General features: G+C 53.6%; 46 protein-coding genes (2 of these 46 running past the window's edge). 29 read left to right on the top strand and 17 right to left on the bottom strand.

What is annotated here, in order from left to right:
* Positions 1-555 carry the 5' end (the start) of a PepSY domain-containing protein gene (locus ACQ66Q_RS16735; protein WP_430457840.1) on the bottom strand. Its footprint begins 915 nt before the window's first position, so the window shows 555 of its 1,470 coding nt (coding positions 1-555); the start codon lies at positions 553-555; its stop codon lies off the left edge, out of view.
* A 171-nt stretch (positions 556-726) separates the two neighbouring features.
* Between ACQ66Q_RS16735 and ACQ66Q_RS16730 the strand changes: the two genes are divergently transcribed.
* Entirely contained in the window at positions 727-1,137 is a 411-nt protein-coding gene (locus ACQ66Q_RS16730; protein WP_430457839.1) for a GNAT family N-acetyltransferase, read from the top strand.
* Positions 1,138-2,344: 1,207 nt separating this feature from the next.
* Here the strand turns inward: ACQ66Q_RS16730 and ACQ66Q_RS16725 are convergent.
* Positions 2,345-2,905, bottom strand: a complete 561-nt coding sequence (locus ACQ66Q_RS16725; RefSeq protein WP_430457838.1) for a peptidylprolyl isomerase — start codon at positions 2,903-2,905, stop codon at positions 2,345-2,347.
* 17 nt (positions 2,906-2,922) lie between these two features.
* Complete coding sequence (locus ACQ66Q_RS16720; protein ID WP_430457837.1) at positions 2,923-4,410, bottom strand: FG-GAP repeat domain-containing protein; 1,488 nt, start codon at positions 4,408-4,410, stop codon at positions 2,923-2,925.
* A 203-nt stretch (positions 4,411-4,613) separates the two neighbouring features.
* Between ACQ66Q_RS16720 and ylqF the strand changes: the two genes are divergently transcribed.
* The 3 genes from ylqF to ACQ66Q_RS16705 all read left to right on the top strand — a co-directional run bounded on the left by ylqF (position 4,614) and on the right by ACQ66Q_RS16705 (position 8,104).
* Positions 4,614-5,549 (top strand): ribosome biogenesis GTPase YlqF, encoded by a 936-nt coding sequence (gene ylqF, locus ACQ66Q_RS16715; RefSeq protein WP_430457836.1) that lies wholly within the window; start codon positions 4,614-4,616, stop codon positions 5,547-5,549.
* 83 nt (positions 5,550-5,632) lie between these two features.
* Positions 5,633-7,312 (top strand): amidohydrolase, encoded by a 1,680-nt coding sequence (locus ACQ66Q_RS16710; RefSeq protein ID WP_430457835.1) that lies wholly within the window; start codon positions 5,633-5,635, stop codon positions 7,310-7,312.
* A gap of 42 nt (positions 7,313-7,354) precedes the next feature.
* Positions 7,355-8,104, top strand: coding sequence for a TrmH family RNA methyltransferase (locus ACQ66Q_RS16705; RefSeq protein WP_430457834.1), 750 nt, complete (start codon positions 7,355-7,357; stop codon positions 8,102-8,104).
* Positions 8,105-8,188: 84 nt separating this feature from the next.
* Here the strand turns inward: ACQ66Q_RS16705 and ACQ66Q_RS16700 are convergent, their stop codons facing one another.
* The 3 genes from ACQ66Q_RS16700 to ACQ66Q_RS16690 all read right to left on the bottom strand — a co-directional run bounded on the left by ACQ66Q_RS16700 (position 8,189) and on the right by ACQ66Q_RS16690 (position 20,679).
* On the bottom strand, positions 8,189-12,070 hold the full coding sequence (locus tag ACQ66Q_RS16700; protein WP_430457833.1) for a S8 family serine peptidase: 3,882 nt from the start codon (positions 12,068-12,070) through the stop codon (positions 8,189-8,191).
* 255 nt (positions 12,071-12,325) lie between these two features.
* Positions 12,326-16,375 carry a S8 family serine peptidase gene (locus ACQ66Q_RS16695; RefSeq protein WP_430457832.1) on the bottom strand — a complete coding sequence of 1,350 codons (4,050 nt, stop codon included), beginning with the start codon at positions 16,373-16,375 and terminating at the stop codon, positions 12,326-12,328.
* Between the two features lie 65 nt (positions 16,376-16,440).
* Positions 16,441-20,679, bottom strand: coding sequence for a S8 family serine peptidase (locus tag ACQ66Q_RS16690; RefSeq protein WP_430457831.1), 4,239 nt, complete (start codon positions 20,677-20,679; stop codon positions 16,441-16,443).
* 262 nt (positions 20,680-20,941) lie between these two features.
* Here ACQ66Q_RS16690 and cysM point away from each other — a divergent pair, with 262 nt between their 5' ends.
* Together cysM and ACQ66Q_RS16680 are read left to right on the top strand one after the other, a co-directional pair.
* Positions 20,942-21,850 carry a cysteine synthase CysM gene (cysM, locus tag ACQ66Q_RS16685; protein ID WP_430457830.1) on the top strand — a complete coding sequence of 303 codons (909 nt, stop codon included), beginning with the start codon at positions 20,942-20,944 and terminating at the stop codon, positions 21,848-21,850.
* Positions 21,851-21,858: 8 nt separating this feature from the next.
* Positions 21,859-22,749 carry a DMT family transporter gene (locus tag ACQ66Q_RS16680; RefSeq protein WP_430457829.1) on the top strand — a complete coding sequence of 297 codons (891 nt, stop codon included), beginning with the start codon at positions 21,859-21,861 and terminating at the stop codon, positions 22,747-22,749.
* Positions 22,750-22,815: 66 nt separating this feature from the next.
* Here ACQ66Q_RS16680 and ACQ66Q_RS16675 read toward each other — a convergent pair whose 3' ends face one another.
* Together ACQ66Q_RS16675 and ACQ66Q_RS16670 are read right to left on the bottom strand one after the other, a co-directional pair.
* On the bottom strand, positions 22,816-24,051 hold the full coding sequence (locus ACQ66Q_RS16675; RefSeq protein WP_430457828.1) for a hydrolase: 1,236 nt from the start codon (positions 24,049-24,051) through the stop codon (positions 22,816-22,818).
* Positions 24,052-24,245: 194 nt separating this feature from the next.
* Positions 24,246-26,243, bottom strand: a complete 1,998-nt coding sequence (locus ACQ66Q_RS16670) for a PhoX family protein (protein WP_430457827.1) — start codon at positions 26,241-26,243, stop codon at positions 24,246-24,248.
* Positions 26,244-26,490: 247 nt separating this feature from the next.
* Between ACQ66Q_RS16670 and ACQ66Q_RS16665 the strand changes: the two genes are divergently transcribed.
* Complete coding sequence (locus tag ACQ66Q_RS16665; protein WP_430457826.1) at positions 26,491-26,949, top strand: GNAT family N-acetyltransferase; 459 nt, start codon at positions 26,491-26,493, stop codon at positions 26,947-26,949.
* Positions 26,950-26,994: 45 nt separating this feature from the next.
* On the opposite strand, the gene ACQ66Q_RS16660 is transcribed toward ACQ66Q_RS16665, so the two are convergent.
* Both ACQ66Q_RS16660 and ACQ66Q_RS16655 read right to left on the bottom strand, forming a co-directional pair.
* The gene (locus tag ACQ66Q_RS16660; RefSeq protein ID WP_430457825.1) at positions 26,995-27,690 is read right to left on the bottom strand and encodes a 2OG-Fe(II) oxygenase; all 696 of its coding nucleotides are present in this window, start codon (positions 27,688-27,690) and stop codon (positions 26,995-26,997) included.
* 155 nt (positions 27,691-27,845) lie between these two features.
* Positions 27,846-28,913 (bottom strand): alkene reductase, encoded by a 1,068-nt coding sequence (locus ACQ66Q_RS16655; protein ID WP_430457824.1) that lies wholly within the window; start codon positions 28,911-28,913, stop codon positions 27,846-27,848.
* A 233-nt stretch (positions 28,914-29,146) separates the two neighbouring features.
* On the opposite strand from ACQ66Q_RS16655, the gene ACQ66Q_RS16650 reads away from it, so the two are divergent.
* The 17 genes from ACQ66Q_RS16650 (at position 29,147) to ACQ66Q_RS16570 (ending at position 45,805) form a co-directional block, all read left to right on the top strand.
* Positions 29,147-30,058, top strand: a complete 912-nt coding sequence (locus ACQ66Q_RS16650) for an ABC transporter ATP-binding protein (protein WP_430457823.1) — start codon at positions 29,147-29,149, stop codon at positions 30,056-30,058.
* Positions 30,058-30,825 carry an ABC transporter permease gene (locus ACQ66Q_RS16645; RefSeq protein WP_430457822.1) on the top strand — a complete coding sequence of 256 codons (768 nt, stop codon included), beginning with the start codon at positions 30,058-30,060 and terminating at the stop codon, positions 30,823-30,825. Before ACQ66Q_RS16650 ends, ACQ66Q_RS16645 begins: the two co-directional genes overlap by 1 nt.
* A gap of 16 nt (positions 30,826-30,841) precedes the next feature.
* On the top strand, positions 30,842-32,644 hold the full coding sequence (locus ACQ66Q_RS16640) for an amidohydrolase family protein (protein WP_430457821.1): 1,803 nt from the start codon (positions 30,842-30,844) through the stop codon (positions 32,642-32,644).
* A gap of 133 nt (positions 32,645-32,777) precedes the next feature.
* On the top strand, positions 32,778-33,059 hold the full coding sequence (gene atcJ, locus ACQ66Q_RS16635) for a cold adaptation protein ActJcold adaptation protein ActJ (RefSeq protein ID WP_430457820.1): 282 nt from the start codon (positions 32,778-32,780) through the stop codon (positions 33,057-33,059).
* A 7-nt stretch (positions 33,060-33,066) separates the two neighbouring features.
* On the top strand, positions 33,067-33,651 hold the full coding sequence (gene atcA, locus ACQ66Q_RS16630; RefSeq protein WP_377239607.1) for a cold adaptation protein AtcA: 585 nt from the start codon (positions 33,067-33,069) through the stop codon (positions 33,649-33,651).
* Positions 33,651-34,412 carry a cold adaptation protein AtcB gene (atcB, locus tag ACQ66Q_RS16625; RefSeq protein WP_430457819.1) on the top strand — a complete coding sequence of 254 codons (762 nt, stop codon included), beginning with the start codon at positions 33,651-33,653 and terminating at the stop codon, positions 34,410-34,412. The genes atcA and atcB overlap by 1 nt, the downstream gene beginning before the upstream one ends.
* 10 nt (positions 34,413-34,422) lie before the next feature.
* The gene (gene atcC / locus ACQ66Q_RS16620; protein WP_430457818.1) at positions 34,423-35,319 is read left to right on the top strand and encodes a cold adaptation protein AtcC; all 897 of its coding nucleotides are present in this window, start codon (positions 34,423-34,425) and stop codon (positions 35,317-35,319) included.
* 243 nt (positions 35,320-35,562) lie between these two features.
* Positions 35,563-36,423 (top strand): hypothetical protein, encoded by an 861-nt coding sequence (locus ACQ66Q_RS16615; protein WP_430457817.1) that lies wholly within the window; start codon positions 35,563-35,565, stop codon positions 36,421-36,423.
* 83 nt (positions 36,424-36,506) lie between these two features.
* The gene (locus tag ACQ66Q_RS16610; RefSeq protein WP_430457816.1) at positions 36,507-36,851 is read left to right on the top strand and encodes a flagellar biosynthesis regulator FlaF; all 345 of its coding nucleotides are present in this window, start codon (positions 36,507-36,509) and stop codon (positions 36,849-36,851) included.
* A 127-nt stretch (positions 36,852-36,978) separates the two neighbouring features.
* A complete protein-coding gene (locus ACQ66Q_RS16605; RefSeq protein WP_430457815.1) occupies positions 36,979-38,502 on the top strand; it encodes an FAD-binding oxidoreductase in 1,524 nt (507 codons plus the stop codon).
* Between the two features lie 36 nt (positions 38,503-38,538).
* Complete coding sequence (locus ACQ66Q_RS16600; RefSeq protein ID WP_430457814.1) at positions 38,539-39,402, top strand: SMP-30/gluconolactonase/LRE family protein; 864 nt, start codon at positions 38,539-38,541, stop codon at positions 39,400-39,402.
* Positions 39,403-39,728: 326 nt separating this feature from the next.
* Complete coding sequence (locus ACQ66Q_RS16595) at positions 39,729-40,460, top strand: YIP1 family protein (RefSeq protein ID WP_430457813.1); 732 nt, start codon at positions 39,729-39,731, stop codon at positions 40,458-40,460.
* 35 nt (positions 40,461-40,495) lie between these two features.
* Positions 40,496-41,779 (top strand): efflux RND transporter periplasmic adaptor subunit, encoded by a 1,284-nt coding sequence (locus tag ACQ66Q_RS16590; RefSeq protein ID WP_430457812.1) that lies wholly within the window; start codon positions 40,496-40,498, stop codon positions 41,777-41,779.
* Complete coding sequence (locus ACQ66Q_RS16585; RefSeq protein WP_430457811.1) at positions 41,776-42,576, top strand: ABC transporter ATP-binding protein; 801 nt, start codon at positions 41,776-41,778, stop codon at positions 42,574-42,576. Before ACQ66Q_RS16590 ends, ACQ66Q_RS16585 begins: the two co-directional genes overlap by 4 nt.
* Before the next feature lie 35 nt (positions 42,577-42,611).
* A complete protein-coding gene (locus ACQ66Q_RS16580; RefSeq protein ID WP_430457810.1) occupies positions 42,612-43,847 on the top strand; it encodes an ABC transporter permease in 1,236 nt (411 codons plus the stop codon).
* Between the two features lie 31 nt (positions 43,848-43,878).
* A complete protein-coding gene (locus ACQ66Q_RS16575; RefSeq protein WP_430457809.1) occupies positions 43,879-45,093 on the top strand; it encodes a sensor histidine kinase in 1,215 nt (404 codons plus the stop codon).
* Entirely contained in the window at positions 45,068-45,805 is a 738-nt protein-coding gene (locus ACQ66Q_RS16570) for a LytR/AlgR family response regulator transcription factor (RefSeq protein ID WP_430457808.1), read from the top strand. Before ACQ66Q_RS16575 ends, ACQ66Q_RS16570 begins: the two co-directional genes overlap by 26 nt.
* Here the strand turns inward: ACQ66Q_RS16570 and ACQ66Q_RS16565 are convergent.
* Positions 45,802-47,286 (bottom strand): PLP-dependent aminotransferase family protein, encoded by a 1,485-nt coding sequence (locus ACQ66Q_RS16565; RefSeq protein ID WP_430457807.1) that lies wholly within the window; start codon positions 47,284-47,286, stop codon positions 45,802-45,804. The two genes, ACQ66Q_RS16570 and ACQ66Q_RS16565, sit on opposite strands and share 4 nt — an antisense overlap.
* Before the next feature lie 114 nt (positions 47,287-47,400).
* Between ACQ66Q_RS16565 and ACQ66Q_RS16560 the strand changes: the two genes are divergently transcribed.
* From ACQ66Q_RS16560 to ACQ66Q_RS16550, 3 genes are read left to right on the top strand one after another with little or no spacing between them, the layout of a single operon-like run.
* A complete protein-coding gene (locus ACQ66Q_RS16560; protein ID WP_430457806.1) occupies positions 47,401-47,844 on the top strand; it encodes a GNAT family N-acetyltransferase in 444 nt (147 codons plus the stop codon).
* A gap of 40 nt (positions 47,845-47,884) precedes the next feature.
* Positions 47,885-48,619: an FMN-binding negative transcriptional regulator gene (locus ACQ66Q_RS16555; protein WP_430457805.1), complete on the top strand. Its 735-nt coding sequence runs from the start codon at positions 47,885-47,887 to the stop codon at positions 48,617-48,619.
* Complete coding sequence (locus ACQ66Q_RS16550) at positions 48,616-49,143, top strand: GNAT family N-acetyltransferase (RefSeq protein WP_430457804.1); 528 nt, start codon at positions 48,616-48,618, stop codon at positions 49,141-49,143. The genes ACQ66Q_RS16555 and ACQ66Q_RS16550 overlap by 4 nt, the downstream gene beginning before the upstream one ends.
* A 104-nt stretch (positions 49,144-49,247) precedes the next feature.
* Here ACQ66Q_RS16550 and ACQ66Q_RS16545 read toward each other — a convergent pair whose 3' ends face one another.
* The 5 genes from ACQ66Q_RS16545 to ACQ66Q_RS16525 form a co-directional block, all read right to left on the bottom strand.
* Positions 49,248-51,188: a DNA topoisomerase III gene (locus tag ACQ66Q_RS16545; RefSeq protein WP_430457803.1), complete on the bottom strand. Its 1,941-nt coding sequence runs from the start codon at positions 51,186-51,188 to the stop codon at positions 49,248-49,250.
* Positions 51,189-51,289: 101 nt separating this feature from the next.
* Positions 51,290-51,736, bottom strand: a complete 447-nt coding sequence (locus ACQ66Q_RS16540; protein ID WP_430457802.1) for a hypothetical protein — start codon at positions 51,734-51,736, stop codon at positions 51,290-51,292.
* Between the two features lie 166 nt (positions 51,737-51,902).
* Entirely contained in the window at positions 51,903-52,304 is a 402-nt protein-coding gene (locus tag ACQ66Q_RS16535) for a hypothetical protein (RefSeq protein WP_430457801.1), read from the bottom strand.
* Positions 52,305-52,345: 41 nt separating this feature from the next.
* Positions 52,346-52,969 carry a hypothetical protein gene (locus ACQ66Q_RS16530; RefSeq protein ID WP_430457800.1) on the bottom strand — a complete coding sequence of 208 codons (624 nt, stop codon included), beginning with the start codon at positions 52,967-52,969 and terminating at the stop codon, positions 52,346-52,348.
* A 327-nt stretch (positions 52,970-53,296) separates the two neighbouring features.
* On the bottom strand, positions 53,297-54,676 hold the full coding sequence (locus tag ACQ66Q_RS16525) for a Gfo/Idh/MocA family protein (protein WP_430457799.1): 1,380 nt from the start codon (positions 54,674-54,676) through the stop codon (positions 53,297-53,299).
* A gap of 349 nt (positions 54,677-55,025) precedes the next feature.
* On the opposite strand from ACQ66Q_RS16525, the gene ACQ66Q_RS16520 reads away from it, so the two are divergent.
* Together ACQ66Q_RS16520 and ACQ66Q_RS16515 are read left to right on the top strand one after the other, a co-directional pair.
* Positions 55,026-56,027: an alpha/beta fold hydrolase gene (locus tag ACQ66Q_RS16520; RefSeq protein ID WP_430457798.1), complete on the top strand. Its 1,002-nt coding sequence runs from the start codon at positions 55,026-55,028 to the stop codon at positions 56,025-56,027.
* A 1-nt stretch (position 56,028) separates the two neighbouring features.
* Entirely contained in the window at positions 56,029-57,198 is a 1,170-nt protein-coding gene (locus ACQ66Q_RS16515) for an RNA polymerase sigma factor (protein ID WP_430457797.1), read from the top strand.
* Between the two features lie 73 nt (positions 57,199-57,271).
* Here ACQ66Q_RS16515 and ACQ66Q_RS16510 read toward each other — a convergent pair whose 3' ends face one another.
* Positions 57,272-57,671, bottom strand: the end of a protein-coding gene (locus ACQ66Q_RS16510) for a leucine-rich repeat domain-containing protein (protein ID WP_430457796.1). It continues 3,203 nt past the right edge of the window; the window shows 400 of its 3,603 coding nt (coding positions 3,204-3,603); its start codon lies off the right edge, out of view; it ends in the stop codon at positions 57,272-57,274.

The raw sequence follows: 57,671 nt of genomic DNA, 5'->3' as shown, positions 1-57,671 counted from the left end.
CTTCAGCTCCAGCGGTTCACCGAGTGCGGTGAGACTGCTCTGTGCAGGATCTGTGGGAAGTTGCAGCCAGTGACGGGTCAAGGTCCAGCTACCGGGTTGTTGCAGATGCAGCGTCAGATAAGGTTTGCGCGCTGAGGCAAATTCTACATACAGCTGCGCCGCAGCAGGCGCTTGCTGTTGTTGCCACTGCAGCGCCAGTTGTAGCTGCTGCGCGGGCTGCATCTCGACCGTTTTGGCCTGCGCCAGCGCCGGCGTCAACACCAGATCCAGTTCTGCGCGATACAGCGACAAAGTGCCGCTCCAGCTCACCACCACCGCCAGCGGCAATAACACAGCGCCCGCCAGCGTATGCAGCGCCTTTTGCCGGCGCGCCAGTTGCAGCAAACCAAACGCCAGCAAAATCAGCAGCACCAGCTGCGTCAGTTGAGTCCATAACAAAGCGTCGACTACGCCCAGCGCAGGTGTCAGCCAGGACAGCAACAACGTTGCCAGTTCAGTGCAAAGCCAGTAGGCCAGCGCACCACCGAGGCTTAACCATAAAATTTTGCTGAACAATGAGAGCGTCCTTGTTGAGTTATTGCCTATATGGTGGAAATGTACGGCGACTCATGTACGGCGGCGCTTCGCTTGCCGATACCTACCCGCTAACTGCCCGTGTTTGGCTTGGCGCTGAAAACGAAATCCCGTATAACAACCGCATATTTTTCCGCGCGGATTGTCGCATCAATGCAGCTGACTGAACAACATCACCCTGAGTTTGGCGACACCGCCAAACAAAAAATCGCCGAATTCAATGCCTTACACTGGGACGCCAGCCTGCGCCAGCCACTTGGCCTCGCTATCCATGCTGACGACGGCACCTTACTCGGCGCCTTAGCCGGCCGCACTTTTGGCAACTGGTTTTATCTGGAATCGTTTTGGCTCACGTCAGAACTGCGTGGCAAAGGCCAGGGGACAGCACTGTTAAACCGCGCCGAGCAGATCGCCCGCGAACGTGGTTGCCGTTATGTGGTGCTGGATACTTTAGATTTTCAGGCGCGGCCTTTTTACGAAAAACACGGCTATCAAGTGGAGTGGACGCAGCAGGACTATCCGTTTGCCGGCGGCGCCAAATATTTTATGAGCAAGGTGCTTTAGTCTAGCTTTCTGAGTAGTTGGCACATCGTGGCAAACCCAACACCGCCACCACTGCGTTCGCCCGTTCGCGCCTCCCGCGCTCACTCTTAACCGCTCACTCCGTGGATGCCGATGCTGGGTTTGTTGGGGTTTGGGGATAGAAGCTTTGAGCGAATTACGGACATAAGAAAGGGTGTTTGTTGTACGGCGGCGCGTTGCTTGCCGTACCTACGATCGGTTCCCAAAGGTAGGTACGGTAAGCGAAGCGCCACCGTACATTTAACAATGTCAGCAATTGGCACAAAGCGACGATTCAAATGAACTCGAAACAACCGTTTGTCTGCTTTTCCTGATTTGCGGGCATTCGTTTTTTCGTTAACCTAACGCATTGCAAAGATATCCATCCGGGCCTTGTCCTCATCCAAATTAAGTGGCCGTAGAGTGAATTGTGTACGCAGAAACTATAATAACAATCTCCAGAATCATCACAGCAATTGAGCCTGCGATATCAACATACTTGTACCAATCTGGCTTTGTTGTCCATATTTTTCGAACGACATATCGATAGTTTTCTGATGCTAGAAACATCCAGCCTCTATAAAACCATGGTGTAACATAACCAGAGTCAAACATTAAATACTCCTATCAATTCATACCTCACGCATTTCGGTGAACAGACTGAAAGTTCTAGTCGAATCTTGATGCGTATAATATGGCAGTAAAGTGCTGCACTCTCTGGACACCCATCCGATTTTATAAATGCTCAGAAGTTAACATCTCCGCAACCGACGCAAAAGCTTGTCATTGCAATCGATGGGGTTCTGGACCCAAGTCTTGTTGGGGCTTTTAATGGCTATTACGAGCGAAAAGCAGTCATCGAACATTGCGGGATTGTACGGCGACGCTGCGCTTGCCGGTACCTACGATCTCAATTAGCGAGTAGGTACGTGCAAGCGAAGCGCCGCCGTACATGACGATTAAAAATCGTCCGCTATTGGCACAACACGATGATTCAAAAGAACTCGCAAAACGGCCGGTCGATTATTAAAGCAGACCCTCTGCGGCAGGGATGCCGCAGAGGAGCCTACAAGGACGTATCTACGGCGTGTCTGCTGTGTAAGCGACTGTGCCGTTTGCTGCGGATCCCTTAGACATTGAAGTTATGAAAGCTCTGGTTCGCAGTGGTGATACCGCACTGCTATCAGAGCCTTTGAATCAATAGCACCACTCAAGGCTCAATCCGAATCTGCTTAATCAAAACCGGCTGTTTCGGGCTATGGAAGGCAATAGGTTTTGCGCCCGGATTGTCGATCCATTTCTCTTCGACCGGCAGCGCGGCAAAGGCATCCAGTACTTTGTCGCCGTCGGTCAGCTGGCCGAAATTGGTGTATTTGCCGTCTAAGTGCGCGCGGCGTTCTAAACAGATAAAAAATTCGGTGCTGCCGCTATTGGGGTCTTCATCACGGGCCATGCCGAGGCTGCCGCGGATGTGGGGTAACTTGTCGGAGAACTCGGCCGGGACGCGGTACTTCTGATGGTCCGGATGATTGTCGTCATTGATGCCGGCCTGGGCGACGTGGCCTTTGACCACGCGGTAAAAGGATTTGCCGTTGTACCAGCCGGCTTTGGCCAATTCGATAAAACGCGCGGTGGTTTGCGGCGCCGCTTGCTGGTGCAACTCAAACTTCATAGTGCCGATAGTGGTTTCAATCACGGCGGTTGGCGCCGCCTGCAAAACACCAACTCCAGCCAAACCTAATAACAACACCGCACTTTTTACCAGCTTCATCCGCTTTTCCTTGTGGTTTATTGCAATAAAATAGTGATTTGATTGGTCTGGCCTTTGGCTTCCTGCGCACCAAACGGCAGCACCAGATCTTCTTTGCCATCATCGTTTAAGTCATTGACCAGCAAGTTAATGGCGCGTTTTGGCAGCTTAATATTCTGCCGCGTGCTTTTATCCGAAAACAGCTTCGCGCCAACCGGTGCGTAGCTACGCAAAGTATCGTCGTCTTCTGCTTTGACCAGCGTCGCTTTGCCGTCGGCACCTTTTAACACCGCGGTCACCGGCAGGTTAAACTGGCCACTGCCAAGCGAAATGCCCACATCCACTTCCTGACGATGCACAGGCTTAGTACCAAAACTGCCGTCGGCCTGTTGTTTGTAGAACAACCAGTCGACTGAAGCAGAGCCGGTTAACAGCGCCGACACGATTTTGCTGATGCCGATATCCGCCGCCGGCGTGTAAAAATCTAAGCGGCCGTCGGCGTCTAAATCTGCGAACTGCACGTCAAACTGCACGCCGGTGGTGTTGATTTGCTGATCAGCGGTCGTTGGGAATACCAGCTTGCCGTTGTCGTTACGGCCATAGTGGATGCGGTAGCTGTATTTCTGCTCCATCACATCAACATAATGCTGTTGTTGCACGACTAAATCGGTGACTTTATCGCCATTTAAGTCGAGTAACCGTTCCAGCCTTGTAATGGTCAGGCCTTCATAGCTGCGGCCATCACCGCCGCGCTGTTGTGCCTGCACGTCCGGTGTCAGCCCGAGCCCCAACGGCACCACAGTGGCCGTGGTGGCAAAGCTGCCGTCGGCCTGCTGCGGATAAACCCACAGACTGTCATCGACGTTAAAAACAATGTCGGTGCGACCGTCCAGCGTGAAATCGACCTGACGCGGCGTTTTCAGTAAAAAGTCCGGATCTTTCTGGAAAATCTGCATTTGTGCAGCAATTGGCAGAGAATAAGTGCGGAATGTGCCGTCTTTTTGCTGCATCAGCACCTGCAGGGCGCGAAAATCCGGCACTAGAAAGTCGGTCAGGCCGTTTTGGTCCAAATCGGCAGCGAATTCCAGCTCCAGCATCCGTTTGGCATCCGTCACCGGATAGGCAGAAGGTGCGCTGGTAAGTTGCCGCCATTTTTTACTGTCGGTCTGATAATGCCACAGTGCGTCCTGCCCCATCGCCACCAGCTGACTGCCGCTATGGCCGGCTAATGTCGCCGGCTGGAAAAATTGCACCTGCACCGGCAAGGCAATTTGTTCAGTGCTGTTGTTGGCATAGTCCACAAGGCTGAGCCAACGGAATTCATGATTGTGGCCAGATACCAACAATACCGCTTGACCAGGCAAGCGCAGCACGCTGCCGTTGGCCGGATGTGCCAGTTCGATCGTGGTCGCTTTGAGTTGCAGCGCCTGCACCGGCGTCAGCACTAACGCGCCGGCCAGACATGCGGTCAGCAGTTTGCCTGATGGGATGTGATAAACAGAAAACGAGCGCAGCGCCGGGGCCATCCTGTGGTTCCTCATCTTAGACCAATACAAAATTACAAAGCAGCATACGCTGCATCACAGTTCAAAGACCAACAAATGTGTAACAAATTCAGTCGTTAAAGCATTTTTTTCGATGAATATAGGTCGCAACCTTGCGAAAGATTTCCGGTCAGCGCCGGTTCGGGCTAAAATAACCGGCTTTGTTGTCGTTCTGGAGATGTGTGATGTCAATTAACTGGTTCCCGGGTCATATGCATAAAGCCCGCAAAGAAATTGCGGAGGTGATGCCCCAGGTTGATGTCATCATCGAGATGCTCGACGCCCGAATTCCATTTTCCAGTGAAAACCCATTGGTGCCGGAACTGCGCGGCGACACGCCTTGTATTAAAGTGCTGAATAAAGCGGACCTGGCTGATCCTGCCATCACGGCGATTTGGCAGGCGCACTTTGAGCAGGAAGCCGGCGTCAAAGCCATTCCAATCAGTCAGCAGGATCCGGCGCAGATCCGTGCTTTGCTCGACCTGTGCACCACCTTATTACCAGACCGTAACTTCGATGTACGCGGTCCACGCGCGATGATTATGGGCATTCCAAACGTCGGTAAATCAACGCTGATCAATACCTTAGCCGGCCGGATTATTGCCAAAACCGGTAACGAAGCCGGTGTCACTAAATCGCAGCAACGGATTAAACTCGACAACGGCGTGATCCTGACCGACACGCCGGGATTCCTCTGGCCCAAACTGAGTCCGGCCAGCTGTGGTTATCGCCTCGCCATCACCGGCGCGATTAAAGAAACTGCCTTTGATTACGGCGATATCGCGATGTTCGCGGCCGAATATCTGCTGGAACATTATGCCGATCAGGTGTTAAGCCGTTATCAGCTGAAAGAAAAACCGGAAAATGACCTGGCGCTGCTCGACGCCATTGGTGAGCGTCGCGGTTGTATGGTGAAAGGCGGGATCGTTGATGTGACCAAAGCCGGCGCTATCCTGATTAACGAACTGCGCGCCGGTCTGTTTGGCCCGATCACGCTGGAAACCCCTGATATGGTGACAGCCGAAGTGACCAATGCTAAGTTAGAAGAAGCCCGCAAAACCAAAGAAAAAGCGGAGCGTGATAAAGAACGGGCGCGCCGCACCAAGAAAAACCGTCGCTGACGCCCTGACCCAGGTTCGCCACATCTGCAGAATGACCCCCTTTGGTCAGCCTCCGGCTGTGGCCCACGTACACGGAGTTTGCGATGTCTTGTCTGTCCCGCCGGCAGTCCCTGCTGGCCTTGTTGATTTCCGGCTGTTTTACCTTGTCTGCGACCGCCAGCGCTGCACCAGTGCTCATTACTAATATTAAAGGCTACGGTTTTGACGATCAGCGCCAGCTGCTGTCATTCAGTGAACTGGTGTTTGATGATGCCAGTGGCAAAGTGTTGGCACGCGGCCAGGGCATCGCCAAAGACTATCCGGATGCCAGCAAAATCGATGGCATGGGCCGCACCTTGCTGCCCGGGTTGATTGACGGCCACGGCCATGTGCTGGGCCTCGGTCAGAACCTGAGTCAGGTTGATTTACGCGAAAGCAGCTCAGAAGCACAGGCCGTCACTAAAACCGCCGCTTTTGCCAAAGCCAATCCGCAAGCGCAGTGGATCTTAGGCCGCGGCTGGAATCAGGTGTTATGGCCAAGCCAGCAATTTCCCGGCAAGCAGCTGCTCGATGAAGTGATCAAAGATAAACCGGTGTGGCTGAGCCGCGTCGACGGTCATGCCGGCTGGGCCAACAGCAAAGCATTGCAACTGGCTGGTATCAGCAAAGACAGTATTGACCCGCCGGGGGGCCAAATCATCCGCGACGCCAATGGCGAGCCGACCGGCGTGCTGATTGATAACGCCATGTTATTGTTAGAGAAACAAATCCCCGCTATCAATGAAGCCGAACGCGTCAGTGCGCTGAATGCCGCATTTGCCCATCTGTTATCGCTGGGCATCACCAGCACGCATGATGCCGGTATCGACGCGGCCAATCTGGCTACTTACCAGCAATTACGTGCAGCAAAACAACTGCCGCTGCGGCTCTATCCGATGTTGTCGGCGACAGATCCGGCGCTCGAAGCATGGCTAAAAGCCGGTCCGGTGGACGACCCGCTCGACCTGCTCGATGTGCGCTCGGTGAAAATATATGGCGACGGTGCGCTCGGCAGCCGCGGCGCGGCATTGCTCGCGCCTTACAGCGACAAGCCAAAAGAAACCGGTTTGTTAGTGACACAGCCGGATAAACTGACCGCCGTGATGAAACTGACCATAGACGCCGGTTTTCAGGCCAACGTGCACGCGATTGGCGATTATGCCAACCAGCTGGCGTTAGATCGCTTTGAAAGCTTACAAACCGAAGTGCAGCGCAAAGCTGGTCGTCACCGCATTGAACATGCGCAAATCGTTGCCCCTAAAGACTTACCCCGGTTTGCGAAATTGCATGTGCTGCCATCGATGCAACCGACGCATGCGACGTCCGACAAAAACATGGCCGGAGATCGGTTAGGCGTGGCGCGGCTACGCGGTGCTTATGCCTGGCGCTCATTGGTCGATGACGGCAACCGCATTGTCGGTGGCTCAGATTATCCGGTGGAACTGGCCAATCCATTTTTCGGCATCCATGCCGCTGTAACAAGACAAGACCAGCAAAATCAACCGGCCGGTGGTTGGTTACCAGAGCAGAAACTGACGCTGGTTGAGGCCTTACGCAGTTTTAGCGTCGATGCCGCCTATGGCGCCTTCCAGGATCAGAGCATGGGCAGCCTGGCGCCAGGTATGTGGGCTGATTTTATTCTGGTCGACCGCGACATCGTCAAAGTCGCGCCGGAACAGCTGTGGCAAACTAAAGTGCTGGCGACCTATGTCGGCGGCGAACTGAAATACCAATTCCGGGAATAAATCGTCCGTGAATAAATCGTCCGTGAATAAACAAGGTCTTTTATGATTAGCCAGAAGTGGTCAAAACTGATTAAGTCACTGCATTTAAAGAAGTTTCGAAAAGCAGAACAACTGTTTTTTGTCGAAGGTGAAAAAGCAGTGCTGGAAGTGTTGGCCGCGCACTGGCCGGTCAAAGCCTTGTTTGGTACGGCAGATTTTTTTGATCGTTATCCGGAAACGGCATATGCCGCCGAAATGAGTCAGCCCTGCTCCGCCAGCTCGCTGGAGCAGGTTGGCACTTTTACCAGCAATAATGCCGCGCTCGCCGTAGTGGCTATCCCGCAATATGCACCTTTTGTGGAGACCGACGGCCACTGGACGCTGGTGCTGGATAACGTCAACGATCCGGGCAATCTCGGCACTATCATCCGCATCGCCGATTGGTATGGCATCCGGCATCTGCTGTGCTCAGCCGACACCGTCGATGCCTTTAACCCCAAAGTGATTGCCAGTGCCAAAGGCTCGTTTTTACGCGTCAAACTGCATTACGGCGATTTAACGCCGTGGTTGGAAAAGGCACAGCAACCGGTGTACGGCGCTTTTTTAAACGGCGATTCCGTGCATCAGCTGGCCTTGCCCAAAGCCGGTGGTTTTATCGTCTTGGGCAATGAAGCCAACGGTATCAGCGACAGTATTGCCGCTCACGTCAACCGTCGGGTGACGATCCCGGCCTTTGGTCAGGCTGAGAGCTTAAATGTCGGCATCGCCAGTGCAGTGATTGTGGATAATCTGGTAAGGCTTTCAGCGAAATAGCCGCTGGATGGCGGCGTTGTCCGCAATGCCAGACAAAAAAAGCGCCTAGGCGCTTTTTTTTACATTTGGAGTTTAAGCCAACAGTCAGACCACTTTACGTTGTGGCTTCACGTGCTGCCGGCGCCAGGCCAGCAGCGGTAACGCTATCAATAACACTCCTAAACCAGCACCGCCAGAACCACCCGCCCCTGAGCTGCCGGCATTCGGCGTCACCGGGTCGCTGCTGCGACTGGCATCCAGCGGATATTTATCGCTGCCATCAGCCACGCCATCGTTGTCGTCATCCGGGTCGGTGTTATTGCCGATGCCATCTTTGTCGGTGTCCGTAGTTTCTTTTAGATCCAGCGGGAAGGCGTCACTGACATCCGGCGTGCCGTCATTATCGTCATCTGGATCAGCGTTATTACCGATGCCATCTTTGTCGGTGTCCAGCCACTCTTTGGCATCTAATGGAAAGGCGTCTGCTGCATCCGGGGACCCGTCGTTGTCATCATCCGGATCTAAGCTGTTATCAATGCCATCGTTGTCGGTATCGACGCCACGGTTCGGATCATATGGAAAGGCGTCTTTGGCATCCGGCGCGCCGTCGTTATCGTTGTCTTTATCATCGCTGTTTAAAATGCCATCGCTGTCAACGTCGTTGTCGCCGCCGGCACTGGCTCCCAGGCGGAATGCCTGCGGTATTGTGTTGATCACAAAACTGCCATCCTGCAGGAACATACTGAGCCTTAAGTCCATCTGCTGTTCGCCCTGGCGCTGCGGAATGGAGATCTGATGCAGGCCGGTTTTATTACTGCTGTACAGCTGTTGCCAGCTCTCACCCGGCGCTCGTAGCTCGATACGGAATTCATTGAGTTCCAGCTGTCCGGCAACCAGTTCAATCTGTATTAGGTTCTGAATACGGCTGATAGTCTCTGCCTCGCTGGACCGGTTGAACAACCGCAGACCGCGCCAGAAAGGTGTCAGCAAGTTAGTGCTTCGTAACTCGGCTGCCACTGTGCCGTTCAGCGTCGGATTGATCAGCCCATACCCCAGATCGATTTGGACTTTGCTGCACTGTTTCTCGATGTGACTATACCATCGTGTGTCCGGCATACCCTCTGCCGGCGATAACCTGCTTTGAATGCTGGTCTGGACCTTCCTAAACTGATCCGGGCAAGTCAGCGTAACCGGATAACCAAAATATTCAGGAGCGATCAGATTTTGCCGCCTATCCATAAACATGGCGTCTTCGGATTTATAACCAATAAACTCGGGCGTACGGATCAGGGCAGTACTCCAGTAACGCAAGCTGCTGTCAAACGACAAGTCCATTTCCGCTGAACTGCTGAATTTAATCAGGTTATTGAGTAGACCACTGGTCCGGCAAATGCCCTGTTCCGGACAACGGTATCGCTCCAGTAGGCCGGCCGCCGTGCGTTGCCAGTACCCTGAGTCAAAGCTTAACGCCCCATATTTATCGGCCAATAAGCGGACCCGGTGCAGCGCAGTCTTATCAGCAATGCCAGCTGTCGCGTGATGATAAAGTCGCAAGTAACCAGATTCCGTCAAAGGCCCAACCATGTCCCAATCCAACGCCAGTCGAATCGGTTGAAACGTACTGGCCTTGTATCTGACATCAAGCCGGGATTGTTCAGTCAGATTGATGCGCCGCGTTTCTGTTGCCGTCACAGGTGAAAACTGACTATCCAGCACTAAACCCTGTACATCACCCGACAAGTCCTGCGATAAATAATTGCGGGAAATTTGTACAACAGCATTATCCGGCAGCGCATTGGTATACATTGGCTGCGGCGCAACAAAAGCGCAGTCGATGTCACAGCTGTTATATATGCCTACTGCAAACAAATTGGCTGCACCGATCCGCAATTCAGCCTGGCCTGATGTTTTAAAACGACCCGCACTAATCGACTGGTTATTCAGCGTCGGCGTATCCAGCATCAGACGATAAATTAAATCTGTATTGCGGATACTGAGTTCAGGTTTGGTCACAACATCCACATTGGTATGCAGTACCAGCCCAAATTGAAGCGGCACTCGTTGGCCTTCCGGCACTGCCGGAACTAACTGCGGCGGGATATTGTTCACGACTGCAAGCAAATGCACGGGCCCAGCACTGTTGACCCGGATTTGTTCTGTTGTACTGTGAATTATTTGTCGTGTCAGTAACCGCCACTCGGCATTAAAGACCCGCAGTTCATGAACATTGCCGTCGGTTGTTAAGGTTAAGCTGTTATATAGCTCAAATACCGCCGGCAATCGGGCTGTGATGCCATCAGTTTCAATTTGTATATCTGCATGTGCCGCACCGGTTGTGGATGAAACAGTGGTAAATTTACTGGAGTCGAGCTGATATTGCAGTGTTACGGTCTGGCTGGCACCTGGTGCAAGTTCAAACGACGCAGGCTGCAGGCTACCGGTAAAAAATGTCGGGCTGTTTGTCAATTTCAGATTTAATTGCCGCCGCTCTGTGGTAGGGTTTTTCACCACAAACTGTTTTTGTCCGGTCAGGCTGTAGCCCGGTTGATTAATCCGGCCAAACATCAGCGCATGTTGCTCCAATTCAATTTTCGCCTGCAGTGCATTCTCCAGATTCAGCTCACCGACACCATGCTCAAACACGGTTTGCTGCATAGCTTTCGAATGGTTGATCAGTTTACTACGCAGCGCCTGCAACGACTGCTGCGGGTCGACCGATAATAGAACAGCAGCACTGCCGGCGACCTGTGCTGCAGCAACAGAATAATCATAATAAGGCCCTATGTACTGATTGAGTCTGGTGGTTTCAACTCCCCAGCCTTCAGCGACCATTTCAGGTTTAAGCACCGTTGCATCAGACCCCGGGCCGCGGGCGCTGTCAGAATCGACTATCCCCTGGTAAGCACCTCCGACCGCCAATGCGCCGCGGGCAGCGGCTGGCGCCTTTATAGTGCCGCTATCCCCGACTTCAGCGACAACTAGAACTCCAGCTTTGGCGATATTGTCGACGGCATGGTTTAGTAATTGTGAATCAGAGTCAATGAATGTCCGGCTATTAAGTACCATAATATGCGCGCCGTCTTTGGTCGTAGGATCGCCATCCGGATCCATGGCCCGTTCCATACCTGCCAGCAAATTGCTGACACTGCCATAACCAAGCGAATTCAACACCCGGTACGCCAGCAAAGTTGCTTCTGGCGCATAGCCGTTAAATTCTGCTGATTTAGCCGCAATAATGCCGGCAACTGCAGTGCCATGCGCGTAGTTATTGTCGGAAATATCCATCGGATCAGCATCATTATCGACGAAATCATAACCGCTGCTGACTTTGCAATTGCTGCCCAGACAACCGCCTAACGCGAGATGGCGGTAATCGACCCCAGAGTCCAGTACGGCGACCCGGACTCCTCTCCCGGCATTGGCCGGGCGGTTGGAATTGGTGGTGGCAATAGCTGCAGCTTTGCGGACGTGGTGAACTTCAGCCAGATTGTTGTTCGCCTGCACTACACCGTCCGGCCACACCGCTTTGACCCCGGGGATTTGCGCGACCTGGCTGGCCTGCTCTGCCGTCATTTTGATCACTAACAGGTTTGATACTTGCTGCAGCCGTGCTTTCACCACCGCCTGAGGAATCCGGCTAAGCAAGGCTATTTCAACATTGAGCTGGCTGTCCCGCACCTTTAACTGTGCATTCGCCCACTGTCCCTGACTGATAGCTGTGCGCGGTATGCTCTTTGCTGCCAAACTCGCCGGTGCAACCTGCGATTGAGGCGCCTGAAGCTGCGTGAGCATATCAGGCTGCTCTAATTCAACAAGATACTGTTCTGCATGGTGCACGCTGAGCGCTGCAGAACTTTGATCTAATTGATACAAACCCGGTGCCAGCCCTCTTAGCCGCTCAGCCATGGACAGATCCGCTGCACTTACACTGAAAACAAACAGGCTGGTAAACAAAAACAGGACAACATCCAGGCGGGAGTGGTACATATCAACATCCTTTTCAGCTGCCATCTGGCAAAGACACCACAGCAACAAATTTCAACAAGAAATAACTTCCAACTTTAAAGTGCAACAATATACCGCATGAATTTCATGATAGACAGAATGAAGGTACGCATCTCAATCAACTTGAGCTACATTGCATACTGGCCATACCGGACATGAACTGAGCTCGTTAGGGAGCTGCAGCTGTCGTCCGTTTCATATAGTCTTTTTGCTCGCCGACTCTGTATAGGCAGCGAGTTAAAGGTGCATCTGCTGATCTAAGGCTAAATCCCGCCGCGGCCTGCTCAAACAGGTCTTTCTGCGCCAGGCCAGCAGCGGTAACACTATCAGCAGCACGCCCAAACCAGCACCGCCAGAACCACCCGAACTCCCTGCATTCGGCGTCACCGGGTCGCTGCTGCGACTGGCATCCAGCGGATATTTATCGCTGCCATCAGCCACGCCGTCATTATCGTCATCTGGATCAGCGTTGTTGCCGATGCCGTCTTTGTCGGTGTCCAGTGTTTCGTTTGCATCTAACGGGAAGGCATCAGCCGTATCCGCCACAGTGTCATTGTCATCGTCCGCGTCGGCGTTATTGCCGATGCCATCTTTGTCGGTATCCAGCGTTTCTTTTGGATCCAGCGGGAAGGCATCAGCAGTGTCTGCCACACCGTCGTTGTCATCATCCGTGTCGGCGTTATTGCCAACGCCGTCTTTGTCGGTATCCAGCGTTTCTTTTGGATCCAACGGGAATGCGTCTGTTGGATCCGCAACGCCGTCGTTGTCATCGTCAGGATCGGCGTTATTGCCGAGGCCATCCTGATCAGAATCCAAAGTTTCTGTTGGGTTATAAGGCATGGCATCGCTGCTGTCCGGTATCGAATCATTGTCGTTATCCGTGTCGGAACCATTGAGGATCCCATCACTGTCGACATCATTATCGCCACCGGCGCTGGCCCCAACACGCAGTGCTTCAGGCATGGTATTGACTAACTGATTGCCAGACTGCGTGATCACTTGTAAACGCAGATCCAGCCAGTGCTCACCAGCCCGCAACGGCAACGGGAACTGATGCACGCCAGCGTTATAACCATGATAAGCCAGCTTCCAGTCGCCATCTTTGGTTTTTAGCAGGACTTTAAACTCTTTGACCGGATCTTGTTTCGAGGCAACTTCAACACTGAATTTGTTATCAATCCGGCTGATAGTGTCACCACGGCCCCCCTGATTAAAAGTCGCCAGATTTACAAAATAGGGTGACTCCAGGCCTGCTTTCACTTGTGTAAACCGCACTTCCCCCAACAAGCCTTTATTGTCGCGACCGTCCAGTGGATAATGCAGTAATATACCACTGTCTTTACAATCAAAAGGTTGCATTAACTTAGTACCAAAATTGGCTGGCTCCGTTTTTGGATCTAAGTTTGCGCTTAGAGCCGCCAACGGGCTCACCTGCCCATCACAAAGCTGGCTGACACTCAGCTGAGAAAAGGTTGGGGCATCGTTCTGCCACAAATCATTAAAAACATTATTGCCGCTATAGAGGTCAATCGCAGCATAACGGGGCTTAATCTGAAAGCCACGACTATCCGCTTGCAAAGGCGATGTCAGATAGCGTAAATGATTATCAAAAGACAATTCCCGCACATCTGAACTGTAGATCAGTTCATGATCTGCGATTTTTGTCGCCACGCAGGGCTCTGTTTTACAACGGAACTTTTGTAGTTTGCCGTCTACGGTGAGGCGCCAAGGATAGGTACTTAAAGAGTCTGCCCAAAATGGACCTGATTTTTCAAAATTAATCCGGGTATCCGGCATTTCATCAGCCTTCAATCCTATCGTTTTGTACCATATCTGCAGATCAATCGCGTCGCTTCGGACATAATTGCCAAAAGCCATCATGTTAAACCCGTAGATACTACTACCGGCTTTACGTAGGCGCACCATATCCTGCTCCTTGTACTCAAGTGTCATATCCTGAGTTTGCAGCGGTGTATTAAAACGGTAGCTGTTGATGATCAGTGTTTGGGGATTCGAGTGAACATTCAGTAAGTTTTGTTGCACCTTTAATGCTACTGACGGTGCCAGGTCGCTACTATAGAACTCTGGTGGCGAACTTTCTTTACACCTGTTCCCGCAAAGCATGTAACTATTGTGAAAAGCGATGTAATGCTCGCCGTCCTTCAACTCAATCTGCATCCACATATCCGAGTTTTCGGATGGCCAGAATGGCTGACCATCTCGGGTCGGCGCTTTCATCCGTAATCGGTGCTTTAATTCACTATTAGAAACAGTGATTTCGGGGGTGGTTACAACATCCACTGCAGGCCGAATAATCCAGTTATCTCTGTTGACGATCTTGTTTCGTGTATCTTCGGGAAGCAAATGAGCCGGAATCGACACCGCATTGGCTAATACGTTAATAACTTTGGTCGTTAGTCTCAATTTAACTGCCGACTCGTACCAAATATTGAAACGATAGGCGATCTGATGCCACTCAGGTGTGTAAATTTGAACCGAGTTCATCGAATCTGGCAGCTTCAACTGAAACGGATAATAATGCTCAAGCACAACTGGCAAATAGTGATGCTCATTCCGGTTTGTGATGACAAGACTAATTTGATAGGCCGTTGCTGCGGGTGGGTCTGCCGGTACTTTTTCCGGGTCGACCCGGTAATTCAACTCAATTGTTTTCGCTTCGCCAGCAGCCAAGTTCAATGTTGAATTATCCAAAGTTGCAGTCAGAAACGCGGGGGCTCCCTTGACCCTCAGCGAGACTTCAACCGATTGTGGCGAAGTATTCTGTACTGTAACACGGCGGATTCCCTGGTTAGAAAAATCAGCAGCATTCACCCGGCCTAAATATAAAAAGTCTTGATCCGTAGTCAGCGAATTGCGCATAGCTTCCAGCACATTTAACCGTCCGGTGCCATGATCCCAAAGGTTTTCCGACAATGGAGTCGTATTTTGCACCAAGCGTTGTTTCAACTGAGCGACGGTTAATTCTGGCTCAGCTTGCAGTAATAACGCAGCAGCACCAGCAACATGCGGTGCCGCCATACTGGTACCGCTTTTATGCGCATACTTATTCCCGGGTATTGCTGCATAGATGTCACTGCCAGGGGCCGCTAATTCCGGCTTAAACCAAGCGCCAGCAACTCCGGGTCCCCGGCTGCTACTGTACGATACCTGATCATTTTTCTCCGTGTTGGCCACAGTCAATGCGCCCGCAGCAACACCCGGAGACCCTATTGTTTCAGTATTCGGCCCAGAATTCCCGGCTGCGACCACCACTAAAACCCCCGCCTTGGCAACGTTATTCACAGCGACCACCACAGGGTCTTGTGGATCCCGTCCGTCATGGCCCAGGCTCATATTGATAATCTGCGCGCCATCACGGGTCAGTGGGTTGCCATCCGGATCTAGCGCTTTTTCCAGCGCAGCCAGAATATTAAAAGTACTGCCATACCCGTTATCACCCAACACTTTGTAAGCATAAATACTGGCTTTTTGCGCGACCCCGCCAATAGTTGCAGACTCTCCGGCGATAATTGACGCAACATGCGTACCGTGACCGAAAACATCCATTGGATCGCTATCATTACCAACAAAATCGTAGCCACCGGCTACTTTGCAACCTGCGCCAAAGCACCCCCCCAGGGCTTCATGGGTGTAATCGACGCCGCTGTCTAACACTGCGACTCGGATACCAGTCCCCTTTATTGGTAAGCCATCCCGTTGCATTTCCCAAACTTTTGGTGCATTAATTTTGGGTACACTTTGCGTCAGATAAGCACGCACTAATTGTTCCGGATATACCGCTTTCACGCCCGGTAGCTGCGCCAGCTGCTCCACGATTTGTTGCCTGTTTGCTGTTGCAATGCTGACAGTTAATGCATTTTCCAACTGACCAAACTGTCCGGTTACCCGAACCCTCGGAAAACGACTCTGGATTTGTACTTTAGCCAGCTGCTGTTCGTTCTGAATGCGTGCCTGAGCGGCTCTGATTTGACTGAAACGGAGCTGTTGCCAGCTTTCGTGGTTTAGCACCTGCTCCGGTGCGAGCTGAATAGATTGCTGGGCGCGTAATTCCTGTTCAAGCAATGGATATAAAGCCGGCAGGTCCAACTGCACCAAATATCGTTCAGGTTCAACCAATCTAAGCGCACCGTCAGGCAAATCTTGCCGATAGGTCCCAGAAGGCATACCTTCTGTGGCAATCATCGCAGCAAGGTCAGGCACTGCGGCACAGACTGTATTGCTTAGCAATGCACCAACCCAAATCCCAAGTAACGGCTTCCGGGCCATAGAACAACTCCCTATAATTTATTTTGTTATAAAATCAGCATCAACTTACCGACTGGCTCTTGTCACTAACCCGGATTATGTTGTTTTTTATGCCGATAGTGGCGTTGCCAGGCCAGCAGTGGTAAGCCAAACAGCAGTAACCCTAAACCGGCACCACCACCCGAACCTGAGCTGCCGGCATTCGGCGTCACCGGGTCGCTGCTGCGACTGGCATCCAGCGGATATTTATCGCTGCCATCAGCCACGCCGTCATTATCGTCATCTGGATCAGCGTTGTTGCCGATGCCGTCTTTGTCGGTGTCCAGTGTTTCGTTTGCATCTAACGGGAAGGCATCAGCCGAATCCGCGACAATGTCATTGTCATCGTCCGGATCCGCATTGTTACCAATACCATCTTTGTCGGTATCCAGCGTTTCTTTTGGATCCAGCGGGAAGGCATCGCTGACATCCGGTGTACCGTCGTTGTCGTCATCTGGGTCAGCATTGTTGCCGATGCCATCTTTGTCGGTGTCTGTGGTCTCTTTTGGATCTAACGGGAAGGCGTCGGCAGTATCAGCAACACCGTCATTGTCGTCGTCCGGGTCACTGTTGTTGCCGATGCCGTCTTTGTCGGTGTCTGTGGTCTCTTTTGGATCTAACGGGAAGGCGTCGGCAGTATCAGCAACACCGTCGTTGTCATCGTCTGGATCAGCGTTGTTGCCGAGGCCGTCTTTGTCAGTGTCCAAAGTTTCTTTTGGGTCTAACGGCAGGGCATCGCTGACATCCGGTGTACCATCATTGTCGTCGTCCGGGTCAGCATTATTGCCAAGGCCATCCTGATCAGAATCCAAGGTTTCTGATGGATTATATGGCATGGCATCGTTGGCATCAGGCACTGAATCATTGTCGTTATCCGTGTCAGTGCTATTGAGGATCCCGTCGCTGTCGACATCGTTATCGCCACCGGCGTTGGCACCCAAACGCAGCGCTTCAGGCATGGTATTCAGCAACTGATTGCCAGATTGCGTGATCACTTGCAGACGCAGGTCCAGCCACTGCTCACCGGCACGCAGCGGCAACGGGAACTGATGCACGCCAGCGTTATAACCGTGATATGCCAGCTTCCATTCGCCATCTTTGGTTTTTAGCAGGACTTTAAACTCTTTCACCGGATCTTGTTTCGAGGCAACTTCGACACTGAATTTGTTATCAATCCGGCTGATAGTGTCACCACGTTTCGTGCGGTTGAAAGTGGCTAAATCGACAAAGTAAGGCGATTCTAAACCGGCTTTTAGTTGATCGAAGCGGACTTCGCCAAGCAGCCCCTGTGTGTCACGGCCATCCAGCGGATACTTCAGATAGACAGCATTTTCTTTGCAATCATATGGCTGAATAAGGTCAGTTCGAAAATGTGCGGCGTTAGCGCCGTCATACCAGAGATTCGCTCTGAACTCGTTCAGCAAATTGGCTTGCGGGCCACACTGATGGCTGGCTTTAATCTGGGTATATGCCAGCACATCGTTTTGCCATAAGTCATTAAATATATTGTTGCCGTAATATAAGTCAGTGACACGGTGTCTTGGTTTGATCCACAGCCCATCTGCACTGACCTGCAATGGGGAGGTCAGGTAACGCAAATTGTTATCAAAAGACAACTCACGGGATTCAGAACTGTAGATCAGCTCTAGATCAGACAATTTTGTATAACTGCATGACTCTGCCTTACAACGGAATTTTTGCAGTTTGCCATCTTCCGTCAATCGCCAGTGCTGGGTTGTGGTTGATGCACCACTTTTTGTCAAATCGACAAAATGTATTCTGCTGTTCGGTATCTCGTTGGCATCGAGGCCAATCGATTTCTGCCAGATCCTCAAGTCCAGCTGCCCAGCCAGTTCTGTGCCACTTGCTGCACCCAACACAAACGAATGACCCGGTTTTTCAGCTTGCTTGCGCAACCGCACCAGATTTTGCTCAGTAAAGTCCATCTCCAGGTCTTGTGTCTGTAGCGGTGGATTAAAACGGTAACTCGCCATAATCAACTGCTGTGGCATGGTATCTGACAACAACAGTTGCTGCTGACTATGCAGGTTAAAGCTGGCTGGCACGTCGCTTAGATACACCTCTGCAGGCGGCTGGGTTTCGCAAAGTGTCCGGCAATCCCGCCAGAACGTAAAACCGCTCACCAATTGTTCACCATCAGAAAGCGATACAGAACCAAACGATTTCTTGGAATCACCGGCCCAAAACGGCGCGCCATTTTTAGTTGGGGCTTTGAGTCTTAAACGATGTTTAATGTCAGTATTCGAAACCGTGATTTCCGGTGTAGCTAACACATCGATATCGGTACGAAAAATCCAGTTATCGCGCATAACCAACAGATTTTTCGTTTCATCAGGCATTAACGCACTCGGTGGTGCAGCAGCATCTGCCCGCAGGTGAATCGTTTTGTCTGTCAACCGCAGGTTGACACTGGATTGCCCCCACAAGTTGTAGCGGGAAGCGACTCTCGCCCACTTCGGCGTGTAAATCCCTACCGAATTTATCGAACTGGCCAAATTCAGCTTAAACAAAAAGTAATGATCCAATATCACCGGCAGGTTTTGGATATGAGCGCCTCCGGTCAATTCAATATTGAACTGGTGGACCGCATTTCCGGGTGGATTCTCAGGGATTTTTGACGAATCAACCAGATAGCTGAGCTCGATCTCTTTCGTCTCACCCGGTGTTAACTTGATGGCTGCGTTGTTTAAAGTGGCGGTTAAAAACACTGGTGTCCCAGTCGTTTTTAGATTTAATTCAATGGCTTGGCTTGAGCTATTTTGGACACTGAAACGGCGCGTTCCCTGCTTGGCGAAATCTGCACTATTTAATAGCCCCAGATACAGCGCATTCTGATCCAGAGCAACTTGACCACGCACTGCTTTGAGCACATTTAACCGGCCAGTACCATGGTCCCAGAATGATTCCTTCAGCGGGTCTGTATTCTGCACCAGTCGTTGCTTGAGCTGCAGTGCTGTTAATGTTGGCTCCGCCTGCAGTAACAAAGCGGCAGCACCGGCAACATGCGGCGCTGCCATACTGGTACCACTTTTATACTCATACTTATTGCCAGGAATCGCCGCGTAAATACTGCTGCCGGGCGCTGCGATTTCAGGTTTCAGCAACGCGCCAGCAACGCCGGGCCCCCGGCTACTGTCGAACGACACGTCATCGGTTTTTGAAGTATTGGCCACTGTTAAAGCTTCAGCTGCGATACCTGGCGAGCCTAGCGACTCTAAATTAGGACCCGAGTTTCCAGCTGCGACCACCACTAAAGCGCCAGCTTTTGCCGCATTGTTCACCGCAACCACCAGCGGATCATTGGCATCACGGCCATCGTTACCGAGACTCATATTGATGATCTGCGCACCATCGCGGGTCTGTGGATCACCATCCGGATCTACCGCTTTTTCTAACGCCGAAATAATGTCAAAAGAGCTGCCATAACCATTGTCAGCCAGCACTTTATAGGCGTAGATACTGGCTTCAGGCGCTACACCGGTGATAGTTGCAGACTGACCGGCGATAATAGATGCCACATGCGTACCATGACCGTGCACATCCATCGGGTCATTGTCTTTGGCGACAAAATCGTAACCCCCAGCAACTTTACAGCCTGCTCCGAAACAGCCACCTAATGCCTCGTGGCTATAATCCACACCTGTGTCTAACACAGCCACCCTGATATTCTTGCCTTTGACCGGCAGGCCCTCGCGTTGCATCTCCCAAACTTTAGGCGCTTCGATTTTAGGCACACTTTGCGCTAAAAAAGCCCTGACTAACTGCTCCGGATAAACCGTTTTCACCCCTGGGAGTTGCGCTATTTGCTGTGCAAGTTGTTGCTTGTCGGGCGCTGTGAGGGTCACGGTTAACGCATTTTCTAACTGACTGAATTGACCGGTGACACGGGCCTGTGGAAAACGACTCTGGATTTGTATTTTGGCCAGCTGCTGTTCATTCTGAAGGCGAGCCTGAGCAGCATTGATTTGGCTGAAACTCAATTGTTGCCAGCTGTCGCTGCTGAGCGATTGCTCAGGCGCGAGCTGGATCGGCTGTTGAGCCCGTAATTCCTGCTCCAATTGCGAATACAAAGCGGCTGTTTCTAATTGCACCAGGTAACGCTCTGGTTCTACCAACCGCAACTGCCCATCTTGCAAATCTTGCCGATAACCGCCAGGTGGTAAATCACCTGCCGCCGCAATAGCGGCAATATCAGGTATCGCAGCCGAAACATGCTGGGCAAAAGCGGTACTGACGACTAATGCCAATAATGTTTTCCGTGTCATCCAGTAACTCCCTGTTATTTTTATTGGAATTATGTAAAAAAAGAGCAAAACACTATCAATTCTGCACCACTTTTTCCAGTCTCTGTGAGAAGTCATTTTTACACGCGGCGCCAGCAGCCTGTGCAATGCTTTCGGTGCTACAGTGATGCGTCAGAGCGCTCGACCGGAGCCATGCGTAAACAGGAACAATGCTAGCGACACAGCGTTCCAACGCTGGTGATTTCCGCTACAATAGCGCCACTTTCCCGCGCCGGAGCCCCAGATGTCTCTCTCTGCTGAACCGAACTTTCCGACCATTGCCGATTATGTCGGCCAGACGCCACTGGTGCGACTGCAACGCATGGCGTCCCATACGCAAAGCACTGTCTTGTTAAAGCTTGAAGGCAATAATCCGGCGGGGTCCGTCAAGGACAGACCGGCGTTGAATATGCTAAATGCCGCCGAAGCGCGCGGTGATATTCAGCCCGGCGATACCATTATCGAAGCGACCAGCGGCAATACCGGCATCGCACTGGCGATGGCAGCAGCGATTAAAGGCTACCACATGGTGCTGATCATGCCGGACAACGCCACTGCCGAGCGCAAAGCGTCGATGCAGGCTTATGGCGCCGAACTGATTCTGGTCACCAAAGCGCAGGGCATGGAAGGCGCACGCGATTTAGCGCTGAAGATGCAGCTTGAGGGCAAAGGCAAGGTGCTGGACCAGTTTAACAACCGCGACAATCCGGCCGCGCATATTGCCGGCACCGGGCCTGAGATCTGGCAACAAAGCCAGGGGCTGGTCACGCATTTCGTCTCCAGCATGGGCACTACCGGCACCATTATGGGCGTTTCTACCTATCTGAAACAGCAAAACCCGGCGATCCAGATCGTTGGTTTACAACCAGCGGAAGGCAGCTCTATTCCGGGGATCCGGCGCTGGCCGGAAGCTTATCTGCCGGGTTTTTATCAGAAAAGCCGCGTCGATTTAGTGCTGGATGTCAGTGAGGCCGATGCGGTCGCCACCACGCGGCGCTTAGCACGCGAAGAAGGCATTTGTGCCGGCGTCAGTTCCGGCGGTGCGGTCTTTTCCGCCATCCGGCTGGCTGAGCAACACCCGGGCGCGGTGATCGTTGCCATCATCTGCGATCGGGGTGATCGTTATCTGTCTTCCGGCTTATTTGATAATTAGGAACAGCTGTGAATTTTGAATGGATGGCACTGGCCGCGGCGTTGTGTTGGGCGGTTGGTAGTTTAATTTCGGCGCCGGCATCGGCACATTTGGGCGCCTTTGCTTTTACCCGCTGGCGGATGACATTCGCCAGTTTGTTGTTATGGTCAGTGGCCCTGTACAGCGGCAGCTGGCAGACATTGCCGGCGGACCAACTCTGGCTGCTGGCAGCATCCGGCATCATCGGTATTCTGATTGGCGACACCGCCCTCTTTGCCTCAATGAACCGGCTGGGGCCGCGTCGTGCAGGCGTGCTCTTTGCGACACACGCGTTATTTTCTGCGGTGCTGGCCTATCTGTTTCTTGGCGAAACGCTGTGGGGCTGGACGCTGATTGGCTCCGGTTTGCTGGTCAGCGGCGTGATGTGCGCGATTTTATTTGGCAAAAGAGCCAGCGAACAACATCACTGGGAAACATCTAATCATCAGCTCGGTATTGGCATTGGCCTGGGATTATTGTCGGCTTTATGTCAGGCCGTCTCGACGCTGATGCTCAAACCGCTGATGGAAACGGACATTGACGCCATCGCGGCTTCGGCCGTGCGGATGACCACAGCACTGCTGTGTCACTTAGTGCTGTTATGGCTCGGCTTTAAAGTGGCGCGGACTTATCTGCCGATGACCAAAAAAGTCCTTGGCATGGTCGCCTTCAATGCGCTGTTGTCGATGGTCATTGGCATGACGCTGATCTTGCAGGCGCTGAAACTCGGCGATGCCAGTCTGGTCGCCATGCTGTCGTCAGTCAGCCCGGTGCTGGTATTACCGCTGTTATGGCTGGTATATAAACGCCGGCCCGCCGCCGGAGCCTGGCTGGGTGCAGCGTTGACCGTTGGCGGAACCGTGTTGATTTTGATGCATTAATTGCATTTTATTGTTGTTCTGAATAATGGTCCGAGCGGTGCGTTTTACAACGCACCCTACATGGAGTCAATGTTCAGCGGCGGTTGCCAGTTCAGTGTCGCCCGGTACTGCCAATAGCGCTTCGGCCTGGTGTTCGGCCTGCTCAACCTGACGCTGCACCAGCGGCAGCTGGTTGCGGTGTAAATCGATTTTTGCCATCACTTCTGACAGCGCCACGGCGTGGCCCGGCGTCAGAATGCCATTGTGACCGCTGATAATATCGTCAGACACTGCCAATACCCAAACCGCTTGCATATTGGCATCTCCGCAGGTTTGTACTGTGCGTCGTGCCTGCAACCGGGCCCGGATTTTCCACGCCGATTTCGGTAACGTCATCATGCAGCCCGGCGTCGCATCGTGCTCTGCCAACGCCTTGGGAATATTCAGTGCGATGGCACAATCACCATTGACGCAGCGGTCTATGTCATGGGTGATAGCCCAGGAATTGCCCATCACACGTTCACCGTCACGCAACCAGTTCCAGGCTTCTTTTAAGGCGTAATCGCCTTTGGACTGCAACACCACCATCGCCGGTTTTTGCCGGTCAACACTCAGCAGCTCATCCATCGGCCGGTATTCACTGGCGCGTACAGCCGGGTTTAACAAAATAAACAGATTGGGATTATCCTGGCCGGCCTTAATCGCATTGCTGATACGATCTTTACTGCCATGCAGCGCAACCGCACCGCCCAAGCTATGACCTAAAACTGTGTAGCGTTGCAGCTGCCCCGCGTTGACTAAGCCATCCAGCTCGTCCAGCAGCGCAGAAAATCCGGTTTGACCGATACGCCGGGCCACTGATTTGCGCTGAAAAATGGTGGGGAAATCCAAGGCTTCGACCTGGCTGGTGGCATCAGTCGAGCCATCCAGCCACAGCGGGTCAAACTTGTCGCCGCGCCAGCCCACATACAAACCTATCAGGTTGCGCTGCGCATCCGACTGCGCCATTTGCTGATAAAACTGCTGAAACGCAATAAAGTTTTCGTCGTCGGGGGCGGCACTGTGATGCCAGCCATGGATGAAAATCAGTAGTTCAGGTTTGGCACTGCTTTGGCTGATGCGGGCTTTGAGACCAGCCAGCTGTGCCGGCTGATGCGGCTCACCGTCGTCGTTAAATTCAATGACATGGAAATTTTGTTGGGCAATATCAGCAGCCGGGTTGTGGTAGGCCTGATCGGGAATGTAACTGAGTGCCAACGACAGCAGTAACACCGCGACCAGCAGCAGTTTGGAAATAGCGATACGGAACAGGACTTTTTTCAATTGATGGCAACACACTCTGACAGGACAATCACAACTGCACCGGAGGCGCAGAAAAAACCAGCAGATTATACGGCAAAACACCCGGTCGCAGATAGCGCTGTATCGCAGATTGGTCCGGCTTTATTTCTGCATCAGCCGAAAAAAAACGGCCGCTGTTCGGCGGCCATTCAGTTTCAATCTGTCAGCAGCAATGGTTACGAACCAATCACGCCGCCATCATCTTTCGTCACAATAACAGTACCTGAACGTGGCCGGCTGGTTGCGTCATTCGCAGGCCAGGTTGACGTGAGTTTCGTCACAGTCGAGCGGTCACCCGGGTGCTGAATATTGACAAACATCGTCTTCATATCTGGTGTAAAGCTGATCCCCGTCACTTCACAGTCAATAGGGCCAACCAGGAAGCGTTTGATTTGACGGGTTTTGCTGTCCGCAACGACCATCTGGTTGTTACCAAATGGACCAGAACCTTGTTGCGAGCCGCTCATATCGGTTTGGATCCACAGCAGGCCGTTGTGATCAAAAGCCAGGCCGTCCGGGCTCGCCAAATGGTTATCCGCCGTCAGTTTCAGACCAGTTCCCGGTGTTTCCGTGCCCACATCACCCGCCAGCAGGAAGATATCCCAGTCAAACGACAGCGCTTGTGGCTGCTGACGTTCACGCCAGCGAATGATATGACCTGTCGCGTTGTTGGCGCGAGGGTTGGCATTGTCCACCTGTGCAGCAGTGCGGGCCGTGTTGTTGGTCAGTGTGAAATACACTTCGCCGGTCGTCGGGTGTACAGCGCCCCACTCCGGACGGTCCATCTTCGTCGCGCCAACCACGTCAGCGGCTAAACGGGTGTTAATTAACACGTCGGCCTGGCTGACAAACTCAACGTTTTTCGCCAGCGCTGCGGCGCGGAATTTCTCTGAGTTAAAGTCCAGCGCTAACCACTCACCGCTGCCGTCCGCATTGAATTTGGCCACATACAGTGTCCCTTCATTCAGCAGATGACCACCGGCGGTTGCTTTGTAATATGGTGCTTTTGATACGTATTTGTAGATGTATTCGAAGGTTGAATCGTCACCTGAGTAGAACACCACTGGTTGGCCTTCGACTGGTGGCTGGAACACCACGCCCTCATGGCCAAACCGGCCCATTGCAGTGCGTTTTTGCGGCACGCTGTCCGGGTTAAACGGGTCGATTTCCACAATCCAGCCGAAGGTATTTGGCTCATTGCGATAGTCACGGTTCGCATCAGCTGCGATAGTTGACGCGTTAAAACGTTGATACTGATCAGCGGCGTTATCAGCAGTTTCCCAGCTATAACGGCCGTTTTTGGTGGCTACGCCGTAACGTTTATGTTCACGCGGCTGAGCCACGTCGGCATTCATAAAATAACCAGCCCAGTTTTCTTCGGCAGTTAAATAAGTACCCCATGGCGTGTAACCATTGCCACAGTTGTTTAAGGTGCCACGGGTCCGAGTGCCGTCTGTGCTGTATTTCGTCACGAGCTTGGCATCACCACGCGCTGGACCTGCCATTTCCATTGGCGTGGCGCCAGTGATACGACGATTCAATGGGCTGCCCTGTACCAGTTGGAACTGGCCAGTGGCATCTTTTTTGATATGAGCGACGGTGACACCGTGCACAGCAACTTCTTTACGCACTTCATCGGCTGGACGCGGTGCGGCAGTTGGACCGTTTTGATGCAAAGTGGCTGGCTCGACGTATTCATGGTTAAACACCAGCAAGCCTTCAACACTATTTTTGCCATCGGCACGGGCATCCAGCGGGAAGAAATGCATGCCATCGTGGTGCGCGCCCACTTGCTGTTCCATTTCAGCACCGGTATTCAAACCGCCTTCTTTGTATGCCGGATAGGCACCGGTCAGCGGCGTGCCCATTGGTAAGAATGCGCGGGCGGTGTAGCCTTGCGGCACTGTCACTTTATCCAGACGATTGGTCGGAATGGCAGCGAAATTCATCAGCACTGGGGCTGGTTTCATCACTTCAGGTAACGTCAGCGGCGCTTTGGTTTCGCTGTTACAGCCGGCCAGGGTGCCACCAAACACGGTAGCCACAGCGGCGGCAATACCACCTTTTAAAAAACCGCGACGGGTGGCGACGATATCGCTGAACGTCGGGTTGTCGGAAAAGTTGGTCTGCGGATCGATGCCGCTATTATCGAATTCTAACTTGTTGTTCTGCATGACTGCTCCAGCAATGACGGTTCAAAAAAGTTCCGCCGGTATTAGAGCTTTTACAGATGTCAGCCAAGTGACGATTCATCGACAGTTTTGCGACATCCCATCGACATTTGTATGACAACCCGGTACTGAGGGAATGCCCGGTCTGGTATAGATGCGACAAAAGTTGCCGGCGCAGAGGCTCACAGAGCGGGGTGTGCTCTGGTATAGTGCAGATATCCCTGCGCGGCAACAGAGGCAAACCCCACCGATGATGGAATGGCACATTGTACCTTTTGAGCAGTTAGACAGCCTGACGCTATACAACATGTTACAGCTGCGGGTCGACGTATTTGTCGTGGAGCAAAACTGTCCTTACCCTGAATTGGACGGTAAAGATTTACAACCGGGTGTGCTGCATATCCTGTTGAAGAAACAAGACAAAATTCTCGGTTACAGTCGGGTGCTGCCGCCCGGAGTCAGTTATCCGGACCATCCGGCAGTGGGTCGGGTTTGCGTGGCACAAACAGCGCGCCGGCTCGGCCTCGGTGAATTGCTGGTCGCCAAAGCAATCGCTGTTGCCAGCGAACAGTGGCCGCAGTTAGACCTGTACATTTCAGCGCAATGTTATCTGCAGCGTTTTTACGAAAGTATGGGTTTTGTCGCCGCCAGCGAACCTTATCTGGAAGACGACATTCCGCATCTGAAGATGATCCGGCCAGCCGGTTAACGTCATATCGCTTGCCAGCCGGACGACCGGCTGGCGCCGCTGTATTTATTGCCCGTACAGATGCTCGGCGCGTTGCAGCAGGATCCAGCTGGTCAGAATGTATTTGTCATTCGACACCGGAATACAGCCGCGGTGGGTATGCGTAAAGTACGCCGGCGCGATGACCATCCGCCCGGCTTTGGGCTGGATCGATTTCTGCTGATAATAGAAATCGGTCTGGCCGCCTTCGGCCACATCATTTAAATAAAACATAAACAACAATGTGCGGTGCAGCGGCTCGTTCAGCGGCGCCTGCGGATACACTTCACAGTGCCAGTAGTTGTAATTGCCCTTGCCCGCTTCGTATTTCTGCGCCTGGATCGGCCCCAGCCGGTATAACAACCGCATGTAATCGCCGGCGCGTGCCTCGCCAAGCTCAGCATAGTTTTCATGGGTCAGATTGACCGGCTCACCGGTTACCGGGTGCTGGATCGTCAGCGCCACTGGCGCAATCAGCGCAAAATGATATTTGCGGAAATACTGCTCGGCATATTGGCCAGTAACAGCAATGATTTGCTGCAACAGCGCCTGATATTCGGCGTGGTCATTGAGGTACAAATCAGTACTGATTTTTTTGCTCGGGTCGACCCCACCACCGGTGCGGCCCGGCGTGCGATGCGGGCTCTGGTCAAAAGTGTTGATGATGGCCTGGCAGAGTTCAGGGCTCAAAGCGTCATCATAGATTTCAATAAAATCGGTCATCGGGTTGATCCGCGTAGCAGAAGTTAGCAGCAAGATAAAACATCCGGCCTTGTGCTGAGAAGCTCTGCAACCGGATAATTTGCAATTAATTTACAGCGGACAAAACAACGGCGGATTTGTACCGCCGTTATTTTAAGAAGTGAGTACTGACGAACTCAGCCCTGATAAGCCGGATAATCGCTATAGCCCTTGGCATCCTGCGTATAGAAAGTGCTTTGGTCCGGCGCGCTTAACGGCCAGTTTTGTTGCCAGCGTTCCACCAAATCCGGGTTGGCGATAAAGGCTGCACCGACCGCCACCGCCTGCAGCTGACCACTGGCCAGTGCCTGCTCCGCTTCCGCTTTTTGATAGCCCATATTACCAATTAAGTTGCCCTGGTAGGCCTCGCGGGCGGCTGTAACGACATCGCCTTGCTGCACACCGAAGAAATCAGCCCGCATCAGGTGTAAATAGGCCAGATTAAACGGGTTTAATGCGGCAGCCACATGCCGGGTTAACGCCACCGGATCTGAATCGACCATGCTGTTGTAACTATTGAGTGGAGAGATCCGCACGCCGACGCGATCAGAACCCCATACCTCTACCACTGCTGCCACAACTTCCAGCAGCAAACGGCTGCGGTTTTCCAGTGAACCACCATAACGACCGCTGCGATTGTTCACGCCGTCACGCAGGAACTGGTCCAGCAGATAACCGTTGGCACCATGCACTTCAACGCCATCAAAACCGGCCTCGCGGGCATTGATAGCGGCCTGACGGAACTGGGCGATAATGGTTGGGATTTCCTCATCGGCCAGCACCCGTGGCACTGTATATGGCAATTTGCCCTCTGGCGTATGGACCGTATCTTCGATGGCAACTGCCGCCGCAGAAACCGGTGTATTGCCATTGTTCAGCGCTGGATGACAAGCGCGGCCACCATGCCAAATCTGCAGCACAATCTTGCCACCTTTGGCATGCACCGCATCAGTGACTTGCTTCCAGCCCTGAATTTGTGCGGCCGAATAAATCCCCGGCTCCCGCCAGAATGCTGAATTGCCTTCAGCCACCATCGTCGCTTCGGCGATGAGAAGACCCGCGCTGGCGCGCTGCGCATAATAGTCCGCCATGATCGGCGTCGGCACGTGGTCGGCATCGGCGCGACACCGCGTCAGCGGCGCCATCAGAATACGGTTGTTTAGTTCTAAGGCGCCGAGTTTAAACGGGCTGAATAAATCACTCATGTTGTTTCCTTGGTTCAGAGGCGTGGAGGCAATCGATGCGGCAAAGTTGCCAGCGGCTTAATTAACTTACCGAACGGTACATAAAGGCGCAAGTATTCTTTTTCAAGTACGGCGCTACCAACTTTTTTGATCAGCGGTGACAAATGTCACCACAGCCTGATGACGCCGCGCCCTGCCGCAGCACTTACTGCCGCCGCACAATAGCCGCATCTACCCGACAGGAGTGTCCTACGATGAACGACCCCCTTATCCGTATCCGCCAACTCAGCCACAGCTATGGCCAAGTGCCGGTGCTGCAGCAGCTCAGCGCCGACTTGTATGGCGGTGAAATCATTGCGGTACTCGGTGCCAATGGTGCCGGCAAAACGACCTTGATCCAGCTGATGCTGGGGCTACTTAGTCAACAACAAGGCGAGATTAACATCCTCGGCCAGGCGCCGATGCAAATCCGCCGCGATCCGCAGTTAAGCGGTCAGCTCGGCGTGATGCTGCAGCAAGCCAGTTTGCCGGGCCAGCTCACAGCCATCGAACAGCTGCGCTTATTCAGCGCTTATTATCCAGCGCCGCTTGACCTGCAGACGCTGATCGAACGTTTTGGCCTGCAGAGCTTTTTGCAGCAGCGCTGCAGCAGTTTGTCCGGCGGTCAGCGTCAATCATTGCTGCTGGCGCTGGCGTTATTAGGCCAACCGAAGATTTTGTTTCTGGATGAGCCGACCGTCGGCATGGATGTCGAAGCGCGCCAGCGCTTCTGGCAGCTAATCCGCACTGCCCGCGCTGACGGGCTTTGTATCCTGCTGACCACCCATTACCTCGAAGAAGCCGATGCGCTGGCCGATCGCATTCTGCTGCTCAAAGACGGCCAATTTATTGCCGACACCAGCCCGACCGCGCTGAAAGCCGGACTTAGCCAGCGCCAGATCCGCTGTCGCAGCTTCCTGCCGCTAACCGCCCTGCAACAGTTGCCCGGCGTCAGCGCGGTGTTGCCTCTGGCAGATCAACAAGTGCAGATCAGCAGCAGCCAGGTCGAAGATTGCTTGCGGCAACTGTTGCAACAAGACCCGCAGCTTGGCGATTTAACCGTCAGCGCCGCCAGCCTGGAACAAGCCTTTTTACAGCTCACCCAAACCAACAAGGAGACACACTGATGAACAGTCCCTGGTTAAGCTTGTCGCAGCGCGTCGCGCTGTATAAAACCGAAGCAGAAATGGACCTGAAAACCCTGTGGCGTACGCCGGGTTTTATCCTGCCTTGTCTGGCCTTTCCGGTGCTGTTTTACCTGTTGTTTGGCGTGATGTTGTCAAAAGGCCAGCATGCGGAGTATCTGCTGGTGTCTTATGCCGCTTTTGGCGTGATGGGCCCGGCGCTGTTTAACTTTGGCGCCAATGTGGCAACTGAGCGGGCACAAGGCTGGCTGACGCTAAAACAAATATCACCGGCACCGATTGGCAGCTGGTTATTTGGTAAAACCTTGTCCTGTCTGCTGCTGGCACTGCTGATTATTCTGCTGCTGTTTGTCTGTGCCGGAGCTATTGCGGGCGTGCGGCTGTATACCAGCCAATGGCTACAACTGGCGGGGGTGTTGTTATTGGGGACTATCCCGTTTTGCCTGCTGGGTTTGACGCTGGGCTTAACCCTGTCGGCCAAGTCAGCCCCCGCCACTATCAACTTGATTTATCTGCCATTGGCATTTTTAGGTGGCCTCTGGTTGCCGCTGCAGATGCTGCCAACAGCACTGCAACAGCTGGCGTTAGTGTTACCCAGCTATCACCTGGGCCAGCTCGGTTATGCCGTCATCGGTAAAGACCGTGGCGAGCCATTCTGGGTCAATGTGGCGGTGTTGGTTGTCTATAGCTTGGTATTTATTTGGCTGGCCACTCGGCGTTTTCAGGCACAAAGCCATGACCGGCGTTAAACGCCAGGAGCACAGCATGAGTATTAGTATGAGCAAAAACAGCTGGTTGAGCCTCGCCGCAGTGGCAACCCTTGGCGCCTTCTTCCTGCTGCTGCCAGAGCCGCAATCCCTGACCAATAGCTTTGTGCTCGGGCCGGTGCAGGTGTTTGATGGCGAGACGCAGCTGCCGCAACCGCAATATATCGAAGTGCGGCAAGGGGTGATCCACAGTATCAGTGCAGAGCGACCAGACACTGACGCGCCTGTTGTCGACAGTCAAAACCCAGACGGCAGCCCACAGTGGTTAATGCCCGGCCTCATCGATGCCCATGTACATAGCTGGGGCAATGCGCAGCAACAGCAACTGAGTTTCGGCGTGACCAGCGCCATTGATTTATTCAGTGCCGCCGCACAGTTACCGCAGCTGAAAACCAGCCGTGCAGACCTCAGTCAGGCGCAACAATCCGACTTGTGGAGCGCCGGGACATTAGTCACCGCGCCTAAAGGCCATGGCACTGAATATGGCATGCAGATCCCGGTGTTAAGTTCACCAGAAGAAGCTGAGGCTTTTGTTGCTGCACGCAAAGCAGAAGGCTCTGATTTTATTAAAATTGTCTATCAGTCCGAGCGCGCCATTTATAAAAGCATGCCGTCAATTAGCCAACAGAGCCTACAGGCGGTCATCGCCGCCGCGCACCGGCAACAACTGAAAGCCGTAGTGCATATTGCCGAACAGGTCTCAGCAATAGATGCGGTTAAAGCCGGTGCTGATGGCCTGGTGCACAGCTTTTTTGACTCCCGCATCAGTGCCACATTGCTGGCTGAATTAACAAAACGGGATGTGTTTGTGATCCCAACGATGACGGTGTACGAAGCCGCCGTTCGCGGCAGCAGTGCACAGCAAATTCTTCTGCAATACCCAGACTTGCCACTCAGTCAGGCGGCAAAAGCGGCACTTGCGGGTGCGAAAAACCCGCGGATCCCGGCACATTTATACCAAAACCTCATCGATAACAGCCGTGCCATGCACCAGGCCGGCATCCGCCTGCTGGCTGGCACGGACGCACCGAATGCGGGCACCTATCATGGCCTGAGTATGGTGCTGGAAGTGGCGCTGTTGCAGGAGGCTGGCCTGACCATTTTTGACGCGCTGCACGCAGCCACTGCAGCGCCTGCCGATGCGTTTGATTTACCGCAGCGTGGTCGCATCGCGGTCGGCTATCGGGCAGACTTTTTGCTACTCCCTGCGCTGAACCAGGCCACCGATCTGTTGCAGGCAAAGGTGTACAAAAATGGCTGGGCGGTGAATTTAAGCAAGTCGCCGCCCCAACGCGCCGCAGTCAGCGCCGGTGCTTTGGCTGATTTCAGTCAAAGTGACATACCCAAGCAAGGCGCTATGTTTGTCGCCAGCAGTGACCAGATGATGCAAGGCAAATCCAGCGCCAGTGTCAGCCTGCAGTCGCAAGGCTCCCCCGCCACGATCAAGGTTCAGGGCGAAATTGATGCGACGGCCGCTTACCCCTGGGCTGGCGTCGCCTGGATGGCGAGCTCAGACTATCAGCAAGGCCTCGATTTCAGCGGTATCAGCCATCTGCAATTTCAGCTGCGTGGCACTGCAAGCCAATACCGGTTGCTGGCGTTTAGCGAAGGCAATCAACGGCCTGCCGAATTCAGTTTTACTGTCACTGCTGCATTTCAACAAATCGAAGTGCCGTTGCAGCAGCTGAAAGGTCTGGATCCCAGCCGCATTACGATGTTGTTGTGGACAGTGAGTGCTGGTGATAGCAGCCAGAGCTTTGAGTTTGAACTGACGGCGCCGGTGTTGCTGGCCAAGCCCTGAGGCAACACCGGTAAGATTAACGCCGCAGAAAAGATTGTGCTGAAGACGGCCCGGGCCACATGACGCCGGGCCGAATTCTGCTATCATAGCCGGTCATGCCAGAGCACCGCTCAGCGCTTTCCCAAGGCGAATTATGATCAACCATTTCCGCGTGTTAGGTGTTAAAGCCAGCGCCAGTGAAGATGAAATTAAAAAAGCCTATAAACGGCTGTCGAATAAATACCATCCGGACAAGTTACTCGGCTTGTCTGACGATGAAAAAGCAGCGGCCGCCAATGCGCTGCATCAGGTCAAACTTTCTTATGAAGTGCTGTCCGACCCAAAAGCCAAAGCCGCTTTTATCAAAGATTTTAACAATGTCATTGTCACAGACCCCGCCGCAGCGATGAAAGAGCTGTGGGACCAGTTCTATTGAGGACGTTATGACGAAGAAACTGAATATCCAAAAAATCAATCAGCTCAAAACTGATGCATACGAGAACATCGATTCGTACAACGATCCGGACACACCGAAAGCGCTGGAACAGTTCAGCGCCAAAATCAAAGCGATTTTGCAGGCTGACCCGGAAATGCTCGAATCCGTGCCTGAATATCTGCCGGTGGCGCTGTTTGGCCGCGTCAAGTTCAGCAAAGAAGCCAAGCTGAAATGGGCCAAGTGGGTGCAAACCGCCACATTACCAGCCTGGGACGAATTTAAAGTCACGGTGGCGTTTAATAATGCCGATCTGCCGCTGGTCAAAACCGTCCGTGACTATTCCGAAACTTTGCTGATTGAATCCTGCGCTGTGTTATATCTGCTGGAACAACAAGGCAAAGCGCCAGCGCGCAGCCGCAATAGCAGCAGCGAAGATCAGGACGACGAGCCGGGTTACGAAGAAGATTATGATAGCGATGATCGGGACGAAGCCGACGACGACTACAACGGCAATGGCCGGGATGACGATGAAGACGAAGAAGGCTATGACGATGCCTACGACGATATCCGCTTTAAAGGAGAAGGTCGCTGATGAATAATCTGATTGAAATTACCGTTGCCGAGATCAAAGAGCTGGCGATGGTCGAGCCGAAACAGGCCAGCAAAAAATTCGAGCTGATCGCCAATGAAATGTCAGACGCGCAGCTGGTCGAAGTGATCGAACAAATTGATATTGTTACGCTGACGCAAATCAACAGCCAACACGATATCTCGTTCCCGTCGATTATTTCTGAGCTGATGACGCCGGAAAAAATCCGCGACATCGTTTGTCAGCAACCGTTGTACTGGGAAGAGAAAATCAAAAACAATGCGGAAGAACTGAAACAGCATACCTTTGATTTTCTGACTTATCTGATCCGCACGCAGGAAACCGAGGAAAAACAAGCCGAGATCCTCGAATGTATCGCCGAAGATCCGGCCGGCCTGTTTTATCTGTCGATCCCGTTTATTGAGCTGTATCGCGGCGAAGTAGTTGAAGATGAAGATTTTTATCAGGACATCCTGCATGAAGAAGAGCAGGACCTGGAAGAAGCCGTCAGCTACACCGAGCGTCATCTGAATGAAGAAGTGCATGGTCTGGGGTTTGACGACCCGCGCAGCCTGCTGGCGCTGATCCGTCAGTTAACCCCTCAGGTTGAACAAGCGATCAAAGCGCTGGTCCGCAATGAAAACTCTGGCTGGGAAAGCATTATCAATAAGTTCGCCACCGAACTGGTGATGCAGGCCAAAGATAAGAACCAGGGCAGCGACGAATACGCTGAAGTGGATGATATGTTCAGTTTCCTCGATTAAGGACCATCGCATGCAATTAGTCCTGCGCGACCAGGAACAAGGGCCGTTTCTGAGCAAGGTGCTGAGCTTCGGCAAAGAACAACAGTTACTAAGCAGCGAAGAAGTGGCGGCGTTAAAAGCCAAAGCGGTGCTAATGAGTCTGAAATTCGCTGACAAGTTTTATAACAAATACAAAATGCATCTGCTGGAACAGGCAGCGCATGATGTGGTCGGCGTGGTCAGTCTTGGCCTTGCGGAGTTGTCTGATCATGATCCAGCGCGCGCGCTGACGCTGCTGCAAGGCGCCGATGGCGTGATGAAGCCATTCCAAAAAGGCTGGAGCATGCTGGTCACAGTCAGTCCAAAACAGCAAAGCCGCAAATCATTGTTTGGTGATGTCGATGAGCAACTGCTGCACGATATCTCCAGCCCGCCAGACGCCGAAGAATGGCATGGCTGGCAGCTGTATCAAAACGCGTTACTCGAATCGAACCGGCGCAATGCGATTCATTTGCTGAAACAGCAGTTTTTCCAGCAACAGCAAGTTGACCCGTTTGAACATTTCAGCCTCGAAGGCATGCTGGCTGAAGTGGTGATTTACCGCGTGGTCTGTGGCCACAGCAAGGTCAAACAGGATTTAAAACAGCGTATCCGGCAGACCGACATGCAGGAACGTTGGTTTAATACCGACTATCTGCTGCTACAAACCGAAGCTGCACTGGCTGAATTGCCGACTGGCATCGCCGACGCCATTCGGGCTGACATCGGCCAGAACTTTGCGCCAGCTATGCTGAAAACGCTGCAGTTTGCGGCGAAATACCGCGAAAAAGCACTGGCGCAAGCCTCACCGGAACAGCTGGATGCGTTTGAGCATAAACAAGGTATGCTGAATCCGTTATTGGGTTGGCCACAATATATTGAGATGTGATCGGCGGCGTTAATGCTGGTTTGTGGCAAAACGGACATTTTAAATCGTCATGTACGGCGTGTGACGCCCGAAATCCGCGGAAGACGGGCACCCGCCAGGGGTGCCCCTACGGACTTTCCGCATTCCGCCTGTCGTTCATTTCCCTCTCCCGCACCTGCGGCAAATTTTTGCCACCCGCGGCTGAAAAACCAACAAAACTGAGATACACTCACAGAGTTTTTCCGCCCAAAGCAGGAGACCATCATGGTCAGCGCAATCTCCGGTAACAATCAGGCCGTCACTCAGACGCAAGCAAGTTCTACGACGACTGCCACCGCAGCCACTCCTGCCAAAACCGCCAGCCCTGAAAGCATTACCAGCACCAACAAAAGTACACGCAGCACTGAGGCTGAACGATACACCGCTGTACAACAAAACCTCGCCAACAGCAAAACCGCGGTCAGTGCTGCCACTACTGCTAATAAAGAGATCGATGGCCAGCTGAAACAAGTGCGGGACATCGCGACTAAATTAGCCGACGAGAAAATTACCGGTAAAGATCGGGAAAAACTGCAGGCCGATTACACCAAAGCGCGTGACAGTATTATCGCCAGCCAGGACAAAGCCACGGTTAAATCCGGCACTGGCAACAACGCAACCAAAACCAATCTGCTGACCGATGCGAAAAATCAGACCGTTTCAACCAATACCCGCGGTGGCGAACTCGAAGTCGCCAGCAGTAAGTCGGCCAAGGCACTGGGCCTGCCAGAAAAAATCGGCTCGGCCGCAGACGCCAAAGCACTACTGAGTGCTGACGACAAAAAAGCGGGTTCTCTCGCCAATGCTGAAAAAACCACTCAGGACACCACGGCACGGCTGAAAAAAGCCGATGCTGACGTCAGCAAACGCCTGGAAACTGCCAGTCTGGCCGCCAAAGCGGCGCAGCGATTGGAAACGGCTAAAACCGGTAACAACCGCACTTTGTCTGCCGACGAAGAAGAAAAGCGCAATCAGGCCATCGAGCAAGCCAAACAGGCGCGTGAACAAATCAAAACCCAGTTCAGCGGTTTGTCACAAAACAGTGGCAATAAAAACGTTAATTCATTGTCAGCCCTGTTCAGCTGAACAGCAGATAACTGTTGGCAGGCAGCGCTATTGTGGCCGCCTGCCGGCAGGCGTTTCCGGGCGTTGATTCAAGAAGTACTCTGATGAATAAAGCCATCCATTTGTACCAGCAAACCAGACAGTTGACGACGCACAGTAAACTGCTGGACGCGCAGGTGCTGGCGCAGATTTGCTATGCGCTGGAACGCGCGATAGAACACGCTGATCCTTATGCGTTGATCCAGGTTTGTGGCGACTGCCGGCTGGTCTGGGTGACCATTCGCGGTCTGATGCTCGATGACAGTCATCCCTACCCGCTGGCGCTGAAACAAAATCTGTTGGAACTGGCCGAGACCGTGCTGCATGAACTGCAACAAGAGCCGGCCGATGCTGATCTGCAGCTGGTGCTGCAAATCAGTCAGGAACTGGTTGCCGGCTTACAAAGCTGACCACAACAAAGACTCTCCGCCCCTCGCCCTGTCCACCGCAATATTTAGCCTGATGGTCGTCCCACACGAAACTCCAGAGCCTGATTGATATCATAATCATTCACACGTGCAACCTGTGGAGAGTCGTTTGCAACGTCGCCAATTTTTAACGTTATGGGGCCTTTCACTGCCACTAGTCAGTAGCTGTGCCGCCCGTCTGCCGGCATTTCCTGCTCCATCCGCTGGCCCGGCATTGCCGGAAGCCTCTGACTGGCAACAATTTCAGCAGCAGCTGCAAGGCCAGTTACTTGGTCATGATCACGACGAATTTGTCTGGCGCGCTAAAAGTGCCAATAGCAGATTTGACCAGCAGGTGCCCGCAGTGATAGTGCGGGTCGCCAGTAGCGCCGATGTGCAGCTCACTTTGCAGTTTGTCCGCCGTTTTAATTTGCCTTTTGCGATCCGCGGCGGCGGCCATAGTTATACCGGCTTATCCGGCACGGCCGGCTTGTTAATCGACCTGGGACTGCTGCAGCAGATCCATTATGCCGATGGTCAGGCGCGCATCGGGGCCGGCGCCAAACTGGGTGATGTCTATGCGGCCTTAGGCGTATACCAACAATCCATTCCGGCCGGCAGCTGCGCCAGTGTTGGTATCGCCGGCCTGATGCAAGGCGGCGGTCTGGGGATCGCCGATCGCATGCATGGCCTGACCTGTGATGCATTGCTGGAGGCAGAAATAGTGACTGCTGACGGCCAGTTGCTGCGCTGTAACGCCAACCAGCACGCCGACTTGTTCTGGGCCCTGCGCGGCGGCGGCGGTGGCCAGTTAGGCGTGCTGACCGAGCTGAGCTTTCGCACTTTTCCGACCGCACCGGTGCGCAACTATATCGGTCGTTATCCACTGAAAAATGGCGAGCAGGTACTCACGGAATGGCAGCGCTGGGCGGCACAACTGCCGGATACGGTCTGGACGCAGCTGGCCATCTGGGTCAATGGCGGCAGTAAAAATGCACCCGAAATTCAAATCCGTTGTTGCGGTATCGGCCATCAGGCTGATGTAACACAAGCCTGGCAGCAGCTGGAAAACCGTCTGAGCGGTCTGTGGGGCGACGTCGATATGCAGGACCACTTATATCTGGATTTTATGCTCAGCGACTGCAAAGGTCTGGATAGCAATCAGTGTAAATTGCCGAGCCAACACGACGCAGGCAAACTTAAACGGGTCGCGATGGCCGGCAGCTCCGACATGTTCAACAAAATTTTGCCGGCAGCGGGCTGCCAGGCGTTACTTAGTGCGATGCGCAAGCGGGCGCAACAAGGCCAGACCGGCGCCGTTCTGCTCACGCTGATGGGCGGCGCTATCGCCGCGAAGCCACGCGATTTTAACGCCTTCGCCCACCGCCATGCGCTGTTTAGCGCGCAATACCTGAGCATACATCCGGAACACAGCGATGAGTCGCTGCTGGCAAAAAGTGCGGCCTGGTGTCATCAGATGCGCTACCAGATGCGGCGCTGGAGCAGCGGTGGCGCTTATCTGAATTATACCGACGGCCTGATCAAACATCCGGCCATCGCCTATTACGCCGGCCACTATGCCCGGTTACAACAAATCAAACGCCAATATGACCCACAAGGCTTGTTCCGCCAGCGCCAAGGTATTAAAGTCTGAATTGTTAGTTCATAACATTAATTATGGAGAGAACCAGTGCAGAATAAACTTACTGTCGCCGGCGTCGGCCTGCTGCTAAGCGCCTGTAGTGCCTGTGCTGCGGGGCCAGACAGCCAAATTTTTATCCCAGCCGGTACTTTTCATGGCGAAGTGGAAGGCCCGGATACCGACAAGGCCGGCAACCTGTATGCGGTGAACTTTGGTGGTGCGGGCGATGAACACAAAGGCAGCATTGGCAAAGTAACACCGCAGGGCGCAGCCAGCTTGCACTTGCGCTTACCCGCCGGTAGTACCGGTAATGGCATTCAAATTGATGCGCAAGGTGTGATGTGGATTGCCGACTATACCGGCCATCACATTTGGCGGTATGCCGACGGCGCGTTAAGTTCATTTGTGCATGAACCCAAGATGCACCAACCCAATGATTTAGCACTGACCAAAGCCGGCGTGATTTTCGCCAGCGACCCGGACTGGAAAAATAACCGCGGCCAGTTGTGGCGCATCGGTGCCGATGGCAAAGCCCGGCTGATCGACCAGACCGGTACCAGCAACGGTGTTGAGGTCAGTCCGGACCAGCGCTGGCTCTATGTCAACGAAAGCGCACAGCGTAAAGTCTGGGCTTATCCGTTGAATGAACAGCTGGAAACCGGCGCGAAAAAATTACTGATTGAGTTTACTGATTTTGGCCTCGACGGCATGCGCTGTGACATCAAAGGCAATCTGTATGTCGCCCGTTATGGCAAAGGCACCGTCGTCAAACTGAGCCCGGCCGGTGCGGTGTTAAAAGAATTCAGCCTGCACGGCCAGTATCCGACTAATGTGGCGTTATCACCGGATGAGCGCTTTCTTTACGTGACGATGCAACGCGACGGCAGTATCGAGCGCATCGCGCTGCGCTAGTCGGCGCCACGCCTGATGACAGTGACAAATACAAATAGATAACCCAAATTGTAGGGTGCAATGAGCAAAGCGAATTGCACCTTCTTCTTTCCCATTGCCCATTAGCTAAACCATTTTTGTCTGGTTTCACCAACGGTGGGTTTCGCTTTGCTCTACCCACCCTACTCTTCATCTGAATTGCCGGGTATCGCATACCGCGTATCCTGCACTTTTACCGTTTGTCACGCCGCAATGCCGAACTTCACATCTTTTTCACCTGTTGCTTCCGCTCGTTTTACTCTGAACTCAGTAACTCCATTTTGTGAACCACAACAAGGAAGACTGAGATGACAAACCCTGTAAGCAGTGCCACACCGCAAACAACAACAGCTCCTGGCTTGATCAGCCAAATCCTCAATACCTTATTAAACCCAGCCGCAGCGATGGCAGCAGTACCGCAACAAAGCGGCCGCCATTTCTGGCTGCTGGCTATTCAGCTGCTGCTGACCACCGCCATTATTTATTGGTTTTACGCCGGCATGAGCCCAGCCTGGCTGGTCGACCAGCAACTGCTGCATGCCGGTGAGCTGACTCCGGCCGAGACCGAACAAATCCGCGCCGCAATGGCCAGCATGGCGGGGGCGACGCCGATTATTGGCGCCGTGTCTATCGCCGTCGGTAGCCTTGCGTTTACGGCCATCACCGCGGGTTATCTGCTGTTAACCGGCAAACTGCAAAAGGCGCTGAATTACGGCCAGTGGTTTGCGTTGGTGGTGTGGAGCCAGTTGCCGGCTTTGCTGAATATTCTCGGTTTGGCGTTGCTGGTGTTCCTGGCGGACAGCCCGGATCAACCGATGATGCTGGTGAACTACGCATCGCTGAATCAGTTGGTGCTGGATTTACCCATCGGCCACGCGCTCTATAACTGGGCTGAAAGCATCAATGTGTTTTTAGTCTGGCAACTGTGGATTTTGTTCGCTGCTTTGCAAAGCGCTGCAGGCTTTACTGCCAAACGCGCGGCGATTGTCACAGGCACACCGGTGCTGCTGATCTTTGGTTTATGGGCGCTGTTTGCATAAGCAGAGTTTCATAGGAACAGCTAAAGGATTTTGCCATGACTGATGTATCAAATACTCCGGCGACAGCCGTCACTACCGCCGTCACTACCACGACGCCCTGGCGCCGGCTGCTGGTAGCTGCTGTGATCCTAGCGACTATTGCCGGTGTGACGATGTACCGTAAACAAACGCAGGCACTGGATGTGCAGGTCAGCGCTGTGACCAAAGGCGATCTGACCGATAGCATTCTGGCGTCCGGTAATCTGGTGTATCGCACGCAAGTCGCGCTGCGCTCTGAACTGATGGCCCGGGTGGATGCAGTCTTTGTGCAGGAAGGTGACAAAGTCGAAGCCGGTCAGCTGTTGTTGCAGCTGGACCCGCAAAGCTACCGCGCCAGCCTGGAGCAAGCCCGCGCCCAGACGGCGCGCGCCCGCACCGATATTCAGATGGCTAGCACCCGGCTTAAAAACTTAGAGCGGCAATTAAAACGCCAGCAACAGCTGGCAAGTAAAGGTCTGATCCAACAAGAGCTGCTGGATAACCTGCGCAGTGAACAGCAGCTGGCGATCCTGCAACAACAATCGGCACAGCAGCAGCTGGCACAAAGTCTCGCCGCGGAACAACAAGCAGCAGACTTATTGGCCAAAACAGAACTGCGCTCGCCGATCAGCGGCGTCATCGTCGCGGTGGATGTCAAAGCCGGTGAAACGGTGATCCCGGGCAGTGCGCAGATGATGGGCAGCGACCTGATGACCATCGCCGACACCAGCGCATTATTGGCCGAACTGCGGCTTGATGAAGCCGATGTGCACAGCGTGCATGTCGGCCAGAACGTCAAAGTCTTTGCCGCCGCCGCGCCAGACCAAGCACTCAGCGGCAAAGTCCAAAGCATCAGCAGCAGCGCGCGTCAGCTTGGCCAAAGCCAGGCTCTGGCCTTTAAAGTCAAAGTCTTGCTGGAAAACGTTGAGGGAGCGCTTTATCCGGGCATGAGCTGTCGCGCCGAACTGCAAACTGCAGCTTTGTCGCAGGTGTGGTCGGTGCCGGTGTCGGCGTTGCAGTCGTTACCTGCCGACCCGGCTGCCGCCCCCAGCAGCGCAAACAGCAAGCAGATCTGGCTGGTCCGCGACGGCCGCGCTTATCCGCAAAAGGTCGAAGTGGGCCTTGCCACAGATACGGCGCAGCAGATCAGTCAAGGTCTTGTAGGGACAGAACAAGTGATCACCGGGCCGGCGCGGATCTTTGCCAGCCTGAAAGACGGTGCCAAAGTTCGGTTTGAGCCCATCGCCACCCCAGCGAAGGCATCAACCTCTGCGCAGCCAGCTGCGGGGCAGCAACCATGAGATCGGAGACAGCCATCACCACAGTGAGATCGGAAACAGCCATCCCCCCCGCACCCGACACGCCAGTGATTGAACTGCCTGTGATTGAGCTGCCTGTGATTGAATTGCGCGGCATCAGCAAGTTTTATCAAATGGCCGGGGAAACCTTCACCGCGCTGGCAGACATCGACCTCAAAGTCAGCCGCAACGACTATCTGGCCTTGATAGGCCCAAGCGGCTCCGGCAAATCGACGCTGCTAAATATGCTCGGTTGCCTGGATACGCCGGATCAGGGCGACTATCTGCTCTGTGGCCAGCCGGTAGCGAGCCTTGATGAAACCGCGCTGGCACAGGTCAGAAATCAGCAGATTGGTTTTATTTTTCAAAGCTTTAACTTATTACCGCGTTTAACTGCATTACAAAACGTGATGCAGCCGCTGCTGTACCGCGTGATGAGCAAATCCGATCGGCTCTCCCGTGCTATGGCCGTGCTGGAGCGCGTTGGCCTGACCGACAAAGCGCAGCATCTGCCCAGCCAGCTCTCCGGCGGTCAACGCCAGCGCGTGGCGATTGCGCGGGCCTTAGTGACAGAACCAGCGGTGCTGCTCGGCGACGAACCGACCGGCAACCTCGACAGCAAAACCACCGCCAGCATTATGACGCTGTTTGATGAACTGCATGCACAGGGCCAGACCATCATTCTGGTCACCCATGAACAGGAGATCGCCGATCACTGCCGCCGGGTGGTGCGGTTGGTGGATGGCCGGATTGTCGCCGACCGGCAACAGCAGCAAGGCCGCAGCGCGCTCGCGGTTTAACCGGTTTACCGGGTGAAAACGAACAAGGAATTGATATGTTAGCTTTCTGGCAAATGTTCAGTCAGTGCGCGCAAAGCGCCGTGTTATCCATTCGCCTGCATCTGCTGCGTAGCGGTCTGACCACGCTCGGCATTATCATCGGTGTGGCGGCAGTCATCAGCGTCGTGGCGATTATGCAGGGCCTCAGTGCCGGCATTCGCGGTCAGCTTGATGACCTCGGCTCCGATATGACCACGCTGCGCGCTTTTACCACGCCGGATCAGGAATTACTGGGCTTTCGCAATAAACTGACCGACAGCGATTACGACGCTTTACTGAATAAAATCAGTGACTTTGAGCAAATCACCGTCGCGATGCCGGCCTTTAGTATGGGGCTGAGCGTCAGCTATGGTCGCAGCAGCAGTCAAAGCCAGTTGATCGGCGCTGCACCGAATTACCAGGACGTGATCCGGATTTATCCGCAGCTCGGCCGTTTTATTCTGCCACAAGATGACGAGCGCCGCCGCCGCGTGGCTTTTATCGGCCCTTCGCTGATTAACAAGCTTCAGCTACCGGCCAATCCAGTCGGTGAATTTGTGCTGATCTCCGGCGACTGGTTCCGCATCATTGGCGTCGGCGAAAAACGCGGCAGCCTGTTTGGCTTTGATCAGGATAACTACATCATCACCCCGTTCCAGACCGCCAAGGCGCTGAATGGCCCGGACCAATTACAGGTCGAAATCAGTTATCGCGCCAAAGCCGGCGTGGACGAACAGGCGCTGCAGCAGCAAATTCGCCATGTGCTGCGCGCCAAACGCGGCCTGGCCAGCGATGCGGCAGATCCGTTTGAATTTATCACCGCCGAGAAAATGAAAAGCCAGTTTAACCAGGTACTGAACTCGGTCACGCTGGTGGCGGCAGGTGTGGTGGGCATCAGTTTGCTGGTTGGTGGCATTGGCGTAATGAATATCATGCTGGTGTCGGTGACCGAACGGACCCGGGAAATCGGCATCGTCAAAGCGCTGGGCGCCACGCCGCAAGTGATTTTGCTGCAGTTTTTGCTCGAAGCCGTGTTGCTGAGTTTATTTGGCGGCTTGCTCGGTTTGTTACTGGGCTATGGCGTGGCGGCTTTGCTTGGCGCGTTAATTCCAGGCCTCAGTGACGCAGTAGTGCCGTTGTGGGCGGTGTTATTGTCGCTGGGTTTCACCACTTTTATCGGCGTAGTGTTTGGCCTGATGCCTGCCGTGAAAGCCGCCAGACTTGCACCTATTGATGCACTGCGGTATGAATAAGCCATTGAAATTTCTAAGAACAGGAGCGCAGATGTCCGAACTCGCAGCAAACAGCTGGCAGCAACGCCTGCAGCGTTGGTGGCACATCAGTTTTCAGTGCTCCTCTACATATATCTGGGTCAGTCTGGCCTGTTATCTGGTGTATCTGGTGTTTTATATGCTGTCGATCGGCGTGATGTTTAAGACACCAAATTTGAACACTTACCTGATGGCGATGCTGCGCGGCGCGCTCGATACCAGCCTGATGGCGATATTCTGCCATTTCCTGATCCGGCCTTATCTGAAACTGAAACTGCTGCCGCAAGGCCGTTATGGCAGCAACTTGTTCGGCTTTTTGTTGTATACCTTGCTGCTCGGGCAGCTGTTGATGTTTATCTCGCTGAATCTTGCCGATTTAACCCCGTTGAAAGAGCTGGACCTGCGCCATATGTCGGTGCAAAAAGCCGATGGTGAAACCATGAAGCTGGAAATTGGGCTGCCGATCCTGCAGCTGATTGGCGGCTTTAATCAGGCGGTAATGTTCTGGCTCTGGGCGCTGGCGTATGTGTTCTGGGGCACTTTGGTCAGTAAACGGCAGATGCAAAAACAAATGCATCAAGCGCAGCTGCAGCAGCTGACTAATCAGCTGAATCCGCACTTTTTATTTAATGCACTCAATAGCATCCGCGCGCTGATTTATGAAGATCAGGACAAAGCAGCTGCCACGGTCACCCAGCTGTCCGAGCTGTTCCGCTTTCATTTGCAGGCGCATTTAAAGCCGTTATCGACGCTGGCCGACGAATGGCAAATTGCCTCGCAGTATTTGCAGATTGAGCAAGTTCGGCTGGAACAACGGCTGCAACTCGACCTGCAGTTTGACGAGCAGTTGTGGCAGCAAAAACTACCAACCTTGAGCCTGCTGACGCTGGTGGAAAACGCGATTAAACATGGCATTGCGCCACTGCCACAAGGCGGTCGGCTCTGGATAAAAAGCCGCCCGGTCGCCAATGGCTGGCAGCTGATCGTCGGCAACAGTTGTGCTTGCCTCAGCAGCGTACACGGTACCCGCACTGGCCTGAAGAATCTGCGCCAGCGCCTGGCGTTATTGCCAGGCCGACATGGTTTGCATATCGAACCGCAGCTGGATCAATATCAGGTCACTATCGAACTGGAAGCCGGTTCGCTGGATCTGTCAGCAGATCCGCAATCGCAATTCTCCCCTACTGAAATGGAGCTTCATCATGTGGAAAACGCTGATCGTCGATGACGAACGCCTGGCGCGCAGCGAGCTAAAACGCCTGCTGCAGGCCCATCCCAACATTGAGATTGTCGCGGAAGCCGATAGCGCTGACAGCGCGCGCGACATGCTGGCCGCACAACCCGACATCGCGCTGGTGTTTCTGGATATTCAGATGCCGGGTTGCACCGGGCTGGAACTGGCGGCAGAGCTTAGACCCAATCTGTTTTTTGTGTTCTGCACAGCGTTTGACAGCTATGCGTTGGACGCCTTTGCGCTCAATGCGCTGGATTATCTGGTCAAACCGATAGTACCGCAGCGTCTGGCGCAGAGTTTAAGCCGGCTGCCAGCTGCTCAGGCTGGCGCTGCTACGCCAAGCGACAACGCCAATCAAAACTATCTGCCCGATCATCACGGTTTGTTGCTGAAGTTCGGCGAAAACAGCCGGATTGTGCGGTTAAGTGAAATCAGCCGCTTTGAATCTGTTGGTAATCACAGCGCGGTGTATACGCCTTATGGCAAAAGTTTTGTGTTAAGTTCGTTATCCCGCATCGAACAACGGCTCGACCCACAGCAGTTTTTTAAAGCCAGTCGCGCCGACATTATCCGCATCAGCACCATCACAGCGTTAGAACCCGGCGTTGCCGCTGGCAGCATGCTGGCGATATTACAGGACGGTCAACAGATCGACGTCAGCCGCCGTCAGGTGCAACAGCTGAAAACGTTATTTGGTGGGTTTTAGGCCAGGTTCTGTGGTGCTGCACCACAAATTGCCGCGATCAATTGCAAACCACGCTCCAGATCAGCCGGGCTGATATTGGCGATGCCAATCACCAAGCCGGCGGCAGTCTCGCCGGCAAACTGATATTTGGACAATAACGCCGGCGCATAGCCTGCAGCGGCCAGCCGCTGTTGTAGTAATGGGCCATCAAACGACGATTGCATGGCAGCCGGGCAACGCAACACTAAATGTAACCCGGCGTGCAGCGCATGCAGCTGCCAGTCTGGTAAATACTGGCTGGCCAATTGCTGCGCCAGCTGTTGTTTCTGCTGATACAGTTTGCGCATTTTACGCAAGTGCCGGCTGAAATGGCCTTCGCTGACAAAATCGGCCAGTGCGGCTTGCGTCAACAATGGGACATCGCCGTGGATGGCCTGCACTATCGAGGCCGCGCGCTGGATCAAATCCGCCGGCGCAACCAGATAACCGAGCCGTAATGCCGGCAACATGGTTTTGCTAAAACTGCCGACAAAAATCACGCCCTGCCCCTGTGCCAATCCCTGCAGGCTGGCAACAGGCCGGTGTTTAAACTGAAATTCACTGTCATAGTCGTCTTCGACCAGCCAACAGCCCTGTTGCTGCGCCCATTGTAAGATTGCTAAACGCTGTGACAACGGCATAATGCCGCCCATTGGGTATTGATGGCCTGGCGTCAGAAACAACGCTTTGCAATGCTGCTGCGCCGCCAAATCTTCTGCTGTCACACCTTCAGGCCCGGCAGCATCCAGATAACCAAGGGCTAAATCCTGCAATTGCAGCGCCTGGCGCAGCCGGCCGTAACCCGGCGATTCCATCAGTACTTTGTCGCCGCGCGCCGCGACGAGCATGGCCGCGACATAAAGCCCCTGCTGTGCGCCGGCCGTGATCAGGATCTGCTGTTCGGTGCAGTGCACTTGCCTGGACTGTTGCAGATACAGACTTAACGCCTGACGCAAAGGCAAATATCCCAGCACATCACCGCCAACGCCTAATAGCGGCCGAGTGGCATGACGCTGCAACAACCGCTGCCAGATCCGGTAGGGAAAAGCACTGAGGTCCGGCACGCCTGGCTCCAGCAAGCCGGTTTTAAATGGTGTTGCTGCCTGAACCAACATCTCTGCGCTGGTGTGTGGTTTTGTGTTGGAATTGGTGTTGGCGCTGGCCGGCAAGCCTTGGCTGTTAGCAACACGGCTGGCCTGAAAATAAGCGTCAGGCAATTGTGTGATGATGCAATAGCCCCGGCCGGGCTGGCCTTGCAGATAACCTTCCGCCACCAGCTGCGCCAATGCAGCGTTAACAGTATTGCGACTGAGCTGCAGTTCACTGGCCAATACCCGGCTCGATGGCAGTAATGCGCCACTGGGCCAAAGTCCACTTAACAACGGTTGCCGCAGCGCCTGATACAGCTGCAACTGCAAACTGCCTTCGCCACTTAGCCGGATGCTATCGGGTTCAATGCGCATAACTGGATCCATCACTTTATTAAAACTGGTTCTTTTTGTGGAACCAATTGCCTTTTAAGCTGCATTAAATCAGCCATCGCTCACCAACACCAGCCAGTTTTTCAGGAGATTTATATGCATCCCACCACCAACCAACATTTCACCACCACCGGTGTCGCTTTGACGATCGAAGTGGAGCCCTGGCAGCCGGAACGACTGGATGAATATCTGGCGCTGTACCGCTCGTCCGGTATCAAGCGGCCACTGGCGGACAGCGCACGGATGGCACGACTGTTCGCCGGTGCCAATCTGACACTAAGTGCCCGTATCGATGGCACATTGGTCGGGCTGGCCCGTTGTTTAAGCGACGGCGCTTTTGTTTGTTACATTGCCGATTTACTGGTGGCCGGCGATCTGCAGCACTCAGGCATAGGCCGGTTATTGTTACAGGCAGTTGCTGAGCACAGCGGCCCAGAGGTTCAACAACTGCTGTTAAGTGCGCCGACTGCGATGGGTTATTACCCCAAGGTTGGCTTTCAGTCCATCAGCAATGCTTTTGCTGTACAGCGTCAACAATAGATTTTCAATATCTGCACAGAGCACGCGCCAGAGGTTACCAATGACTCCGACTTACACCCCAAGCCATTTTTTGCTGGATGATCCGCTACTGATCCGGCAGTTTTTGCAACAGCATTATTTTGGCTTGTTGCTGACCGCAGATTTGCAGCTCAGCGCACTACCGTTTTTGTTTGAATGGGATCAACCCACTGGCCTGACTGGCAAGGTGTATGGCCATATGGCCAGACAAAACCCGCAACTGCAAGGCTTGCAGGATGGCGATAGCGTAAAGCTGGTGGTGCAAGGCCCACATGCTTATGTCGCTGCAGAGTGTTATCAACAGCAGCCGCAGGTGGCGACCTGGAATTACAGTCTGGTGGAAGTAAGCGGCAAAGTGCAGTTATTAGATCCCAGAAGTACGCTGGCGTTAGTGCGCAGACAACAAACCAAGGCTAATCAAGCATTACCGCAACAGGTTCAGGATGGGTTTGTCAGCCTGGCGGCGGGCACTGATGCTGTGGCAGCGAGCGGGCGCCAGAGCAATCTTGCCTATGAAAAGCAGCTGTCCGCTGCCATTACTGGCTTTGTCGTCAGGATCGAATCACTACACGCCAAAATGAAGCTGTCACAGAATAAAACGCCGGCATCAAGGCAGGATGTGCTGCAATTTCTACAACAATCGGAGCACCCGCAAACCGTTTGGCAACTGATGCAGGCTCAGGGCTTGCTCGCTGCTGAAGCAGCAGTAAACACGCAGAACCCAGCGCTCGGTTCCACAAAAGGAGCTGTAATATGATTAAAGACGACAATCTGGCGATCCGTTTTATTACCCGGCATGACCTGGCAACATTGGTGCCGCTATTAAATGATCTGGAATTGCGCGGCGAGTATTTGCCCGGCGCTATCACCTCGCCCAGAACCTTTGAGAAAAATTTTGAAATCGACGGCCTTGCCAATGACCGCCATGAAAAACTGCTGATCGTCGATCAGGACGACACCATCCTCGGCATCATTTGGCATTTCAAGTCGGTGCCGTATTTTAATGCCCGCGAAATTGGCTATACCGTGCTGGCACAGACGCAGCGTAACCGCGGCATTGCCACGCGCGCCGTGCGCTTACTCAGCCAATATCTGTTTAATACTCTGCTGATCAACCGGCTGGAAATTCGGATGAATACAGCCAATCTGGCCTCGGAGAAAGTCGCCATCAAGTGTGGCTTTACCCGCGAAGGCGTGGCACGTGGTGCCAATTTTGTGCGGGGCCAACATGTGGACATGGCAGTCTATGCACTGCTGCGCGAGCAAGCCATGCCTGCTTAGCACGCGATGACTGCTCAGTGCACGGACACAGCAAACCACGGTTAGATCTGCGCGCATGCCGGCAGGCAGCAAACGACAACTTTAAGTGTTGGCAACAGCGGATGTTAAGCCTGTGACCTGGCCTGCTTCCGCGCAGGATATTTTCTCTTCCGCTGTGGAGATTTATGTTGCCCCAAGCCATGCAGTGCACTGAAGTTTTGCTTTTGACTATCCACTTCCAACAGCAAGGTTTTTAGACCGTCGGTCAGCGGCAGCATAAAGTCGTTATAGCGCAGGCGTTTCTGGCAGATCGCTTCTAATTGCGCTTCCCAATGGGCGGTCATATCAGGCACTACCATGCGCTCGGGTAAGCTGTTAATCAGCTGTTTGCCAATCTCGGTCGCCCGAATGTCTTTGCCTTGTTTGGTCAGGAACTGGCGTTTAAACAACAACTCAATAATGCCGGCCCGCGTCGCTTCTGTGCCCAGACCGTCGGTCTCCCGCAGTACTTTTTTCACTTCAGGATCTGTCACATAGCGGGCAATGCCAGTCATGGCCGCTAATAAAGTGGCATCGGTAAAATACTTCGGTGGGCTGGTTTGTTTTTCGCTGAGCTGCGCATCGATGCATGTGCCCCGCTCGCCAACCTGCACGTATGGCAATTGTGTCTTGGCGAATTCCGCATCCAGTCCGGTTGTCTTTTCGCTTGCTAACAGCGCTTTCCAGCCCGGCGCCAGCAGCGTTTTTTGCCGGGCAATAAACTGGCCACCAGCAATTTCGACGTCAATTTGGTGCTCGGCGTAGACAAACGGCGGATAAAACTGCATCAGATATTGCCGCGCAATCAATTCATAGATTTGTCTTTCGTCATGACTGAGTCTGGTCGCATCCATGCTGGTGGCTGTTGGAATAATGGCGTGGTGGGCACTAATTTCAGCATCGTTCCAGGCCTTGCTTTTCAGCGCCAAATCGGCCGCACTGATAGCGCTTGTAAGCGCAGGTGCTGTCTTGCCAATCGCATCAACCACGCCGTGTCGCTCCGCAAAATGGCCGGTCGGTAAATAACGGCAATCGGAGCGCGGATAGGTAATTAACTTATGTCGTTCATACAGTTGCTGGCAAATATCGAGGGTTTTCTGTGCATTGAGATTAAAGCGTTTCGATGCGTCAATTTGCAGTGCCGACAAACTATAGGGCAAAGGTGCATGTTGTTTTTTCTGATCTTTGGCCACTGCGGTGATGAGGCTGGGTTGGCCAGTGACTTTTTGCACCACGGTCTCAGCCAGTTTGCGCACCAGCACCCGACCGTCTTCGTCCCTGTACGGTTCACAGGCATCGCTCGGCTGCCATTTGGCGCTAAATGTTTCATTTTGCTGCGTTTGCACCGTCACAAACACTTCGTAAAACGGTTTGCTGACAAAATTTTCGATGTCGGCATCGCGGTGCACCACCAAACCGAGCACCGGCGTTTGCACCCGGCCAATCGACAATACGCCCTGATAACCAACATCCTGGCCCAGCAGCGTGCAGAGCCGGGTCATATTGATGCCGTATAACCAATCCGCCCTCGCCCGGGCTAAAGCTGAAGTTGCCAGTGGGATAAAATCGCTGTTGTTGCGTAAATTGTTCAGTGCTTTTTGGATAGCAGCAGGGTTCATGTCGTTGATTAAACAGCGCTTTGTCATTTCACGCTTGGCCTTGCTGACCCCACTATAGTTGATCACCTCATCAACCAAAATCTGGCCAACGCGATCGGGATCTCCCATATTAACCAGCAGCCTGGCTTCTTTAATTAACTTTTTAACGACGCTAAATTGCTTGCTGGTTTCCCGTTTTATTTGCTGCTTCCATTCCTGTGGAATAATCGGCAGGTGCTCTTTTCGCCATTTTTTGTAGTCTGGATGATAGGCTTCCGGCTCGGCTTGTTCTAATAAATGACCGATACACCAGGTCACCACATCGCCGTTGCCGACCTTGATAAAGCCATCCCCTTTTTGCTGCGGTTTTGGCAACACATCGGCCACAGCGCGGCCGACACTGGGTTTTTCTGCGATGTAGAGGATCATGGCGGCGGTCCCGGGGGCTGTTGATGTTGCTGGTCATTCCCTGCGTGCGTTTGGCTACTGCCGATAGCGCTAAAGCACCATGTCTGCAGTGCTGGGTAAACTTAGCCCCCGCTATTTGTCCTGGTATTCCCTAACTGATAGGTCGCCGTGATCTTTGGATTGGCCGACCAGACCGGATCGGAATGGAATACTGTGCCCCGGATTTTGCTGGTCACATTCAGCTGCAGGCTGTCTTTGCCCGTGCTTTGCCATTGCAAACTAAAGCCAAGTTGCTCCGGATGACCATCGCTGGCAAACAGATTGCCAGGGCCATCGGCCAGAATACCGTCCTTCACCAGAATGGAAATGTTGCTGCTAAAACCAGGCGCTGTTGTGCAGCTGCGCACAAACACCACCGCGTTAAAACGTCCGTCCGGTGACGCGACTTGTTGCGTGATAGCGTTCGAGCAAGGTTGCGCCGTGGCGGCAAACATCCAGGCGGTCAGCCCGCCCAAAATCGCCAGCGGTGCAACCACAAACAATCCAATATCTCTGACAACCTTATGCATGCGCTTTCCTTCAGATGATGGCAACAAAACGGCGTCATTACATGTCAGGCCGCAGCCAAAAGCAAGCCTGATGACTGCGTTTGCATATCTGAAGCGGGCGTTAGGCAAGTTGGATCAGGTGCAATTCGGTAATAAAACTGGCGAGTTAAACCGAACTAAGATTGCTCTAAAGTTCCGGATCACACTCAAAAACTTCATAGTGCCGCCAACGCAGGAAAAGCCGGCCGCATTCGAGGAAAATGTCAGCATTGTCACTAGATGGGTAACAAAAATCGTCCCAGTACTGGCAAAAAGTTGTCCATGGCATCGATAGCGCCAGATCAGCACGCCAAACGACAATAACCCGTGGCGATGATATGTCCAGTTGCATTAACCATTGGCGGGTCGTGTCATCGTTATCCGCAACAAAACGGCTGAAATCGGCTACAAGAACTGATGGAATATTGTTGGTCAGTAACAGCACCGACTGCAGGTCTAGCGGCTGAAGTTCTGTGAGGATGTGATCTGGCAGCTTTGCATGTGATGATTGTGTCCATCGCCACGTCAGCGGGAATTCACTAATATCCATCTTGTCCTCCTTGTCCATTTTTCCCGGTCTGACTGTCTTTATTACTCGGTATGATCTGTGCGAATTCGCTGACTTTGCCGGTTAAACACCAGACTAAATACCAGTAAAAAGGCGACATAGAAATACGCACTCAGATATAAGATTTCTCTCATTTGCGCTTGCATGCTGCGAAGCACCTGCCGTTCTTGCTGCATCACTTCGATGTTTTTTGCATATAAGTTTTTGTCCGCCGCCGTTGGCTGATACATGACACTTTGCCCGTTCGAATCTTGGTAAATAATGGGCTGACCGGACTCGTGGTAAATCGTTATCGCGACAATCTTTCGATCTTCCGGGGTAGGTAGCGAGAGCGCGGACAACGACATATCCTGCGGTAATCTGGAATGGCTCGCAGATACCAGCATCTGCCCTGCGAAATACAGCCCAGTGTAGCCAACACCTAACATCGCTGACTGCGCGACAAATATCAGTAGAAAAACGTAGACATGCCTGTGTAAGTCAACATGGTAAAGGCTTTTGGCCAACCCGTATGGCACTAATACACCAAGCAGAACAAAAGCCGGCCATTGGATGTACCACGCAGAAAAGTATGCGGCAGAAAAATGCTTCAAAGCCCAAGGCAATAACCATAAAACCAAACAAATGCCTGATAGATATTTCAACATCTGCGCACTTCCCAGTTGATGGTTTCTCAAAAGAATATACGAATCAGTTATTTAAACAAGATGGCAAACCAATCGGGGCGTAAATCTGAAGTTCGCAGATGAAGACGGGCATCATGTTGAAACTGATGCGCCAGGAATTAATGGCAGTTAGCCGGCGTGGACTGCAATGAGCGAATTGCAGTCATCGAATATGGATACTGTACGGCGACGCTTCGCTTGCCGGTACCTACGATCTCAATTAGCGAGTAGGTACGCGCAAGCGCAGCGCCGCCGTACACATAGTCCCCGTAAATTTACGAGTGTCCGCAACTGGCACAAAGCGCCTGATCAGCCGCCAACAATGCCGAGCGGCTTGGTTTTCTGCCATAACCCACGGGTGAAATCGGGGAAATCGCGGCTGTTGCCGCGGTCGGCGACTGAGGCGACCGACAGCGGTAATACCGCGGACCAGGCGGCGCCGTCGTAGACGTCCTGATCCAGTGGCTGCGCGTTACGCAGGCAATAAATCAGCCGCCAGCACATCAGGAAATCCATGCCGCCGTGGCCGCCGTTACGCTCGGCTTCACGGCCCATGCGTTGCCACAGCGGGTGGTCGTATTGCTGGTACCACGGAGTCATATCCAGGTCCCAGTCGTGATAACTGCCGCCGCGACCACCGTTTTCCAGCGCAATGCGATTCGGGAAACCGGCAAAAGCGCCGTTGGTGCCCTGAATGAGGTTATGCCGGCTGTAAGGCCGCGGCGTGGTGGTGTCGTGCTGCAGCATAATAGTTCTGCCCTGCACCGTTTTGATGATGCTGGTATTGATATCACCGCAGGTGTAGTTGATTTGGTTACGTGGATGGTCGGCCGGAAATTCGCGTTTGGCATACGCGGCGCGGCCGATCGCCGGCGAGCTGACTGAGTTGATAAAATCAAAGCGGTCGCCACGGTTGATGCCCATGTACTGCGCCACCGGGCCTAAGCCGTGGGTCGGATACAAATTACCGTTTTGCCGCGCTTCTTCAAAAGTGCGCCATGAACCAGTTTTGCGTTCGATCTCTTTGATTTGCCAGCGTAATTCGTGAATATAGGCAGCTTCGCCATGCAGCAGTTCACCAAACAGTCCCTGACGCACCATGTTCAGCACCATCAGCTCGTCGCGGCCATAACAGACGTTTTCCAGCATCATGCAGTTGCGCTGGGTGGCTTCGGCGGTGTCGACCAAATCCCACATTTGCTCCAGTTCGAGCGCCATCGGCACTTCGACAAAGGCATGTTTGCCGGCCAGCAGCGTGGCTTTCGCCATTGGGTGATGCAAAGCCCATGGCGTGGAGATCACAACAATATCGACATCCGCGCGCGCCAATAACTGGTGGTAGCTATCCGGGCTGTCACCAAAATAAGCTGGCTGCGGTTTGGCCATTTTGTCGAACAGGCCGCGCGCGCGCTGCAGCGTTTCAGGATCTGTGTCACAAATCGCCGTAATGCGCGCGCCTTCGATTTGGCTGAAATGGCTGATATAACCCACGCCACGCTCACCAACACCAATCAGGCCAACCCGCACTTCGGCCATTGCCGGCACCACCAGCCCCATCACCGATTTCCCTTTCGCCGCAGGCGCCGCGCCGGCCGGTTTAGCGCCTTGCTGACTGCAGGCGGCAGCGACACCCAGTGCCGCGGTTGCGATAGAAGCTTTCATAAAACTGCGCCGGTCGAAGCTGGCCATAACTCTCTCCTGTGATGGGTTTTCAGCCAGTGTTGCTGCGGGCAAAGCTACCGCCGGACCTGACTGTTTTTATCTTATGATGGCCTTGGTATAACACAAATAAAAATACATTGAAATACTTTCGATTTGTTTCGATATGAATTTGCGACCAGTGCATGAACCGCCAGACGATTGGCTTACCAAGCTAAAATCACACCGCCTGGGCGGCCAGCCCGCTACTGCTTTTGAGATGACCCCAGAAAAATAAACTTGTTTAAATTCATAAGAATAAAAATTATTTTTAAATTTTTTGTCACAGCAACTGAAGTTGACGGCACTAGGAGATATCACCAATCGCAAGGAGTTCAACATGTTCAAATGTGCCAAATCTTCCAAAGCCGCCGGTCTGTCGATGATCCCAACTATTTTGATGGCGGTGTTTGCGGCGAACCAGTCCGGTCATAGTAAGGCTGCGACGCCAGTCGCCGTGGCCGCCCCTGTCGCTGTGACAGCGCCGGCAACCAGCCGCCAGGTAACAACCAGCCCACGTAGTTTTAGTGTGGAAGTGATTGGTCAGGGCCGGCCGGTGATTTTAATCCCGGGTCTGATGTCCGCACCGTCGGTGTGGCAAAGCACTGTTGATGCACTGAAAGCAGACCATCAGCTGCACTTGATCCATATCGCCGGATTTGCCGGCAAAGCGCCATTCACCAGCAAAAACCAACAAACAGAACAAGGATCGCTGCTGCAAACTGTGCAACAGGAATTACTGGCCTATATCGAGGCAAAGCAGCTGCAACAGCCGGTGCTGATTGGCCATAGTCTGGGTGGTTTTCTGGCCTTTGCGCTTGCGAGCAAAGCGCCGGAGAAAATTGGCCCTATTGTCTCGGTGGATGGTCTGCCATATCTGGCACCGGTATTTACCCGCGACCCGGCCACAGTCCCTGCACAGATGCAGGCTCAGGCGACGCAAATCAGCATGCAATATGGCGGCATGACACAGGCGCAGCTGAGTCAGGCGGCCGCACAAGGCCTGTTTATTCAAGCAACCAGCCCGACCGCGCAGCAACAAGTGCTGGCGATGGCGGACCAGTCAGATCCGGCGTCTGTGGGCCAAGTGATGGCGGAACTGCTGACCACCGACTTACGTCCGCATCTGGGCAAGGTCAAACAGCCGGTGTTGTTATTGGGCGCCAGCGGGGCCTTACCGCCGCAGGCGCAGGCTGGCGTCAAAGCACTGTATCAGCAGCAACTGGAAAAATTACCGGCGGCACAACTCGACATCAACCCGCAGGCAAGGCACTTTATCATGCTGGACGACCCGGCCTGGCTGAATCAAAAAATCCGCAGCTTTCTGCAGGAGGCAAAATAAGATGGATCACAGCATCGAATTACAGTTAATGCCTGACGTGTTAGCGGCACAACAAGGCGACATGGCCGCTTATCAGCGCCTGATCAGCCGCTGCCGCCAGATGGTCAGCAGTATTGCGCTGGCGATTGTTAAAGACTTAGACCGCAGCGAAGATATCGCGCAGCAAGTGTTTATCCATGTCTGGCAACAACTGCCGCAACTGCGCGAAGCCAGCAGTTTTTTACCCTGGATCCGGCAAATCACCCGCTATCAGGCGTTTCACGGCCTGCGTGACCACAAAGCGCGGCGTGAGCTCGATAGCGATGATGCCGACACCGTGCTGGCCGAATTTGTTGACCCGGACGCCAACCCGGAGCTCTGGCATGGCCGGGCCGAACAAGCGCAGCTGCTACAGCAATTTCTCGATGCGCTGCCGGCCGAGAGCCGTGAAATTTTGCTGCTGTTTTACCGCGAAGAACAATCCAGCAGCCAGGTGGCGGCGCTACTCGGCATCAGCGAAGCCAATGTACGGAAAAAACTGCAGCGGGTGCGGGAATCGCTGAAAGAACAATGGTTAAACCGCTACGGCCAGCTGATTTTATCAACGGCGCCGGGACTTGGTTTCTCAGCGGCATTAACCGCGGCATTGGCCAGCGCCAGCCCGCCAGCGGCGGCCATGGCTGCCGATCAGCTTGTACAAACCATGGCGCATTCTGCCACTCAGGGGACCACTCAGGGCACAGCTTTAGGCCCACTGAAATTGCTGGCCATACTCGGTGGCGCCGCCATCGGCGCTTTACTGGCAATCGCGGCGGTGTTTTACGGCATGAAACCGGCGATAGACCGCGCTGACAGCGCAGAACTAGCAACGCAACTGCGCCAGCTACGCCGCCGCACTATGGTCTGGATGGCGTTGTTTGGTCTGTGCTGGGTCGCCGCCTATGAGCTGACGCAAAGCGCCTGGGGGCCAATCGGCTGTATGACGATGCTGACGTTATTGCTGCTGAGCACGCAGGTCCAGCTCAGCCGCCTGCTGGCGCCACAACAAGCCAGAGAACGGGCGGCAGATCCGATCAAAGCAGCGGCAACACAACGCCGGCAATGGCTTGGCTGTGTGATTGGCACCGTGGTCGGCATCGGCGCCGGCTGGGCCGGCATGATTGCCGGATTAATCGCTTCGGGACGGCTTTGATCGCACGCTGCGTTTTTTTCGAACCCAAAGCACAAAGCCGGCATTGCGCCGGCTTTGTTATCCCTGCAACTGCTTAACGTGCCTGACGGAATTCCTGCACTGACAGCTGCTGACGCCAAATCAGTCGCCAGTCACCACCCGCTGGCAGCGCGCTGCTGTCGCGGCAGAATTGGCCGGCCGTTTCATTCAATGCCAGCACTGTATCTTCGCCGTTTTGCTGGTGGATCACGCTCAGTGTCGCATCTTTGCCGGCCGGCCAGCTCACACAGAGCTGATTGGCGCTTTCGTCCAGCTGGAAGTGACTTTGACTCTGTTGCTGCTGATATTGTTTTTGGCTGGCGCTACCCGCCACCACAGCGGAATTTTCCTGCACCGCCAACAACACGCCACTGTGCCAAATCTCAAAGCGCTGAATCGTCATCTGCGGCAGTTCAACGCTGAAATGGCGCTCTGATGGGTCGGTCGGATGGTCT

It is taken from the genome of Rheinheimera sp. (genome assembly GCF_965283995.1).
Taxonomy (GTDB): domain Bacteria; phylum Pseudomonadota; class Gammaproteobacteria; order Enterobacterales; family Alteromonadaceae; genus Pararheinheimera.
This window is presented reverse-complemented; position numbering and strand designations above follow the sequence as displayed.

Coding starts and splice junctions, on each gene's coding strand:
- ACQ66Q_RS16730 (WP_430457839.1), top strand. CDS start 727: ATGCAGCTGACTGAACAACATCACCCTGAGTTTGGCGACACCGCCAAA.
- ACQ66Q_RS16725 (WP_430457838.1), bottom strand. CDS start 2,905: ATGAAGCTGGTAAAAAGTGCGGTGTTGTTATTAGGTTTGGCTGGAGTT.
- ACQ66Q_RS16720 (WP_430457837.1), bottom strand. CDS start 4,410: ATGGCCCCGGCGCTGCGCTCGTTTTCTGTTTATCACATCCCATCAGGC.
- ylqF (WP_430457836.1), top strand. CDS start 4,614: ATGTCAATTAACTGGTTCCCGGGTCATATGCATAAAGCCCGCAAAGAA.
- ACQ66Q_RS16710 (WP_430457835.1), top strand. CDS start 5,633: ATGTCTTGTCTGTCCCGCCGGCAGTCCCTGCTGGCCTTGTTGATTTCC.
- ACQ66Q_RS16705 (WP_430457834.1), top strand. CDS start 7,355: ATGATTAGCCAGAAGTGGTCAAAACTGATTAAGTCACTGCATTTAAAG.
- ACQ66Q_RS16700 (WP_430457833.1), bottom strand. CDS start 12,070: ATGTACCACTCCCGCCTGGATGTTGTCCTGTTTTTGTTTACCAGCCTG.
- ACQ66Q_RS16695 (WP_430457832.1), bottom strand. CDS start 16,375: ATGGCCCGGAAGCCGTTACTTGGGATTTGGGTTGGTGCATTGCTAAGC.
- ACQ66Q_RS16690 (WP_430457831.1), bottom strand. CDS start 20,679: ATGACACGGAAAACATTATTGGCATTAGTCGTCAGTACCGCTTTTGCC.
- cysM (WP_430457830.1), top strand. CDS start 20,942: ATGTCTCTCTCTGCTGAACCGAACTTTCCGACCATTGCCGATTATGTC.
- ACQ66Q_RS16670 (WP_430457827.1), bottom strand. CDS start 26,243: ATGCAGAACAACAAGTTAGAATTCGATAATAGCGGCATCGATCCGCAG.
- ACQ66Q_RS16665 (WP_430457826.1), top strand. CDS start 26,491: ATGATGGAATGGCACATTGTACCTTTTGAGCAGTTAGACAGCCTGACG.
- ACQ66Q_RS16660 (WP_430457825.1), bottom strand. CDS start 27,690: ATGACCGATTTTATTGAAATCTATGATGACGCTTTGAGCCCTGAACTC.
- ACQ66Q_RS16655 (WP_430457824.1), bottom strand. CDS start 28,913: ATGAGTGATTTATTCAGCCCGTTTAAACTCGGCGCCTTAGAACTAAAC.
- ACQ66Q_RS16650 (WP_430457823.1), top strand. CDS start 29,147: ATGAACGACCCCCTTATCCGTATCCGCCAACTCAGCCACAGCTATGGC.
- ACQ66Q_RS16645 (WP_430457822.1), top strand. CDS start 30,058: ATGAACAGTCCCTGGTTAAGCTTGTCGCAGCGCGTCGCGCTGTATAAA.
- ACQ66Q_RS16640 (WP_430457821.1), top strand. CDS start 30,842: ATGAGTATTAGTATGAGCAAAAACAGCTGGTTGAGCCTCGCCGCAGTG.
- atcJ (WP_430457820.1), top strand. CDS start 32,778: ATGATCAACCATTTCCGCGTGTTAGGTGTTAAAGCCAGCGCCAGTGAA.
- atcA (WP_377239607.1), top strand. CDS start 33,067: ATGACGAAGAAACTGAATATCCAAAAAATCAATCAGCTCAAAACTGAT.
- atcB (WP_430457819.1), top strand. CDS start 33,651: ATGAATAATCTGATTGAAATTACCGTTGCCGAGATCAAAGAGCTGGCG.
- atcC (WP_430457818.1), top strand. CDS start 34,423: ATGCAATTAGTCCTGCGCGACCAGGAACAAGGGCCGTTTCTGAGCAAG.
- ACQ66Q_RS16615 (WP_430457817.1), top strand. CDS start 35,563: ATGGTCAGCGCAATCTCCGGTAACAATCAGGCCGTCACTCAGACGCAA.
- ACQ66Q_RS16610 (WP_430457816.1), top strand. CDS start 36,507: ATGAATAAAGCCATCCATTTGTACCAGCAAACCAGACAGTTGACGACG.
- ACQ66Q_RS16595 (WP_430457813.1), top strand. CDS start 39,729: ATGACAAACCCTGTAAGCAGTGCCACACCGCAAACAACAACAGCTCCT.
- ACQ66Q_RS16590 (WP_430457812.1), top strand. CDS start 40,496: ATGACTGATGTATCAAATACTCCGGCGACAGCCGTCACTACCGCCGTC.
- ACQ66Q_RS16585 (WP_430457811.1), top strand. CDS start 41,776: ATGAGATCGGAGACAGCCATCACCACAGTGAGATCGGAAACAGCCATC.
- ACQ66Q_RS16580 (WP_430457810.1), top strand. CDS start 42,612: ATGTTAGCTTTCTGGCAAATGTTCAGTCAGTGCGCGCAAAGCGCCGTG.
- ACQ66Q_RS16575 (WP_430457809.1), top strand. CDS start 43,879: ATGTCCGAACTCGCAGCAAACAGCTGGCAGCAACGCCTGCAGCGTTGG.
- ACQ66Q_RS16570 (WP_430457808.1), top strand. CDS start 45,068: ATGTGGAAAACGCTGATCGTCGATGACGAACGCCTGGCGCGCAGCGAG.
- ACQ66Q_RS16565 (WP_430457807.1), bottom strand. CDS start 47,286: ATGCGCATTGAACCCGATAGCATCCGGCTAAGTGGCGAAGGCAGTTTG.
- ACQ66Q_RS16560 (WP_430457806.1), top strand. CDS start 47,401: ATGCATCCCACCACCAACCAACATTTCACCACCACCGGTGTCGCTTTG.
- ACQ66Q_RS16555 (WP_430457805.1), top strand. CDS start 47,885: ATGACTCCGACTTACACCCCAAGCCATTTTTTGCTGGATGATCCGCTA.
- ACQ66Q_RS16550 (WP_430457804.1), top strand. CDS start 48,616: ATGATTAAAGACGACAATCTGGCGATCCGTTTTATTACCCGGCATGAC.
- ACQ66Q_RS16545 (WP_430457803.1), bottom strand. CDS start 51,188: ATGATCCTCTACATCGCAGAAAAACCCAGTGTCGGCCGCGCTGTGGCC.
- ACQ66Q_RS16540 (WP_430457802.1), bottom strand. CDS start 51,736: ATGCATAAGGTTGTCAGAGATATTGGATTGTTTGTGGTTGCACCGCTG.
- ACQ66Q_RS16535 (WP_430457801.1), bottom strand. CDS start 52,304: ATGGATATTAGTGAATTCCCGCTGACGTGGCGATGGACACAATCATCA.
- ACQ66Q_RS16530 (WP_430457800.1), bottom strand. CDS start 52,969: ATGTTGAAATATCTATCAGGCATTTGTTTGGTTTTATGGTTATTGCCT.
- ACQ66Q_RS16525 (WP_430457799.1), bottom strand. CDS start 54,676: ATGGCCAGCTTCGACCGGCGCAGTTTTATGAAAGCTTCTATCGCAACC.
- ACQ66Q_RS16520 (WP_430457798.1), top strand. CDS start 55,026: ATGTTCAAATGTGCCAAATCTTCCAAAGCCGCCGGTCTGTCGATGATC.
- ACQ66Q_RS16515 (WP_430457797.1), top strand. CDS start 56,029: ATGGATCACAGCATCGAATTACAGTTAATGCCTGACGTGTTAGCGGCA.